General features: G+C 41.9%; 57 protein-coding genes and 1 other annotated feature (1 of these 58 only partly in view). Of the genes, 7 read left to right on the top strand and 50 right to left on the bottom strand.

Annotated elements, in window-relative coordinates; genetic code table 11:
- Positions 1–164 precede the first annotated feature (164 nt).
- The 8 genes from ADM33_RS04730 to ADM33_RS04765 form a co-directional block, all read right to left on the bottom strand.
- Positions 165–1,913, bottom strand: coding sequence for an ABC transporter ATP-binding protein (locus ADM33_RS04730; RefSeq protein WP_049503397.1), 1,749 nt, complete (start codon positions 1,911–1,913; stop codon positions 165–167).
- A 1-nt stretch (position 1,914) separates the two neighbouring features.
- The gene (locus tag ADM33_RS04735; protein WP_049503398.1) at positions 1,915–3,639 is read right to left on the bottom strand and encodes an ABC transporter ATP-binding protein; all 1,725 of its coding nucleotides are present in this window, start codon (positions 3,637–3,639) and stop codon (positions 1,915–1,917) included.
- A gap of 50 nt (positions 3,640–3,689) precedes the next feature.
- Positions 3,690–4,628, bottom strand: coding sequence for a peptide-methionine (R)-S-oxide reductase MsrB (msrB, locus tag ADM33_RS04740; RefSeq protein WP_049503399.1), 939 nt, complete (start codon positions 4,626–4,628; stop codon positions 3,690–3,692).
- Positions 4,629–4,905: 277 nt separating this feature from the next.
- Positions 4,906–5,775, bottom strand: coding sequence for a homoserine kinase (gene thrB, locus ADM33_RS04745; RefSeq protein WP_049503400.1), 870 nt, complete (start codon positions 5,773–5,775; stop codon positions 4,906–4,908).
- A gap of 1 nt (position 5,776) precedes the next feature.
- Complete coding sequence (locus ADM33_RS04750; RefSeq protein WP_049503401.1) at positions 5,777–7,063, bottom strand: homoserine dehydrogenase; 1,287 nt, start codon at positions 7,061–7,063, stop codon at positions 5,777–5,779.
- Positions 7,064–7,203: 140 nt separating this feature from the next.
- On the bottom strand, positions 7,204–7,926 hold the full coding sequence (gene yaaA / locus ADM33_RS04755) for a peroxide stress protein YaaA (protein WP_049503402.1): 723 nt from the start codon (positions 7,924–7,926) through the stop codon (positions 7,204–7,206).
- A 45-nt stretch (positions 7,927–7,971) separates the two neighbouring features.
- Positions 7,972–8,382 (bottom strand): peptide deformylase, encoded by a 411-nt coding sequence (locus tag ADM33_RS04760; protein WP_049503494.1) that lies wholly within the window; start codon positions 8,380–8,382, stop codon positions 7,972–7,974.
- A gap of 108 nt (positions 8,383–8,490) precedes the next feature.
- Complete coding sequence (locus ADM33_RS04765) at positions 8,491–11,175, bottom strand: cation-translocating P-type ATPase (protein ID WP_049503403.1); 2,685 nt, start codon at positions 11,173–11,175, stop codon at positions 8,491–8,493.
- Between the two features lie 269 nt (positions 11,176–11,444).
- Here ADM33_RS04765 and ADM33_RS04770 point away from each other — a divergent pair, with 269 nt between their 5' ends.
- Positions 11,445–12,635, top strand: a complete 1,191-nt coding sequence (locus tag ADM33_RS04770; RefSeq protein WP_049503404.1) for a cation diffusion facilitator family transporter — start codon at positions 11,445–11,447, stop codon at positions 12,633–12,635.
- 40 nt (positions 12,636–12,675) lie between these two features.
- Here ADM33_RS04770 and scrK read toward each other — a convergent pair whose 3' ends face one another.
- Positions 12,676–13,563 carry a fructokinase ScrK gene (scrK, locus tag ADM33_RS04775; protein ID WP_049503405.1) on the bottom strand — a complete coding sequence of 296 codons (888 nt, stop codon included), beginning with the start codon at positions 13,561–13,563 and terminating at the stop codon, positions 12,676–12,678.
- Positions 13,564–13,870: 307 nt separating this feature from the next.
- Positions 13,871–15,754 (bottom strand): sucrose-specific PTS transporter subunit IIBC, encoded by a 1,884-nt coding sequence (locus ADM33_RS04780; RefSeq protein ID WP_049503406.1) that lies wholly within the window; start codon positions 15,752–15,754, stop codon positions 13,871–13,873.
- A gap of 362 nt (positions 15,755–16,116) precedes the next feature.
- On the opposite strand from ADM33_RS04780, the gene ADM33_RS04785 reads away from it, so the two are divergent.
- Together ADM33_RS04785 and ADM33_RS04790 are read left to right on the top strand one after the other, a co-directional pair.
- Positions 16,117–17,571: a sucrose-6-phosphate hydrolase gene (locus ADM33_RS04785; RefSeq protein ID WP_049503407.1), complete on the top strand. Its 1,455-nt coding sequence runs from the start codon at positions 16,117–16,119 to the stop codon at positions 17,569–17,571.
- The gene (locus tag ADM33_RS04790; protein WP_045763181.1) at positions 17,552–18,517 is read left to right on the top strand and encodes a LacI family DNA-binding transcriptional regulator; all 966 of its coding nucleotides are present in this window, start codon (positions 17,552–17,554) and stop codon (positions 18,515–18,517) included. Before ADM33_RS04785 ends, ADM33_RS04790 begins: the two co-directional genes overlap by 20 nt.
- 151 nt (positions 18,518–18,668) lie before the next feature.
- Here ADM33_RS04790 and ADM33_RS04795 read toward each other — a convergent pair whose 3' ends face one another.
- From ADM33_RS04795 to ADM33_RS04905, 23 genes are all read right to left on the bottom strand, one after another.
- Complete coding sequence (locus ADM33_RS04795) at positions 18,669–19,943, bottom strand: hydroxymethylglutaryl-CoA reductase, degradative (RefSeq protein ID WP_049503408.1); 1,275 nt, start codon at positions 19,941–19,943, stop codon at positions 18,669–18,671.
- The gene (locus tag ADM33_RS04800) at positions 19,943–21,115 is read right to left on the bottom strand and encodes a hydroxymethylglutaryl-CoA synthase (protein WP_049503409.1); all 1,173 of its coding nucleotides are present in this window, start codon (positions 21,113–21,115) and stop codon (positions 19,943–19,945) included. The genes ADM33_RS04795 and ADM33_RS04800 overlap by 1 nt, the downstream gene beginning before the upstream one ends.
- A 176-nt stretch (positions 21,116–21,291) precedes the next feature.
- Positions 21,292–21,741 carry a threonine/serine exporter family protein gene (locus tag ADM33_RS04805; RefSeq protein ID WP_049503410.1) on the bottom strand — a complete coding sequence of 150 codons (450 nt, stop codon included), beginning with the start codon at positions 21,739–21,741 and terminating at the stop codon, positions 21,292–21,294.
- 1 nt (position 21,742) lies between these two features.
- Positions 21,743–22,501: a threonine/serine exporter family protein gene (locus ADM33_RS04810; protein ID WP_049503411.1), complete on the bottom strand. Its 759-nt coding sequence runs from the start codon at positions 22,499–22,501 to the stop codon at positions 21,743–21,745.
- Between the two features lie 87 nt (positions 22,502–22,588).
- On the bottom strand, positions 22,589–24,490 hold the full coding sequence (gene pknB / locus ADM33_RS04815; protein ID WP_049503412.1) for a Stk1 family PASTA domain-containing Ser/Thr kinase: 1,902 nt from the start codon (positions 24,488–24,490) through the stop codon (positions 22,589–22,591).
- Positions 24,487–25,227, bottom strand: a complete 741-nt coding sequence (locus ADM33_RS04820; RefSeq protein WP_049503413.1) for a Stp1/IreP family PP2C-type Ser/Thr phosphatase — start codon at positions 25,225–25,227, stop codon at positions 24,487–24,489. Before ADM33_RS04820 ends, pknB begins: the two co-directional genes overlap by 4 nt.
- 15 nt (positions 25,228–25,242) lie before the next feature.
- Positions 25,243–26,556, bottom strand: a complete 1,314-nt coding sequence (gene rsmB / locus ADM33_RS04825; protein WP_049503496.1) for a 16S rRNA (cytosine(967)-C(5))-methyltransferase RsmB — start codon at positions 26,554–26,556, stop codon at positions 25,243–25,245.
- Positions 26,549–27,484 carry a methionyl-tRNA formyltransferase gene (gene fmt / locus ADM33_RS04830; protein WP_049503414.1) on the bottom strand — a complete coding sequence of 312 codons (936 nt, stop codon included), beginning with the start codon at positions 27,482–27,484 and terminating at the stop codon, positions 26,549–26,551. Before fmt ends, rsmB begins: the two co-directional genes overlap by 8 nt.
- A gap of 12 nt (positions 27,485–27,496) precedes the next feature.
- Positions 27,497–29,893 (bottom strand): primosomal protein N', encoded by a 2,397-nt coding sequence (locus ADM33_RS04835; protein WP_049503415.1) that lies wholly within the window; start codon positions 29,891–29,893, stop codon positions 27,497–27,499.
- An 84-nt stretch (positions 29,894–29,977) separates the two neighbouring features.
- Positions 29,978–30,292 carry a DNA-directed RNA polymerase subunit omega gene (gene rpoZ, locus ADM33_RS04840; RefSeq protein ID WP_006146546.1) on the bottom strand — a complete coding sequence of 105 codons (315 nt, stop codon included), beginning with the start codon at positions 30,290–30,292 and terminating at the stop codon, positions 29,978–29,980.
- A gap of 24 nt (positions 30,293–30,316) precedes the next feature.
- Positions 30,317–30,943 carry a guanylate kinase gene (gmk, locus tag ADM33_RS04845; protein WP_000775049.1) on the bottom strand — a complete coding sequence of 209 codons (627 nt, stop codon included), beginning with the start codon at positions 30,941–30,943 and terminating at the stop codon, positions 30,317–30,319.
- A 136-nt stretch (positions 30,944–31,079) separates the two neighbouring features.
- Positions 31,080–32,693, bottom strand: a complete 1,614-nt coding sequence (locus ADM33_RS04850) for a ribonuclease Y (protein WP_049503416.1) — start codon at positions 32,691–32,693, stop codon at positions 31,080–31,082.
- Between the two features lie 217 nt (positions 32,694–32,910).
- Positions 32,911–34,008: a nucleotidyltransferase gene (locus tag ADM33_RS04855; RefSeq protein WP_049503417.1), complete on the bottom strand. Its 1,098-nt coding sequence runs from the start codon at positions 34,006–34,008 to the stop codon at positions 32,911–32,913.
- Positions 34,009–34,017: 9 nt separating this feature from the next.
- On the bottom strand, positions 34,018–34,758 hold the full coding sequence (locus tag ADM33_RS04860; RefSeq protein ID WP_049503498.1) for a methyltransferase domain-containing protein: 741 nt from the start codon (positions 34,756–34,758) through the stop codon (positions 34,018–34,020).
- A 109-nt stretch (positions 34,759–34,867) separates the two neighbouring features.
- Complete coding sequence (gene rsfS / locus ADM33_RS04865; RefSeq protein ID WP_049503418.1) at positions 34,868–35,221, bottom strand: ribosome silencing factor; 354 nt, start codon at positions 35,219–35,221, stop codon at positions 34,868–34,870.
- A gap of 11 nt (positions 35,222–35,232) precedes the next feature.
- Entirely contained in the window at positions 35,233–35,733 is a 501-nt protein-coding gene (locus ADM33_RS04870; RefSeq protein WP_049503420.1) for a cysteine hydrolase family protein, read from the bottom strand.
- The gene (gene yqeK / locus ADM33_RS04875; protein WP_049503421.1) at positions 35,734–36,327 is read right to left on the bottom strand and encodes a bis(5'-nucleosyl)-tetraphosphatase (symmetrical) YqeK; all 594 of its coding nucleotides are present in this window, start codon (positions 36,325–36,327) and stop codon (positions 35,734–35,736) included.
- Positions 36,327–36,956, bottom strand: coding sequence for a nicotinate-nucleotide adenylyltransferase (locus tag ADM33_RS04880; RefSeq protein WP_049503423.1), 630 nt, complete (start codon positions 36,954–36,956; stop codon positions 36,327–36,329). Before ADM33_RS04880 ends, yqeK begins: the two co-directional genes overlap by 1 nt.
- Before the next feature lie 50 nt (positions 36,957–37,006).
- Positions 37,007–37,318 carry a ribosome assembly RNA-binding protein YhbY gene (gene yhbY, locus ADM33_RS04885; protein WP_000060171.1) on the bottom strand — a complete coding sequence of 104 codons (312 nt, stop codon included), beginning with the start codon at positions 37,316–37,318 and terminating at the stop codon, positions 37,007–37,009.
- Positions 37,319–37,531: 213 nt separating this feature from the next.
- Positions 37,532–38,638: a ribosome biogenesis GTPase YqeH gene (gene yqeH / locus ADM33_RS04890; protein WP_049503424.1), complete on the bottom strand. Its 1,107-nt coding sequence runs from the start codon at positions 38,636–38,638 to the stop codon at positions 37,532–37,534.
- Positions 38,639–38,640: 2 nt separating this feature from the next.
- Positions 38,641–39,168: a YqeG family HAD IIIA-type phosphatase gene (locus ADM33_RS04895; protein ID WP_049503426.1), complete on the bottom strand. Its 528-nt coding sequence runs from the start codon at positions 39,166–39,168 to the stop codon at positions 38,641–38,643.
- A gap of 16 nt (positions 39,169–39,184) precedes the next feature.
- A complete protein-coding gene (locus ADM33_RS04900; RefSeq protein ID WP_045590426.1) occupies positions 39,185–40,090 on the bottom strand; it encodes a magnesium transporter CorA family protein in 906 nt (301 codons plus the stop codon).
- A 51-nt stretch (positions 40,091–40,141) separates the two neighbouring features.
- A complete protein-coding gene (locus tag ADM33_RS04905) occupies positions 40,142–40,708 on the bottom strand; it encodes a mechanosensitive ion channel family protein (protein WP_049503429.1) in 567 nt (188 codons plus the stop codon).
- A gap of 151 nt (positions 40,709–40,859) precedes the next feature.
- On the opposite strand from ADM33_RS04905, the gene sstT reads away from it, so the two are divergent.
- Complete coding sequence (gene sstT, locus ADM33_RS04910) at positions 40,860–42,065, top strand: serine/threonine transporter SstT (protein WP_049503431.1); 1,206 nt, start codon at positions 40,860–40,862, stop codon at positions 42,063–42,065.
- A gap of 63 nt (positions 42,066–42,128) precedes the next feature.
- Positions 42,129–43,100, top strand: a complete 972-nt coding sequence (locus ADM33_RS04915) for an aromatic acid exporter family protein (protein WP_049503432.1) — start codon at positions 42,129–42,131, stop codon at positions 43,098–43,100.
- 70 nt (positions 43,101–43,170) lie between these two features.
- Here ADM33_RS04915 and ADM33_RS04920 read toward each other — a convergent pair whose 3' ends face one another.
- Both ADM33_RS04920 and typA read right to left on the bottom strand, forming a co-directional pair.
- Positions 43,171–43,419 carry a DUF3165 family protein gene (locus ADM33_RS04920; protein WP_049503434.1) on the bottom strand — a complete coding sequence of 83 codons (249 nt, stop codon included), beginning with the start codon at positions 43,417–43,419 and terminating at the stop codon, positions 43,171–43,173.
- A gap of 19 nt (positions 43,420–43,438) precedes the next feature.
- Positions 43,439–45,280 (bottom strand): translational GTPase TypA, encoded by a 1,842-nt coding sequence (gene typA, locus ADM33_RS04925; RefSeq protein ID WP_049503436.1) that lies wholly within the window; start codon positions 45,278–45,280, stop codon positions 43,439–43,441.
- A gap of 161 nt (positions 45,281–45,441) precedes the next feature.
- Between typA and ADM33_RS04930 the strand changes: the two genes are divergently transcribed.
- Positions 45,442–46,167, top strand: a complete 726-nt coding sequence (locus ADM33_RS04930; RefSeq protein ID WP_049503437.1) for a pseudouridine synthase — start codon at positions 45,442–45,444, stop codon at positions 46,165–46,167.
- Positions 46,168–46,211: 44 nt separating this feature from the next.
- Here the strand turns inward: ADM33_RS04930 and ADM33_RS04935 are convergent, their stop codons facing one another.
- From ADM33_RS04935 to ADM33_RS04970, 8 genes are all read right to left on the bottom strand, one after another.
- Positions 46,212–46,439, bottom strand: a complete 228-nt coding sequence (locus ADM33_RS04935; protein ID WP_049503439.1) for a hypothetical protein — start codon at positions 46,437–46,439, stop codon at positions 46,212–46,214.
- A 115-nt stretch (positions 46,440–46,554) separates the two neighbouring features.
- The gene (locus tag ADM33_RS04940; protein ID WP_049503441.1) at positions 46,555–46,782 is read right to left on the bottom strand and encodes a hypothetical protein; all 228 of its coding nucleotides are present in this window, start codon (positions 46,780–46,782) and stop codon (positions 46,555–46,557) included.
- Positions 46,783–46,874: 92 nt separating this feature from the next.
- Positions 46,875–47,255, bottom strand: coding sequence for a rhodanese-like domain-containing protein (locus tag ADM33_RS04945; RefSeq protein WP_000259322.1), 381 nt, complete (start codon positions 47,253–47,255; stop codon positions 46,875–46,877).
- Between the two features lie 5 nt (positions 47,256–47,260).
- Positions 47,261–47,485 (bottom strand): YqgQ family protein, encoded by a 225-nt coding sequence (locus tag ADM33_RS04950; protein ID WP_000646475.1) that lies wholly within the window; start codon positions 47,483–47,485, stop codon positions 47,261–47,263.
- Positions 47,486–47,553: 68 nt separating this feature from the next.
- Positions 47,554–48,015 carry an ECF transporter S component gene (locus ADM33_RS04955; protein ID WP_049503443.1) on the bottom strand — a complete coding sequence of 154 codons (462 nt, stop codon included), beginning with the start codon at positions 48,013–48,015 and terminating at the stop codon, positions 47,554–47,556.
- A complete protein-coding gene (locus tag ADM33_RS04960; protein WP_049503445.1) occupies positions 47,993–48,766 on the bottom strand; it encodes a bifunctional hydroxymethylpyrimidine kinase/phosphomethylpyrimidine kinase in 774 nt (257 codons plus the stop codon). Before ADM33_RS04960 ends, ADM33_RS04955 begins: the two co-directional genes overlap by 23 nt.
- Positions 48,756–49,505 carry a tRNA pseudouridine(38-40) synthase TruA gene (truA, locus tag ADM33_RS04965; protein ID WP_049503446.1) on the bottom strand — a complete coding sequence of 250 codons (750 nt, stop codon included), beginning with the start codon at positions 49,503–49,505 and terminating at the stop codon, positions 48,756–48,758. Before truA ends, ADM33_RS04960 begins: the two co-directional genes overlap by 11 nt.
- Positions 49,506–49,591: 86 nt before the next feature.
- Positions 49,592–50,047: a GNAT family N-acetyltransferase gene (locus ADM33_RS04970; RefSeq protein ID WP_049503448.1), complete on the bottom strand. Its 456-nt coding sequence runs from the start codon at positions 50,045–50,047 to the stop codon at positions 49,592–49,594.
- A 70-nt stretch (positions 50,048–50,117) separates the two neighbouring features.
- Here ADM33_RS04970 and ADM33_RS04975 point away from each other — a divergent pair, with 70 nt between their 5' ends.
- On the top strand, positions 50,118–50,780 hold the full coding sequence (locus tag ADM33_RS04975) for a prepilin peptidase (protein WP_049503450.1): 663 nt from the start codon (positions 50,118–50,120) through the stop codon (positions 50,778–50,780).
- Here the strand turns inward: ADM33_RS04975 and trpA are convergent.
- From trpA to trpE, 7 genes are read right to left on the bottom strand one after another with little or no spacing between them, the layout of a single operon-like run.
- Positions 50,749–51,531 (bottom strand): tryptophan synthase subunit alpha, encoded by a 783-nt coding sequence (trpA, locus tag ADM33_RS04980; protein WP_049503452.1) that lies wholly within the window; start codon positions 51,529–51,531, stop codon positions 50,749–50,751. The two genes, ADM33_RS04975 and trpA, sit on opposite strands and share 32 nt — an antisense overlap.
- The gene (gene trpB / locus ADM33_RS04985) at positions 51,524–52,747 is read right to left on the bottom strand and encodes a tryptophan synthase subunit beta (RefSeq protein WP_049503454.1); all 1,224 of its coding nucleotides are present in this window, start codon (positions 52,745–52,747) and stop codon (positions 51,524–51,526) included. Before trpB ends, trpA begins: the two co-directional genes overlap by 8 nt.
- Positions 52,725–53,324: a phosphoribosylanthranilate isomerase gene (locus tag ADM33_RS04990; RefSeq protein WP_049503455.1), complete on the bottom strand. Its 600-nt coding sequence runs from the start codon at positions 53,322–53,324 to the stop codon at positions 52,725–52,727. The genes trpB and ADM33_RS04990 overlap by 23 nt, the downstream gene beginning before the upstream one ends.
- The gene (gene trpC / locus ADM33_RS04995) at positions 53,311–54,078 is read right to left on the bottom strand and encodes an indole-3-glycerol phosphate synthase TrpC (RefSeq protein ID WP_049503457.1); all 768 of its coding nucleotides are present in this window, start codon (positions 54,076–54,078) and stop codon (positions 53,311–53,313) included. Before trpC ends, ADM33_RS04990 begins: the two co-directional genes overlap by 14 nt.
- Positions 54,075–55,079 carry an anthranilate phosphoribosyltransferase gene (gene trpD, locus ADM33_RS05000; RefSeq protein ID WP_004251462.1) on the bottom strand — a complete coding sequence of 335 codons (1,005 nt, stop codon included), beginning with the start codon at positions 55,077–55,079 and terminating at the stop codon, positions 54,075–54,077. The genes trpC and trpD overlap by 4 nt, the downstream gene beginning before the upstream one ends.
- A gap of 10 nt (positions 55,080–55,089) precedes the next feature.
- Positions 55,090–55,656 (bottom strand): aminodeoxychorismate/anthranilate synthase component II, encoded by a 567-nt coding sequence (locus tag ADM33_RS05005; RefSeq protein ID WP_049503459.1) that lies wholly within the window; start codon positions 55,654–55,656, stop codon positions 55,090–55,092.
- The gene (gene trpE, locus ADM33_RS05010) at positions 55,653–57,014 is read right to left on the bottom strand and encodes an anthranilate synthase component I (protein WP_049503460.1); all 1,362 of its coding nucleotides are present in this window, start codon (positions 57,012–57,014) and stop codon (positions 55,653–55,655) included. Before trpE ends, ADM33_RS05005 begins: the two co-directional genes overlap by 4 nt.
- A 304-nt stretch (positions 57,015–57,318) precedes the next feature.
- Positions 57,319–57,522, bottom strand: a binding site (T-box leader); it runs 22 nt beyond the window's last position.

Genomic DNA, 57,522 nt, shown 5'->3' on the forward strand with positions numbered 1-57,522 from the left:
CAGTGCTTTGAGCAACCTGCGGCTAGTTTCCTAGTTTGCTCTTTGATTTTCATTGAGTATTAGCTTTCATACTAGATAATTTTTCTAGCTATTGTAACAAAAAAGTCACCCGAAGGCAACTTTTATTCTGTATTTGCTTATTTGCTTTATAAACGATTAAAAGTCTATTCTGGGCTAAAAGCAGCTGCTTCTTGCATTTGATAATATTTGCCTTTTCTCGCCATGAGTTCCTGATGATTGCCATACTCGACAATATCTCCATCCACCAAGACAAGAATCAAATCAGCATCTTGAATGGTAGACAAACGATGGGCGATGATGAAGCTTGTCCGTCCCTTCATGAGTTTGGCAAAGGCATCCTGAACCAAGACCTCTGTCCGAGTATCGATGGATGAAGTCGCTTCATCTAAGATAAGAATCTTAGGAATGGCTAGAAAGACACGGGCAATGGTTAAGAGCTGAGCCTGACCTACAGACAAGGATTCACCTGCATTTTCAAGCTTGGTATCATAACCATGTGGCAACTGTTGGATAAAGAAGTCTGCGTTAGCTGCCTTGGCTGCCACAATGACCTGCTCTCGGCTAGCATCAGGATTGCCAAAGGCAATATTGTCATGAATGCTTCCTTGCTTGAGCCAAGTTTCTTGAAGCACCATTCCAAACTGCTGTCGAAGAGAAGCTCGAGTATAGTCATAAATCGAATGACCATCTAGCAAAATATCTCCAGAGTTAATCGGATAAAAACGCATGAGGAGATTGATGAGGGTGGATTTCCCAGCACCCGTTGGTCCAACGATGGCAACCTTACTGCCAGCTGAAATGTCAATAGACAAGTCCTTGATTAAGATTTTTTCAGGATTGTAACCAAAGGAAACATGTTTAAAGGAAATAGCTCCACTGTCTTGGTCGCTGTTCAATTCTTTAAGGCCAGTTTCTGTAATCTCAGGGCTTTCTAAAACAGTATAAACACGTTCTGCACAAGCCAATGCACTCTGCAACTCGGCTAAGACCGATGAAATATCATTAAAAGGCTTAGTGTACTGCTGCACATAGTTTAAAAAGGTCACTAAACGTCCAACTGTTAAAGTGGAACCCGCCATGATACGGAAGGCACCAACGCCAGCTAGTAGGGCATAAATGAGGGCATTGACGAAACGAGTCGAAGGATTGACTGTTGATGAATAAAAGATGGCCGACTGAGAATATCCTGCATAAGTATCGTTTGCCTCATGGAGTCTATCGATGAATTCTTCTTGAGCATTAAAAGACTGGATAATGGTCTGTTGGGTGAGCGATTCTTCAATCAACTGGGTTTGAATCCCCCTAGACTCGGTCTGTTTTTGAAAGAGATGGTAGGATCTCTTGGCAATAAAGCGTGAAATGACCATAGACAGAGGTGTTAAGAGCAGAACTAATAAAGTCATCAAAAGATGAATTTGAAGCATAGCAAGGATACTGACCAAAATCATCAGAACTCCGATGAAAAATTGGTTGAAAATCATATTCAGACCCGCTGCCAACTGCTCGATATCTGTCGTTACACGGCTGACCATTTCCCCACTACCTTGTCTATCTACAAGGGCAATCGGAAGACGATGGAGCTTTTCAATGATTTTTTCGCGCAAATCTCTGGTATAGGAAAAAATCACTCGATTATAGAGGAGAGGATTGGCCCATTGTACCAGCGTATTCCCAATGACCACCAAAATCATCTGGAGGAAAATCTGCCAAAATAGCTGGGATGAACTATCGACTAGAACTTGGTCAATCACCTGTCCTATCAAGATTGGTAGATAGATTGATAGGGCTACCTGAGCAATGGTTCCCAAAAAAGCTAGGAAAAGAAGAATGGGATGACCAGCTAAATCTTTTGCCAATCGTTTAAGGGGTTGACTTGCATGTTTGCCTTTCATTCTAATCCTCCTTTCCATGTTGAGACGCATTGATTTCACGATAGACTTGACTAGTCTCCATCAATTCCTCATGATTTCCAAGTGCTAATTGCTCCCCTTTCTCTAAAAGAAGAATTTGATCAGCAATCTTCAAAGTAGAAGTTCGTTGGGAAATCAAAATCAAGCTAGTGTCAGGTAGGTTATCTTGAACAGCCTTCAGAAGATTGGACTCAGTAATGGTATCAAGAGCCGAAGTCGCATCATCCAAGATGAGAAATGGTGCTCGGCGCAAGACTGCCCGGGCAATCGATAAACGTTGCTTTTGCCCACCTGAGAAATTACGACCACCTGCTTGAACCTCTGCGTCCAGCTGACCTTCCTTATCACTGACAAAATCCTTGGCCTGGGCAATTTCCAAAGCCTGCCAGAGTTCTTGGTCAGAGATAGGGTCTTCCATACCCAAAGTCAAGTTGGAACGAATGCTTCCCTTAAAGAGTTCAACTTTTTGAGGGACATAAGCCATCCAGGACCGCCATTCAGAAAGATTGCGAGGACTACGTCCATCTCGATAAAGGGAAATGCTTCCCTTATCTGCCGGATAGAGGCCAAGTAGGACCTGTACCAAACTTGACTTACCAGAACCAGTTCCCCCGATGATCCCAAGAATTTGTCCTTGTTGCATAGTAAAAGAAAGATTTCGCAAGGATGGTTGAGCAGCATCTGGGTAGGTAAAGCTCATGTGTTTGACTCGTAAGGACTGGTTCGAGGAAGTTTCTTTTTGAGCAATTTCTGCCAGTATATCCTCAGGCTTTTCTGCAAAGACTTCTTTAATCCGCTTGGCAGAAATATAAGACTGGTTGAGTGAATTAATGAGCATGGCTAGTTTTATCAACTCTACCAAGATTTGCAGGAGATAGTTGATTAAGGCAATCAAGGCACCTTGACTGAGCCAACCTCCCTGGATAGAAATATAGCCATTCCAGATAATCACCAGCAAAGTTCCGTTGACGATCAAATAGGTCAAGGGGGTCAAGAGACTGGACCAGTAGCCTGTTTTCATTTGGATAGCCGTATAGACTTGATTAAGTACTTGGAAGTTCTCGATTTCTCGTTTTTCTTGGCCAAAGGCACGAATCACGCGCATCCCTTGTATCTGTTGGCGTGTTTCCTGAACCAGCTGGTCTGTTTTCTTTCTCAAGCTACTGTAAAGAGGATTGACCAAGCGTGATAACACGACAATGACAAAGGACAAAATGGCAACCATGACCAAAAACCAGAAGGTCAATTCAGGCGAGAGACGATAAGCCATAAAAATGGCACCGAATACAATAATAGGCGCCCTTAAAAATAAGCGCAAGAATTGATTGATTCCCGTTTGAATCTGATAGGTATCTGAAGTCAAACGCGTCACCAAACTCGAAGTCGTTAAACGGTCTCTACTATCCTTGGGCAAGGAAAGAATATGACGATAAAGGTCATTGGTCAACTCCTTGGTAAATCCTACTGCTGCCTTGGCTGAGTAAAACTGAGCAACTAAGGCTACCAAAACGCCGATAACCGCAAAAACAAAGAGGAAACCCATTTGCATCCAGAGGTGACCCTGATCTTTTTTGGGAATAGATTGGTCGACAATCCCAGCTATCACCATGGGTACCAAGAGCTCAAAAACAGCTTCTAGCAATTTAAACAAAGGTGCTAGAAAAGACTCCTTGAGGTAGGGTTTAAAGTAAGAAAGTAATTGTTTCATATGTCCCTTCTATTTTCAAAATGAAGAAGGTGGAAAAACCACCATCTTTTTTATTTGTTCAAATATGGAAGTAGATAGCCATATCCAGCCTCTTCCATTTCATCCTTAGCAATGAATCGTAAAGAGGCAGAATTGATACAATAGCGTAAACCACCTAGTTCCTGTGGTCCATCTGTAAAGACATGTCCCAAGTGTGCATTTCCTGAACGTGAACGAACTTCGATACGCTCCATACCATGACTCAAGTCCTGGTAGTAATGAATGAGTTCCTTGGAAATAGGACGGCTAAAGCTTGGCCAACCACAGCCTGAGGCAAACTTATCCTTGGCAAAGAAGAGGGGCTCACCAGTCGTGATATCGACATAAATTCCTTCCTCAAAAGTTTGGTCATAAGCATTGCTAAAGGGAGCTTCCGTCGCTGCCTCTTGCGTTACTCTATAGGACTCTTCAGACAGTTGTTCTCGTAAAACTGCCTGACTAGGCTTTTCGTATTTAGCAGCGTCTATCAGTGGTTTCTCAGCATCTCTCACATCGATATGGCAATAGCCACCAGGATTTTTTTTGAGGTAGTCTTGGTGATAGTCTTCAGCTAAGATATAGTGGCGAAGCTTCTCCACTTCCACTGCAATTTTACGACCGATAAGGAGTTCTTGTTCGCGAACTACTGTATTGATCGTTGGTAGATCAGCTTCTTCTAGGTAATAAATCCCTGTACGATATTGACGACCACGGTCATTCCCTTGTTGGTTGACAGATAGTGGATCGATAACTCGGAAATAATAGAGTAAAATCTCACGAAGCGAGACCGCCTTTTCGTCGTAGACGACTTGCACAGTCTCTGCGTGATCTGTTTCTTTGATCAGTTGATAATTGGTGGTTTCTACCTGACCATTGGCATAACCAACACTTGTTTGCACCACTCCAGAAATACGGGAAAAGTATTCCTCTAAGCCCCAAAAACAACCACCTGCTAGATATATTTCTGCCATTTCAAATCCTCCTTGACCTTCTATCGGTCACTAAACACGGGAAACATTTCATACTCTTCGAAAATCTCTTCAAACCACGCCAGCTTCGCCTTGCCGTAGATATATGTAACTGACATCGTCAGTCTTATCTACAACCTCAAAGCAGTGCTTTGAGCAACCTGCAGCTCGCTTCCTAGTTTACTCTTTGATTTTCATTGAGTATCAGTTCCCATGTTTCATTTTCAAAAAAAGGACAGGAAGCCCTCTAATAGAGAGTTTCCCCATCCTATTGTTCTATTTATTTTTCTTCGACGCGAACGCCTTGTGTATCTACTTGCAAATCATGAAGCTTGCCTTTGAACGGTTGCTTTTCAAGCTCAGCCTTAATCTTAGGCATCTTATCAGACTCAGCCAAGACCATGACAGTCGGACCAGCACCAGACAAGTAGGTCGCATAAGCACCATTTCTCTTAGCAACTTTCTTGATCGTCGCAAATTCTCGCACCAAATCTTGGCGGTAACGCTCATGGAAAAGATCACTCTCAATAGCTTGTCCTGCTTTGACCATGTCTCCAGTCAGCAAGGCTGCAATCGCTACATTGGCGATAGAACTTGCCGCAACAGCTTCCTTGTAAGAGAGTTTCTTAGGCAAGACACCACGACTATCTCGAGTACGCAATTCATAATTTGGAATGTAGGCTAGAAAGGCACACTCTGGGAAAGGCGCTACAACTGCTGAAACCTGACCCTCGACTGAGCTGGCAATGACCAGATTTCCATAGATAGCAGGTGCAACATTATCAGGATGTCCTTCAATCTTAGTCGCCAATTGCAACTTATCGTGATCCGTTAATTTTAGGTTTCCTAATTGATTTGCCAGCTCAATTCCTGCAACGATGACTGAACTAGAAGAACCAAGTCCACGCGCAAGTGGAATATCACTGATCATTTTCAGGCGTCTGGGTTGTAGGTCTGGAACAATTTGTAAAGCAATCTTCAGCAAAAGATTACGTTCGTCACGTGGAATCCATTTGCCTAGTTGATGCTCAATCATCCATTCTTCACGTTCCTCACAAACCTGAATTTCTAGATACTTGGTTACAGCTACACCAACCGAGTCAAAACCAGGACCCACATTGGCACTTGTAGCAGGTACAATAATCTTCATCTTAGTCTCCTAAAACCTTGAAGGTGTTGAGAAGTTCAAATTCAGCTACACCCTTCAAAGCTGATGTAATATTTTCAAGTTGCGCCTTGTTGATCTTATGGCTGATGATGACAACACGAGCCTTGCCTTCTTGCTTACCATCTTGAAGGATTTGCTTGAAGGAAATATCTTCCGCATTAAAGAGCTCTGCCAATTTCAAGACTTGCCCTTTTGAATCTGGAGCCAAGATTGAGAAATAGTAGTTGGCTTTGACATCTTCTGGCTGAGCCAAAACAAGGTCACGATGGTATTCGTTAAAGGCTTTGCCAATGGTGCCATCATTCAAACGACGAACGATACGGGCAATATCAGCTACAACACTTGTTGCAGTTGGTTTTTGACCTGCACCTGGTCCATAGTACATAGACTCGCCGATACCGATAGATTCCACAAAGACTGCATTCATGACCCCATTGACACTTGCAAGTGGGTGAGCCTTAGGAAGGAAGGTTGGAGTAACCTCGGCAGCGATTCCAGAAGGTGTTTCTTCGATAGAACCTACTAATTTAACCACGTACCCAAGATCTTGGGCAACTGCCACATCTTCTGGAGTGATATTGCGGATTCCTTGATGGGCAACATCTTCAAATTTGACATTCATCCCAAATGCAAACTGACTAAGGATGACCATCTTGTAGGCTGCATCAATCCCATCAACGTCATTGGTAGGGTCGCTTTCAGCAAAGCCAAGTCGTTGCGCTTCAGCAAGGGCATCAGCATAAGACCAGCCTTCTTCTACCATTTTGGTCATCATGAAGTTAGATGTTCCATTGACAACACCAAGAACACGAGTGATTTTGTCTGATGCTAGTGAGTTAACCAAGGTACGAAGGATTGGGATTCCTCCCGCAACAGCTGCTTCATAATAAAGAGCAACATTATGAGCTTTGGCAATCTCAAGCAATTCTGCACCATGAACAGCCAAAAGGTCCTTGTTGGCTGTCACGACATGTTTCCCTGCTTCTAAAGCACGAGTGATAAATGTTTTTGCCGGTTCGATACGTCCCATCAACTCAACAACAATCGCGATGTCTTTATCTGACAAAATTTCGTCAATATTTGTTACAAAATTAAAATCATTTCCTGCTTCAAGCAAGCGTGCTTTCTCTTCATCGTCTTTGACCAAAACTTTGGCTACTTCAATTTCTGAATGTGCTGCTTGAACGATTTTTTCCCCATTTTCCTTTAGCAAGAATGGTACGCCACTGGCTACTGTACCAAATCCAAGTAAAGCAATTTTAACTGACATGTTTGTCTCCTTGAAATTTTCTAATAGCCCTATTATACCAAAATTGTGAGAAAATTCCTACCATTCTGAACTAAAAATAGGAGCGCAAAATCATAAAAAAGCCTGCCCTGATTCAATCAAGAGCAGACGCTATTTTCAATCTATTTTACAAAGACCATTTCCTTGTCACTAGACAGGTCGTCTCGATAGGTAAAACCTGCAAAACTGAGCTTTTTAATCTCTTCTACCGAGGTTACTTGATTTTCCATCAGGGCTGTTAAAAAGGCTCCTCGGGCTTTTTTTGAAATGGTTGAGTGGACTTTAAGTTTTCCATCTCTGTCTTCCATAAACTTAAAGGTCACCATTTTTTCACGGATATCTTTTGGAAAGACATTTTCAAACTCCGAAGACAAGAGTGAAAAGATTAGTTTTTCACCCTTCACCGACTCTTCATAAGCTGATTGCCAGTGACTTTTCAGGCTTTTCCCAGCAATTTTAAGCTTCATCAAAAAGTCTAGTCTGTGAGGTGCAATCGGTGTAAAGGCTGGAATCACACCGTAAAGAGCTGACGTTATCATGAGGTATTTCTCCAGATAGGCTTGTTCAGCCTTGGTTAGATTGTCCCGTTTGATTTTGCGATACATAAGTCCATCAAAGAGGTGCAAGGCTGGATAGTTTGTCGCAGTTTCATCTTTCAAGGCCTGGATATGGTCATACTCCTCTTGTGCTTTTTCAGCAGAAATTTTGTAAAAACTTTCCAGCTCTTGGGCAGAATATGTCGCTAATGCATCCAATACAGCCTGACTTTCAGGACGCAAGGGATTTGCTTCAAAAATAGGAACATTTGTATTCATTTCTTTTGCAGTTGGGATTAGAATTTTCATAGTCTTAGTGTAGCATATTTTTTTATGACTACCAAGGATTTGAGCCTAAATAATACGACCTTCTAAATGATCGAGTTCATGCTGACAAATCTGAGCTGGAAAACCTGTCAGGCTAATGGTTTGCTCTTGCCAATGGGTATCCCGATAAGCCACGGTAATCTGTTCATACCGAGTGGTCGGTCTAACACCTGTCAGAGACAAACATCCTTCCTCTGTCTCGTATGGCCCTTCAAAGGATTGAAGAACTGGATTAAACATAACCATGGGAATCATGCCGATATTAAAAATAATGACGCGCTTTTGCACTCCAATCATATTGGCGGCTAGTCCAACACAAATTTCTCGATTAGCCTGTAGGGTATCCTGCAAGTCCTTTGCTAGGGGTAGATCTTCCTGACTAGCAGGCTGGGATACCTGCGACAAAAACAAGATATCTTTTACAATTTTCTTTTCCAAGACTCTTTCCTCCATACGATATCATTCTACTTGATTATAGCACAAAATTATATCAGTTTATCTTTACATTAAAACAAAAAGCCACCCGAAGATGACTTTTCATAATGCTTAAATAGCGTTTTTATCTTTTCCAAATGCTCGTTGGACTGCTTTAACAATCTCAACAAGAACTACAATCATAAGCGCTCCTACAGCGACCACCATCCATTGAGTCAAACTCAAATGTGACACGTGGAAGAGATTATTAAATCCAGGAACCAAAATTGTCACCACAAAGAGGACGAAGGCAACTGGGATAGACCAGTTAAAGGTCTTGTTCGTAAAGAGTCCCACTTTAAAGATAGATTGGTAAACCGACTTAACGTTAAAGGCATGGAGCAACTGGATCAAACCAAGAGTTGCAAAGGCCATAGTAAGGGCATCTGCGTGAATTTCAGATTGAACTTGATGCTCTGGGAAGAGAATCGCCCAACCATAAACACCTAGAACTAGCATGGTTTGGAAGATTCCTTGATAAATGATTGCTCCGAAGACACCACCGTCAAAGAAGTTAGACTTACGGCCACGAGGTTTGTGAGTCATGACACCTGGCTCTGCTGGTTCAACACCTAGGGCGATGGCTGGTAGTGTATCTGTTACCAAGTTGATCCAGAGAAGATGCACTGGTTGCAACACATCCCAACCAAATAGGGTTGCAAAGAAAATCGTGAAGACCTCAGCCATATTAGCAGACAAGAGGTACTGGATGGATTTTTGGATATTTGAGAAGACTTTACGTCCTTCTTCTACCGCTACGATAATGGTTGCAAAGTTATCATCAGCAAGGACCATATCCGAAGCTCCCTTAGAAACTTCTGTACCTGTAATCCCCATACCGATACCGATGTCAGCTGTCTTAAGTGAAGGCGCATCGTTGACCCCATCACCCGTCATGGCAACAACCTTGCCTTCATTTTGCCAAGCTTTAACGATACGAACCTTGTGCTCAGGCGATACACGCGCATAAACAGAGTATTGCTTGAAGACTTTTTGGAATTCTTCATCCGTGAGTTCATTCAACTCAGCACCCGTGAAGACATGGTCTTCTGTATCATTTGGATCGATGATACCGAGACGTTTAGCGATAGCTTCCGCTGTATCTTGGTGGTCACCAGTGATCATAATCGGACGGATACCCGCTTCCTTAGCGACACGAACAGCTTCTGCAGCTTCTGGACGTTCAGGGTCGATCATGCCGACCAAACCAGAGAAGATGAGGTCAGATTCAACAATTTCAGATTCCAAGGTTGGGATTTCATTGCTTGTCTTATAAGCCATCATCAAGACACGAAGAGCTTGTTTGGCCAATTCTTTGTTAGTTGCAAGGATAGCATTTTTATCTTCTTCTGTGATTGAACGAACTTCCCCATTGACCTCAATACGAGTCACACGCTTGAGCAATTGGTCAGGGGCACCCTTGACAGCGATAAAGTAAGAGCCATCTGCTTCCTTATGGATAGTCGACATAAGCTTACGGTCTGAGTCAAATGGCAATTCAGCTACACGTGGCTCATCCTTCAAGACTTCACGAACATCAAAGTTGTGGTCCAAACCAAACTGTACAAGAGCTGTCTCCGTTGGATCCCCAATCAACTTACCAGATGGATCCACCTTGGTGTCATTGGCAAAGTTCATGATACGGAGGGTACTGTTGCTAGCCGCAATTTCAGCAGCTGAGCTTTGCAATTGACCGTTGGTATAAACTTTTTCAACCGTCATTTGGTTCATAGTCAAAGTACCTGTTTTATCAGACGCGATGATTTCTGTTGAACCTAGAGTCTCAACAGCTGGCAATTTACGGACGATTGAATTCCGTTTTGCAAGAGTTGTAGTTCCCAATGATAGAACGATGGTTACAATGGCAGGGAGACCTTCTGGAATCGCAGCAACCGCAAGAGCAACCGCAACCATCAAGCCTTCTAATGGATGTTCACCACGAACAAAGACACCAACCAAGAAAGTAATAACGGCAATCACAACAATCAAGTAAGTCAAGGCCTTAGATAATTGTTCCAAGCTTTGCTTCAACGGTGTTTCTGTCTCGTCAGCATTAGCCAACATGTCCGCAATCTTACCAACTTCTGTGTACATACCAGTGTTGGTCACGACACCAATACCACGACCGTATGTTACGTTTGAGTTTTGGTAACCCATGTTAACACGATCCCCGATACCAGCATCTGCTTCAACAAGTCCTGTCACATCTTTTTCAACTGGCACAGACTCCCCTGTAAGAGCTGCTTCTTCGATTTTAAGAGAAGCTGCTTCAAACAAACGCATATCTGCAGGCACGACATCTCCCGCTTCAAGCAAGACGATGTCACCAGGTACCAATTCTTTTGAGTCAATCTCAATAACATGACCATCACGACGAACACGAGCCATCGGGCTAGACATATTTTTAAGAGCTTCAATGGCTGCTTCTGCTTGCCCTTCTTGGTAAACTCCAAAGGCAGCATTCAAGACAACAACGGCCAAGATGATAATGGCATCCGTTAGACCGTCCATTCCTTCTGTAATCACAGAAAGTGCCGCTGCCGCAAGCAAGATGATAATCATCAAATCCTTAAATTGATCAAGGAATTTAGCTAGTAGGCTACGTTTCTCGCCCTCTTCCAACTCATTACGACCATAAGTCGCTAAGCGTTCTTGAGCTTGAGCCGTTGACAAACCTTCGATCGATGAGTCCAAGTTCTTTAGGACTTCTTCTGAGGTTTGTGTGTAAAACAAGTCTTTATTTTGTTCTTTTGACAAAACAGTCTCCTCCTTTTTGGCCTCTTTTTACAAAAAAAGAGACCTGTTTTTTTAAAAAACAAGTCTCGCTGTTTAATATAGTGCCGGAAATAATTCGTAATGACGACACTATCGCGGTTAACCGCCAGCTACTCCCTTGAGTAGTTCTATTATATCAGAATTTCAAAAGTTTTCAAGGGGTGGGGTCTATTAACTTACTTCCTCCATTTGAATTTTCCTTGGAAAACCAGTATAATGAAAGAATACTAAAATGCTAGAAGGGAAGTTAGATGAATCAATCGGTTTCAAACTTAAAATTAGCTGAACGAGGTGCTATTATAAGCATCTTGACCTATCTATTCTTGTCTGCAGCTAAGCTAGCGACCGGACACCTCCTCCATTCATCCAGTTTGGTGGCTGATGGTTTTAACAACGTTTCAGATATCGTTGGAAACGTAGCTCTCCTCATCGGGATTCGTTTGGCTCGCCAACCGGCAGATAGAGATCATCGCTTCGGTCACTGGAAAATCGAGGACTTGGCAAGTCTCATCACTTCCATCATCATGTTTTACGTTGGCTTTGATGTTCTACGTGATACCATCCAAAAAATACTCAGCCGAGAGCAAACGGTCATTGACCCACTTGGGGCGACTCTGGGAGTCATCTCTGCCATCATCATGTTTGCCGTTTATCTCTACAATACCCATCTGAGCAAACAGTCCAAGTCCAAGGCCCTCAAGGCAGCTGCCAAGGACAATTTATCAGATGCCGTGACATCTCTTGGAACTTCTATTGCTATCCTGGCTAGTAGCTTCAACTATCCAATCGTGGATAAGTTGGTCGCTATTATCATTACTTTCTTTATTCTTAAAACTGCTTATGATATCTTTATCGAGTCGTCTTTCAGTCTTTCAGATGGTTTTGATGAACATTTGTTGGAAGATTATCAAAAGGCTATCACGGAAATTCCTAAGATTAGCAAAGTCAAATCACAACGCGGTCGTACTTACGGAAGTAATATCTATCTGGACATTACTCTCGAGATGAACCCAGATCTCTCTGTTTTTGAAAGTCACGAAATTGCGGATCAGGTTGAATCCATGTTATCCGAACGCTTTGGTGTCTTTGATACAGACATTCATATCGAACCAGCACCAATCCCTGAGGATGAAATCCTAGATAATGTCTATAAAAAATTGCTCATGAGAGAGCAACTGATTGACCAAGGAAATCAACTGGAAGAGTTACTTGCAGAAGACTTTATTTATATCCGCCAGGACGGACAAGAACTAGACAAGGATGCCTATAAGTCCGAAAAAGAACTGACATCTACCATTAAAGAGCTTCATCTAACCTCGATCAGTCAGAAAACAAAACTGATCCGATATCAGATTGGTGATACCATCCACACAAGCATCTGGCGCCGACATGAAACTTGGCAAAATATTTTCCATCAGGAAACAAAGATAGAAAAAGACTAAAAAATGAGGCCGGGATAATTCCCGTCCTCATTTTTCATGTTTATTTTGCAACGCTCTTAGCAAGAACGAAGTTTCCAAGTGTAGCCGAACCATTACCTGCAACAGCTGGTGTTACGATATAGTCACGTACATCTGGAACTGGTAGGTAACCATTGAGAAGAGATGTAAATTTCTCACGCACTCGGTCAAGCATATGTTGTTGAGCCATAACCCCACCACCAAAGACGATGACATCTGGACGGAAAGTTACAGTTGCGTTTACAGCGGCTTGAGCGATATAGTAGGCTTGAACATCCCAAACAGGGTTGTTGAGTTCAATGCTTTCCCCACGAACACCTGTACGAGCTTCCAAACTTGGACCAGCTGCATAGCCTTCCAGACAGCCCTTGTGGAATGGACAAACACCGTTGAATTCTTTTTCAATATCCATTGGGTGTCTAGCCACATAATAATGACCCATTTCAGGGTGTCCCACACCACCGATAAACTCACCACGTTGGATAACACCAGCTCCGATACCTGTACCGATTGTATAGTAAACTAAGTTTTCGATACGGCCACCAGCATTATTACGAGCAACTACCTCACCGTAGGCAGAACTGTTTACGTCTGTTGTGAAGTACATTGGCACGTTTAGAGCGCGACGAAGAGCACCAAGCAAATCAACATTGGCCCAGTGAGGTTTCGGTGTAGTTGTAATAAAACCATAAGTTTTTGAGTTTTTGTCGATATCAATTGGACCAAATGATCCAATCGCAAGTCCTGCAAGATTATCAAATTTTGAAAAAAACTCGATAGTTTTATCGATTGTCTCGATAGGAGTTGTTGTTGGGAATTGTGTTTTTTCTACAATATTAAAGTTTTCATCACCGACAGCACAGACAAATTTTGTACCGCCCGCTTCCAAGCTTCCATATAATTTTGTCATGATAAACCTCTAGTTTTTATTTTCTTTATTATAGCATAATTCCAGAAGGAAAGTTGCTCTATATTTTAGTTTTTCCTCTGTAAATTTTACCATTCAATCAAAAACGAACAAACATGACATTTGTTCGTTTTTTGATCTATTAAATCGAAAGTAGTGTACTCAATGAAAATCAAAGAACAAACTAGGAATCGAGCTGCGGATTGCTCAAAGTACAGCTTTGAGGTTGTAGATAGGACTGACGAAGTCAGTAACACATACATACGGCAAAGCGAGTATGACGCAGTTTGAATTTGATTTTCGAAGAGTATTAAGCTTTAACTTCGATGATTGCATCTCCCTTAGCAACTGATCCAGAAGCAACTGGATTTACTGAAGCAAAGTCTGCAGTGTTTGTTACGATAACCATAGTTGTGTTGTCAAGACCTGCAGCAGCAATCTTAGCTGAGTCAAATGTTCCAAGAACATCTCCAGCTTTAACCTTGTCACCTTGAGCAACTTTTTGGTCAAATCCTTCACCGTTCATTGAAACAGTGTCGATACCCACGTGGATCAAGATTTCAGCTCCGTTTGCAGTTTTCAAACCATAAGCATGTCCTGTTGGGAATACGATTGTCACTTCAGCATCAGCTGGTGCATAAACAACATCCTGACTAGGTTTTACAGCGATACCTTGTCCCATAGCTCCACTTGAGAAGACTGGGTCATTAACATCTGAAAGAGCAACTACGTCACCAACGATTGGTGTTTGGATGACACCTTCGCTAGGTGCAACAACAGTACCAGTTACTGCTTCGTCAGCTAAACGTTCAGTTGTAGCTTCTGAAGCCACTTCTGCTTCATCTTCATAACCAAACATGTAAGTAAGAGCAAAACCAAGAGCGAATGATACAGCTACCATAAGAAGGTATTGAGGAAGTTGTCCGTTACCAATGTAAAGCATTGTACCAGGGATGATTGTGATACCATTACCAGTACCGGCAAGACCAAGGATTGAAGCAAGTCCACCACCGACTGCACCAGCAATCAATGAAAGGAAGAATGGTTTACGGAAACGCAAGTTAACCCCGAAGATAGCAGGCTCAGTAATACCTAGGAAGGCAGAAAGAGCAGCTGGGAAAGCAAGTGTTTTAAGTTTAGGATTTTTAGTTTTCACACCAACGGCTACTGTTGCAGCACCTTGAGCAGTCATGGCAGCTGTGATGATAGCGTTGAATGGGTTAACATGGTCAGCAGCAAGCAATTGAACTTCAAGCAAGTTGAAGATGTGGTGAACACCTGATACGACGATAACTTGGTGAACTCCACCAATCAAGAAACCACCAAGACCAAATGGCAAGTTAAGGATAGCTTTTGTTCCAAGAAGGATATAGTTTTCAACAACGTGGAAGACTGGTCCGATAACAAACAAACCAAGAATTGACATTACGAGGAGTGTTACGAATGGTGTTACCAAGAGATCAAGTACATCTGGAACCACTTTACGAACAGCTTTTTCAAATTTAGCTCCGACAACCCCGATGATGAAGGCTGGAAGAACTGAACCTTGCAAACCAACAACTGGGATAAATCCGAAGAAGTTCATAGCAGTTACTTCTCCACCAGAAGCAACAGCCCAGGCATTTGGAAGTGAACCTGAAACGAGCATCATACCAAGAACGATACCAACGGCTGGGTTACCACCGAATACACGGAAGGTTGACCAAACAACCAAACCTGGCAAGATGATAAATGCTGTGTCAGTCAAGATTTGAGTGTAAGTTGTCACATCTTCTGGAAGTGTCATTCCAAGAGCATTCAAGAGACCACGAACACCCATGAAGAGACCAGTTGCTACGATAACTGGAATGATTGGTACGAAGACGTCACCGAAAGTACGGATGGCACGTTGGAACCAATTTCCTTGTTTAGCAGCTTCTGCCTTCATCTCATCCTTAGATGATGTTGGCAAGCCAAGAGCTACGACTTCATCGTACATCTTGTTAACTGTACCTGTACCAAAGATAATTTGGTATTGACCTGAGTTAAAGAAAGCACCTTGAACTTTTTCCAAGTTCTCAATAGCATCTTTGTTAATCTTCGCTTCATCTTTAACCATAACACGAAGGCGAGTCGCACAGTGGGCTACACTGTTAACATTCTCACGTCCGCCCAAGGCTTCGATGACTTTTTTTGCAATTTCTGTATTCGTCATTTGCAAAAATCTCCTTATAAAATTTTTTCTTGTTTGAAAGCGATTTTATCCGCCCTACGAATATTATTCTATCACGTTTAAAAAATATGTCAAGCGTTTTGCAGAAAAAATTTTGCTATTTTTTATTTTTTGATTGTTTTTGCTATTTTTTTCATCAATGCAGCAATAAACACCCTATAAACTCAAGGTTTTTACTTTAAAATTTTCAAAAACTTTCATATTTTCATTATTTTCCATAAAATAGTGCTTCTATATTCTGTCAAACGTTTGACATTTTTTTCGTTAATTTAGTGTAAAAGACTTGCTTTTTTATAAGGAAACGTTTACTATAAAGATAGTAGAATTTTATGGAGGAAATAGAAATGGAATGGACTACTGAACGTCGTTACAGACGTTACGAAGATTGGACACAAGAAGAAAGAAAAGAAATCCAAGAAAAGATGGCGCAATCCCCATGGCATGTCAGCTATCACATTGAACCAAAGGAAGGACTTCTCAACGATCCAAACGGTTTTTCTTATTTTGATGGTAAGTGGATTGTCTTTTACCAAAACTTCCCCTTTGGAGCAGCCCACGGCTTGAAATCTTGGGTTCAACTTGAGAGTGACGATTTGGTGCACTTTACTGAAACAGGTGTAAAAATCTTACCTGATACTCCACTGGATAGCCACGGCGCTTACTCAGGATCTGCTATGCAGTTTGGTGATCAATTGTTCCTTTTCTATACAGGAAATGTCCGTGATGAAAATTGGGTTCGCCACCCTTATCAGATTGGTGCCTTGATGGATAAGGACGGTAAGATTGAAAAAATTGACAAAGTTTTGATTGATCAACCTGCTGATGCTACTGACCACTTCCGCGATCCACAGATTTTCAACTTTAAAGGACAATACTACGCTATCGTTGGTGGTCAAGACTTGGAGAAAAAAGGTTTTGTCCGTCTCTACAAAGCGGTCGATAACGATTATACAAACTGGCAAGAAGTTGGTGATTTGGACTTCAACAATGACCGTACTGCCTATATGATGGAGTGCCCGAACCTCGTCTTTGTTGGAGAACAGCCTGTCCTTCTCTACTGCCCACAAGGTTTGGATAAAAAGGTTCTTGACTATGACAACATCTATCCAAATATGTATAAAATCGGTGCTTCCTTTGATCCTGAAAATGCTCGTATGGTAGATGTTTCTGAACTACACAATCTAGACTATGGTTTCGAAGCCTATGCCACTCAAGCCTTCAATGCCCCTGATGGACGCGCTCTTGCTGTTAGTTGGCTTGGTTTACCAGATGTTTCTTATCCATCTGATCGCTTCGATCACCAAGGAACTTTCTCATTGGTCAAAGAATTAACTATTAAAGATGGCAAACTCTATCAGTATCCTGTATCTGCTATCAAGGAACTCCGTGCTTCAGAAGAGGAATTTTCAAATCGTTCTGAAACTAAAAACACCTACGAACTTGAACTGAACTTAGAGGCTAATAGCCAAAGTGAAATCATCCTTCTTGCTGATAAAGAAGGTAAGGGACTCTCCATCAATTTCGACCTTGTCAATGCTCAAGTTACTGTTGACCGCAGTCAAGCAGGTGAGCAATATGCTCAAGAATTTGGAACTACTCGCTCATGTTCAATCGACAACCAAGCTACTACTGTAAATATCTTCATCGATAATTCAGTCTTTGAAATTTTCATTAATAAAGGAGAAAAAGTATTTTCTGGTCGTGTCTTCCCACATGAAGATCAAAATGAAATCCTCATTAAATCTGGAAACCCAACTGGAACATACTACGAATTAGAATATGGTCGCAAAACTAACTGATGTCGCAAAATTGGCTGGCGTCAGCCCTACTACCGTTTCACGTGTCATCAATAAAAAAGGTTATCTGTCTGAAAAAACCATTCAAAAAGTCAATGAGGCCATGCGAGAGTTAGGCTATAAACCTAACAACCTTGCTCGTAGCCTCCAAGGGAAGTCAGCCAAGTTAATCGGTTTGATTTTCCCAAAAATCAGCCATGTTTTCTATGCTGAATTGATTGACAAATTGGAACACGAACTCTTCAAAAAAGGCTACAAGACAATCATCTGTAACAGTGAGCACGATTCGGAAAAAGAACGTGAATATCTTGAAATGCTAGAAGCCAACCAAGTGGACGGCATTATCTCTGGTAGCCATAACTTAGGGATTGAAGACTACAATCGCGTAACGGCTCCAATTATTTCTTTTGACCGTAACCTATCACCAGACATTCCTGTCGTTTCTTCTGATAACTATGCTGGTGGAGTCCTTGCAGCTCAAACTTTAGAGAAAACTGGAGCTAAGTCTGTCATTATGATTACAGGTAATGACAACTCCAATTCACCAACTGGACTTCGCCATGCAGGCTTTGCTTCTATCTTCCCAAAAGCTCCCATTATCAATATTTCCAGTGACTTTTCACCCCTCCGCAAGGAAATGGAAATCAAAAGTATCCTGACCAAACAAAAACCAGATGCTATTTTCGCATCGGATGATTTGACTGCCATCTTGGTAATGAAGATTGCTCAGGAACTTGGTATCTCTGTTCCAGAACAACTTAAGGTTATTGGTTATGATGGAACTTATTTTATCGAGAATTTCTATCCTCACCTTACTACCATTAAACAACCTTTGGAAGAAATTGCTCGCCTGACAGTTGATTTACTCCTTCAAAAAATCGAAGGAAAAGAAGTTGCTACAACCGGTTATTTCTTACCAGTTAGTCTCTTACCAGGTAAAAGTATTTAATACTCTTCGAAAATCTCTTCAAACCACGTCAGCTTCCATCTGCAACCTCAAAACAGTGTTTTGAACAGCCTGCGGTTAACTTCCTAGTTTGTTCTTTGATTTTCATTGAGTATAAACAAAAAAACTCAGACTAGATTCGTCTGAGTTTTTCTTATGATCTTAAATGTTTCAATAGCGTTTGCGCTTTTTCTAAATTAAAGGTTTTTTCAGCAATCAAGTTTTCTACTAGCTTAGGTACTTCTGCCTCAGTCGCACCTGCTAAAAGTGCTAACGATTTTGCCTGAAGTTTCATGTGTCCATGCTGAATCCCTGTACTAACAAGAGCTTTAAGGGCCGCAAAATTCTGTGCAAGACCAATTGACACGATAATTTGAGCCAATTCTTTGGCAGATGGATGACCTAGCAACTCATGACTGAGTACGACTCGAGGATTGAGACCAATAGATCCACCCTTGGTGGCAACTGGCATCGGCATGGTCATCTCTCCAATAAGCTCTTCGTTTTCCAAATCTATCCTCCAACGACTGAGTCCTTTATAGCTACCCTCGTGGCTCGCATAGGCATGCGCCCCTGCTTCAATAGCGCGCCAATCATTTCCAGTAGCAATCAAGAGAGCATCAATCCCATTAAAAATTCCCTTGTTGTGAGTCGCTGCTCGATAAGGATCTGCCTGAGCAAACTGGCTGGCTAAAGCTATTTTTTCTGCTAGTTCACGCGCTTCATCCTTCTGGCGACTCAAATAACGAAAGGCGATGCGACAAGTTGCAGTTACTAGAGAATCTGTGGCATAGTTGGATAGGATCCCCATTAAACTTTGCCCTTGACTGAGAGCCTCTAGACTTGGTTTTAAAGCTTCAAGCATGGTATTGAGCATATTAGCTCCCATGGCTTCCTGAGTATCGACATGGAGATAAACTACTAAAAAGTCAGCCTCACCAGAAATTTTTTCAACTGTTAGCTCTCTCGCTCCACCACCACGTTTGACAATAGAGGGATAGGCTTGATTTGCCAGTTCCATCAGTTCCGACTTTTGACTCAGAATAGCCTGACGAGCTTGGTCACTATCTGGGACTTGATAGAGAGCCACTTGACCGATCATTTGACGTTGGTGAACCTGAGCAGTAAAACCTCCAGCACGCTTGATAATTTTGCTGGCAAAACTAGCTGCAGCAACTACAGATGGTTCTTCGGTCACATAGGGAACTGTGTATTCTTGACCATTCACCAGAACTTCTGGAACGATTGAGTATGGAAGTGAGAAGGTTCCTACCACATTTTCACTCAGTTGGTCCGCAACTGCTAGACTGAGATTCTCATTTTGCTCAAGACTTTCTTGGGATTCAATAGTAGTAAGCGCCTGAGACTTAACGAACTCTAGGCGCTCTTGAATTGATTTTTTAGCAAATCCATTCCAATTTTTTTTCATTATTTTTCAACCTTGCTGTAGCGACGTTGGTGGTCTACAATCTCAACAAGGGCATAGTCTTGCCCTTCATAACCTGACATCGTTGCAGATCCAGACTCATCTAAGTTGGCTTCCTCAAAGAAGATTCGTTCATAGTCAGCAACACTCAAAGCTTGACGTTGATCTAGCAAGTCTAAGCGATTTTTCCGCAATTGCTTTTCAAAACCTTCAACCAATTCCACACTAAAGAACTCAGATACAGCACCACTTCCATAGCTATAGAGGGCAATCTTATCCCCAGCTTTTAGGCTATCAGAATTTTCAAGAAGAGACAAGAGACCTAAGAAGAGTGAACCTGTATAGATATTTCCAACTTTTTGGCTATAAATAATAGATTCATCAAAGTGCTTTTGAAGCAAGTCCTTCTTCTCTTGAGGCAAGGATTTGTCTAGGATTTTTTTCAATCCTTTGAGAGCTAGCTTCGGATATGGCAAGTGGAAACATACAGCTTCAAAATCCTCCAAGTTACAGTCATAACGCTTTTGGTACTCTTCCCAAGTCGTTTTCAAGCTATCAAGATACTGCTGTGTTGAGTAAACCCCATTTACAAATGGTGTCGTTGAATAATTTGGACGCCAAAAGTCCATAATATCACGAGTCTGCGCAACGTTATCGTTGTTGAATACCATAACACGTGGGTTTTGGCTAATCAACATAGCAACACAGCCTGCACCTTGAGTTGGTTCTCCAGGAGTTTCGACACCATATCTTGCAATATCACTAGCCAGCACCAAAACCTTTGATTTAGGAGAATTTTCTACATGTAACTTAGCATAGTGAAGAGCCGCAGTTGCACCATAGCAAGCTTCCTTGATTTCAAAACTACGAGCAAATGGTTGGATTCCTAATAAACCGTGTACAAAGACAGCTGCAGCTTTACTCTGGTCAATCCCAGACTCTGTCGCTACGATAACCATATCAATCTCTTGCTTATCTTCTTCAGTCAGGATAGAATTTCCTGCACTGGCAGCCAAGGTAACAATATCCTCTGTCAAAGGAGCAATACTCAATTCTTTTAAAAGGAGTCCTTTACTCAATTTTTCAGGATCAATTCCTCGGGTTTCTGCTAAATCTTGTAATTTCAAAACGTATTGACTGGTCGCAAAACCAATCTTATCAATACCGATTGTCATATTTACCTCTATTTTTATCATTCATTGTAAAAAATCGTTCACCTCTATTTTATCACAATTGAGGTCAAATGAGCTAAAAAAGACTTGATTCACCAAATCAAGTTCATTTTAAAAACCTTATTTCATTTTTAGACTGAGCCAACAAACAGAACTTTAGGGCTATAAAAAATCGAGTCTTAGCTAGCTCGATTCTTTTTGAGATAATGATACAATTTCAACAAAACTGTCCCACTGGCCATTCCAATAGAGATAACAAGGGCCAACATCATAACTAGCATGGCACTAGAAATGGCATGGCCGTAGTCACCTGTAACGAAGAAGGAAGTCGTTCGATAGGACAGATAACCTGGCACTAGTGGCGCCAATATTGCCAGAGCAAAAACAACTGCTGGTGTCTTATAGAGGATACTCATAATTTGGCTGACACAAGAACCAATCACAGCAGCAATAAAGGTTGCTAAAATGACGTTAGTCGGCTCCTTGAGTATCAGATAGAGTAGCCAGATAGACATTCCCAAAACTCCACCAGGTATCAGCATGGAACGCTGGACATTTAAAACGATTAAAAAGGTAATAATGGCAAGCAAACTTGCCAGAGCTTGCAATAAAAATGTTGTTAGTGTCATATTAGTTCATGAGTACGAGGGCAACTGATGTTCCAGCCCCTAAGGCAAGGGTAATCAGCAAGGATTCAAACATCTTGCTCATACCAGAGTTAATGTGATTGGTCATAATATCTCGAACAGCATTAGTCAGGGCAATTCCAGGTACAAAAGGCATAACCGCACCCGCAATCACCAGATCAGCTGTCGACGGCAAACCAGAATAGCGCGCCCAAAATTGTGCAATCAAACCGAAGACAAGAGCACCTGCAAAAGCTGTCATAAAAGGAATACGAATAAACTTCTCTACGTAGAGAGAGAAAGTAAAAGCAAACAAGGTCGCCACTCCTGCTCCGATGGCATCGTAGACATTCCCACCGAACATGATTGAAAAGAAAGGAGCACTGAGAGTCGCTGCAGCAGTTAGTTGAATATTGGTGTAGGGAGGTGCCTTGGCATTCAATTCCTTTAGTTGGATAAAGGCTGTATCCAGATCCAGCTGTCCTGATACAAGCTGCCGTGAAATCTGGTTGACATCACATACCTTCTCAATATTATAAGCAGAGGAGGTCACTCGCTTCATGCGAGAGATATTTGTATTTTCAATGGAGAAAAAAATGGCGGCAGGCATGGCTAAAACATTACAATCCATAATGCCCTGTGAATGAGCAATCCGAATCATGGTATCTTCAACACGATAAATCTCAGATCCATTTCGAAGCAGTATCGTTCCTGCTAGCATAATGACATCGATCACTGCATTCAGTTGTTTGACTTCGTCCATGTTTTCCTCCTTCTAAAACTCCTTTTTATTTTATCATAAATTTGAAGGAAAAAAAATCTTTGTCACAAAAACTGTGACAAAGATTGATTAATTATCTGTGTTATGTTCGTCTGTTTGATTATGTGTTGACGAAGATGGAGTCGATTGACTTTGTGATGGCACTGTATTATCTACTCTGTTAGTGTTACGCTGGCTCGAAGACGGAACCGAAGAAAAAGAAGAAGAAGAAGAAGAAGAAGGTGGGGTTTTTGGTTTATAAATAGAAATCTTTATACGTGTCGTACTTAGATCAACTTTCTCACCTAGTTTTGGACTTTGATCGACAACAGTTCCTTCAGCAGTGCCCTCAGGTGCTGTCGAAACCTCTACGACTTCGATATTAGCTTCCTTGACACCAACAATTTGAATTAAGTTATTCTTTGTAAATTCAAGACTTGAGCCAATATAACTTGGCATGGTCACGGTTGTCACCTTTTTAGCAACAGTCAAAACAATAGAAGTTGCCTTGGTAAGATCATAGGTCGTACCTTCTGCTAGGCTCTGTTTTAAAATCACACCTGGTTCTGATTCACTGGACTCTTCTTCTTCAACCTTAATCAGATTTTCAGGAACCTTTTTCCCTTTTAATTCTGCTATGACATCTGTAGATTTACGACCAACATAATTTCCAAGCTTAAAGGATTGTTGACCTGAAGATATGATTAGATTAACTTTAAACCCTTCTTTGCGAGCTGAGCCAGCATCTGGATCTGTTCGGATGACCCGACCTTCCTCTACGGTATCACTCGCTTCGGTCTTCTCCTCACCAATCTCAAAATTCGCTTTTTTCAAGTTTTCCTTAGCTTCAGCGACAGTTTGACCTGCAACTTTTGGAATCTCAACAGTAGCTGGTGTTCTAGACAAAATCCACACCAGAGAAGCGGCAACCAGTACGAAACTTGCTAGTAGAACTAGATAACGTGCTTTAAAACGACGTTTTTTCACTGGTTTTTCCACAGATTTTTTAGCACTTACTTCTGGGCTAGCTTTAGTTGGCTGATGGCTTTCTGTCTGTGGTTGAACCTTAGGAATAGAGGTCAAGGTTGTCTGAGAAACCTTTGGCAATGTCTTTGTGTCTGCCTTAGTAGCATCATCAAAAATAAGTTTTGGTTCGTTTCTGCGGTTATAAGATAGACTGCTAGATAAATCAACATACATCTCTGAAACCGACTGGTATCGATCCGTAAGTTTTTTAGCAGTTGCTTTGATGACCACATTCTCCAAAGCTTGGGGAACAGATGGGTTTTCAGCTATGACCGAAGGAAGAGGTTTTTGAAAATGCTGGAGGGCTATAGTTACTGCACTATCGCCATCATAAGGGATATGCCCTGTCAGCATCTCATAGAAAATAATCCCCATGGCATAGATGTCACTCTGGACAGTTGCCTTAGAGCCACGAGCCTGCTCAGGTGACAAGTAGTGAACAGAACCCAGCATAGAGTTGGTCTGAGTCAAACTGGTCTCTGCAAAGGCTACGGCAATCCCAAAATCCGTCACCTTGGCCGTTCCATCAGGAGTTAAAAGAATATTTTGAGGCTTTAAGTCACGATGGACAATACCTTTAGTGTGCGCCAAGCGCATCGCTAAGAGAATCTGACCCATGATACGGACAGCTTCTTCATTTGATAGGGGATAGTGTTCTTTGATATAGCGCTTGAGATCGAGCCCAGCTACATATTCCATAGCCAGGTACTGTTGACCGTCCTCTTCGCCAATATCCGTTATCCGAACGATATGGGGATGATCTAAGTCAGCCATTGCACGCGCTTCACGCTGAAAACGCGCAACAGCAATCGGGTCAGTCTGGTAGTTAGTCCTCAGGACCTTTACAGCTACCTCTTCCCCGTCTAAAATCAAATCCTTGGCCAGGTAGACATCTGCCATACCTCCACGGCCAATTTGTTTGATAATCCGATACCGCCCGGCAAAAATCTTGCCGATCTGGATCATAGTGCCGCCTCCTCCTCAATCGAAACAAGGGCAACTGTAATATTATCAAGCCCTCCGGCATTGTTGGCAAAGCGTACCAAAGTGGCCGCCTTATCATCAAGAGAGATATCGCTAGTCACAATATCATAGATCTCACTACCTGAAATCATATTGGTTAGACCGTCACTATTCATGACCAGATAGTCACCTGCTTCCAAGCTGACAATTCCAAAATCAGGTTGAATTTCATCTTTTTGCCCAATAGACTGGGTGATGATATTCTTTTGTGGATGTGCCTCAGCTTCTTCAGGTGTCAATTGACCCGCCTTGAGCAATTCGTTAACCAAGGAATGATCGCTTGTCAGTTGACGGTACTCTTCTCCTCGAATGAGACCGATTCTAGAATCTCCAATATGAGCATAAATTGCTTGATGATCAATGATTGCAAGGGCTTCTAGAGTTGTCCCCATTCCCTTGTAGGCTTCATCACGCCCCATTTGATAAATCTTTTGATTTTCAACTTCTAGATGGTGGGCAAACCATTCGCGAACTTCATTAACGGTGTCAATCTGCGTATCAACCCAGGCAACACCTAAATCAGTTACTGCCATCTCGCTGGCAATATTACCTGCACGGTGTCCTCCCATCCCATCAGCCAAGATGATCATTGTACGACCGGCACGGTTGACAAAAAGATTGACATAGTCTTGATTATTTGTACGTTTCTGACCCACATCTGTTAATAATGAAATCTCCATTGTGTCAGTTCCTTCCTAATTGGATATCTTACGAAATTGGCTGATAAAGAATCCATCACTTCCGTATAATTCCGGAGTAATGAGGATACAACCATTTTTCACGATATCCTTACATTCATGTTCTAGTTTAACCTGCTCAAACTCGGGATGACTTTCTAAAAATGCTTGAACCACTTGAAAGTTCTCTTCCGAGACAATAGTACAGGTACTATACGTTATTATACCACCTTTACGTAGCGTTTGACAAACACTACCTAATATTTCCAACTGAATTTCCTGTAATGACGCGAAATCTGCTGTCTCTTTATTATATTTGATATCTGGTTTTCGACGCAATAGACCAATCCCTGAACAAGGGGCGTCAACTAAAATTTTGTCAAATTGATCATTGCCAAAAAATTCATGCACTTTTCGAGCGTCCAGTTTTTGCGTTTGGACACGGTCCGCTACACCTAAACGCTGAGCATTCTCTTGAATCAAAGTGAGTTTGTGGTCATAGAGATCTAGAGCCGTTACCTGACCTGTAGTCAGATAGGATGCCATATGGGCTGTTTTCCCACCTGGGGCTGCACAGGCATCTAAAACCTGCTCGTCACCTTGTAGCTCTAGTGTCGGTACAACCAGTTGACTTGACTCATCTTGGATAGTAATAAGTCCTTCTGAAAACAAGTCATGACTAGCAAAATGCCCCTGTTCCTTAACCAGACCAGCAGGAGATAAATGAGAATCACTTGCACCAAGCAAAGCTTTAATTTCCTCTTTTCGGCTCAAATCTGTCACACGGATACTGGCTTTATTGCGTTGCAAAAGACTCTCAAAAATCGCTTGCGCTCGCTCTTCTCCATACTCTTCCTTGAGCTTAGAAACCAACCACACTGGCAAAGAGTAGGCGATAGAATCACGCTTATTTTTACGTTTGATACTGGAAATATCTGGCAAACCTTCTCGCAGGATACGGCGAAGGACTGCATTGATCAGTTTTTCGCTACCTTTTTTGCGAAGTTTAGCCAGTTCCACCGCTTCATTGACCACTGCATGATCTGGAACCTTATCTAGATATTGGAGTTGGTAAGTACTCATGAGAAGAAGAACATAGAGCCAACTATCTAGCTTCTCTCTGTCTGGGATAAAATGAGATAAATACCATTCTAAAGTTAGTTTACGGGCTACCGTTCCATAGACCAGTTCGGTCACCAAGCCTTTATCTGCCGCTGACAGTTGACTTCCCTTAAGATGTTTGTTTAAAGCGATATTGGAGTAAGCTTGTTGGATAAAGACATCCTCCAATACCTCTAGGGCTAAACTTCTAGCCGTTTCTACTTTAGTCACCAAATCGTTCTCCTACTGCCAAAGTTCGTCCCACACCGTTGAGGAAGGAAGCAATGTCCATTTTAGGTTTTCCTGCTGGTTGAACCTGTTTGAAAGACAGGGCTCCTTCTGCTGTTGCGACAATCAGTTCCTTCTTACCGATGGAAAGAATCTCACCTGGAGTTCCATGACCTTCTACAGGGAGTGCTTCATAGATTTTGAAGCGTTCGCCCTTTAGAAAAGTATGAGCAACTGGCCATGGATTCATCCCACGAATTTGGTTAAAGAGTTGACGATTGGTCTTGTTCCAGTCCAACTTTTCTTCTTCAGGTTTGATATTAGGCGAAAATGTAACCTGGCTTGGGTCCTGTGGTTGAGGCTGAATCTCGCCAGCAATGTATGCAGGCAAAGTATCCAAAAGCAAATCACGACCAACAATCGCCAATTTCTCAAACAAGGTTCCTACATTGTCCTCATCTGTAATTGGAATACTACGACGAGAAATCATATCTCCTGCATCCATTTCCTTGACCATTTCCATAATGGTTACTCCTGCCTCCTCATCACCCTGAATCAAGGCATAATGGATAGGAGCACCACCACGGTGTTTAGGAAGGAGCGAAGCGTGAACATTGACCGCAAAGTCCATGCTATCAAGGAGTTTACTTGGGAGAAACTGCCCAAAAGCAGCAGTAACAATCCCATCCGCTCCTAGCTTCATAATAGCTTCCATCTCTGGACTTTCAGATAGTTTTTCAGGTTGATAGATAGGAAGTCCTGCCTCTTTGGCAGCCTGCTTGACTGGGGGTTCTTGGATCACTTTTTTACGACCAACAGCACGGTCTGGCTGGGTTACAACTGCAACAATCTCGTAGCGGTCATCTGTCAAAAGCCCTTTTAAGACTGTTGCTGAAAAGTCGGGTGTCCCCATAAAGATTAATTTTGTCATATCTTCTCCTTCTTATAAAAATTGCTGTGGCTCATGGTCAATGCTGAGACGGAGCTCACTATTTTCCCGTTCTTGAGTCAAGGCTAAGACCTGGTTGAGGGTTGGCCCTAGCTCATCTTCTAAACGGTATTTAATTAAAATCTGGTAATGATAGAGGTTGTGGGTACGAGCGATAGGTTTTGGCGTTGGGCCAAGGATGATACTAGCATCTGACAAACCTGACCGCAATATTTCCATGACTCCATAAGCTCTTCTAAGAACCTCTTCTTCTTTCTTATGAGACAAGGTAATTCCAATTGTGAAATAATAAGGTGGATAACCCAACTGACGTCTGATACCCATTTCATAGGCATAAAAGCCTTCATAGTCCTGATTCTTGGCAAAGCGAATAGCATAGTGCTGAGGATTGTAAGACTGGATCAAGACCTGCCCAGCTTTTTCAGCCCTTCCTGCTCGTCCTGCCACCTGGGTCAAGAGTTGGAAGGTTCTCTCAGAAGAACGGAAATCAGGCAGGTTCAAGGCTGTGTCCGCATTGAGAACACCAACCAAGGTCACATTTGGAAAATCCAATCCCTTGGCAATCATCTGGGTTCCCAGAAGAATATCCGCTTCACCCTTGCCAAACTGCTCAAGAAGTGCTTGGTGACTACCTTTTTTGCGAGTTGTATCCACATCCATGCGCAGAATACGTGCCTCTGGAAAGAGTTCAGCCAGCTCATCGTAGGCCTTCTGAGTTCCTGTTCCATAGTAACGAATACTGCGACTCTGACAGTTTGGACAGACATGAGGAATTTCCTTAGAAAATCCACAATAATGGCAGTTCATGGTTTTAGTATCCATGTGTAGCGTCAAGGAAATATCACAGTTTGGACAGGTATCAACAGTCCCACATTCCCGACACATGACAAAACTAGAATAGCCACGGCGGTTGAGCATGAGAACAACCTGTTCTTTTTTATCCAGTCGTTCTTGAATGGTCTCAATCAGTGGTGGTGTAAAGTTCGACGCCTCATTCTGCCCGATATAATCACGGAAGTCAATCAGTTGAACTTCAGGAATACTTGCTAAAGGATTGGCCCTTTGCGTCAGGCGGAGATGTTGATAAACCCCCTTGCCAGCACGCGCACGACTTTCTAAACTCGGTGTTGCAGAACCAAGGACTAGGGCAGCTTGATTGTACTGAGCTCGTAAAAGAGCCACATCTCTAGCATGATAACGAGGATTACTGTCTTGCTTGTAGCTGGCCTCGTGCTCCTCATCGATAATGATTACCCCTAGATTTTTCAAAGGGGCAAAAATGGCAGACCGAGCTCCAGCGACTACCTGGGCATCTCCACGCTCCACCTTGCGCCATTCATCATACTTTTCACCATTGGACAAACCCGAGTGGAGAATGGCTACTTTATCGCCAAAACGAGCAATAAAGCGTTCCGTCATTTGAGGTGTCAGAGAGATTTCTGGAACTAGAACAATCGCTGTTTTTTCCATATCCAAGGCCCCTTGGATAATCTGCAAGTAAACCTCTGTTTTCCCACTTCCAGTGATTCCTTGTAAAAGAAAGGGAGGGTGTTTCTTCCCAATCGCTCCAACAACCGCCTCACAGGCTTCTTTTTGTTCTGGATTTAACTCTAAAGATTGGCTAGATTCAATACCTTCAAAATAAGCCGCTGAACGTTGCACTTCTTTTTGCACTATGGTGATAGCACCATGTTCCACAAAGAAATTAACTTGTTCGCGTGAGTAATGTTCTAACAAATCAGCCAAAGGAACTGTTTCAGGATGTACTAATAAGTATTCTCGCAGTTCCAATTTCTTCTTGGCACGATTTGAGATTTCTAGCTTTTCTAATTTGTCAAGATTCACTTCAACCCAAGACTGCGTCTTAACTTTCTTCTGATCCACAGCCTGATACTCTAGTTTTAAAAGACCTTTTCGAGTCAATCGCATCATCTCAGCCTGCTTTTCTAAGTCTAGAGATGAAAATGCTAGAGATTCCTGTGAACCGAATAAGCGTTCTCTATCTTCTTGACTTAAGCCTTCCAGAGGATAGAGGATCTTATCATAGCTAGAGTTCAAAAATCCAGGGAGCATAGCTTTTAGAATGGAAATTTTGTAGGAGAAGACTGATTTACGTAACTCCTCTGCTAGCCAGAGTTGTTCCTCCGTTAAGACAGGAGAAAAGTCCAGCACCTCAGCAATCTCTTTCAAGTCCTCGTCTGCCACATCTGCATCAGATTGAGACTCCATTCCAAGAACAATTCCCTGAATCAAGCGATTGGCCTTCCCAAAGGGTACATGAACCCGCATGCCGACTTCCAGCATCCCCTCAAATTCCTCAGGAATTTTGTAGCTATAGGGCTGATCTGTCTGCATCAAGGGAACATCCACAATGATTTTTGCAATAGCCATATCCTCACCTCCTTCTCTTCTTAAATCCTTTTAATTGATTGAGTATTCTTGCAATAGAAAAAATAAGATTGAGTCCCCCCAACCTTAAATTTTTTCACCTTCTTCTTTTTCTTTCGCGATTTGCTCTTTAATTTTCTTTTCTTCTTCTTCTTTCAATCGTCTTTCTTCTTCGATACGACGACGAACAGCTTCGCGTTTTCCTTCTGGATCTGGGTGGATGGTTACATTCCCAGATTCAATTTCTTCCAGGGCACGAAGAGTAGATTTTTCAGATTTAAATTCTTGAGTAGCAGGTGCTCCAGCTTCTAATTCATGAGCACGCTTTGCTTCCAAGATGACGAGTGAATATTTTGATGGTACCTTGTCAAGTAAGGTATCAATAGAGGGTTTAAGCATCATTTGTTTGTACCTGTTTTCTAAATTTTATCGAATAGTCGGAGACTTTGGTAGCATATCCTGATAGTGACCAATCACACGATCTACACGGAAATGTTCTGCTTCAATCACACGTTTAACACGCTCGGCCGCCAGAGGAACATGGTCATTTACAATAGCGTAGTCATACTCACGCATCAAAGCAATTTCTTCCTTGGCTTTTTCGATACGCTGAGCAATCACTTCTGCACTATCTGTACCACGGCCTACGAGACGGTCTTGCAATTCTTCCAAATCTGGTGGTGTTAAAAAGATAAAGACCGCATCTGGAACTTTTTTCTTAACCTGGAGAGCTCCCTGCACTTCAATTTCAAGAAAGACATCGATTCCCTTATCAAGCGTTTCATTAACATAAGTCAGAGGAGTTCCATAATAGTTACCCACATACTCTGCATACTCTAACATTTGCCCTTGACGGATCAACTCTTCAAATTCCTCCCGTGTACGGAAGAAATAATCAACACCATCTACTTCACCTGGACGTTGTGCCCGCGTTGTCATAGATACAGAATATTGAAATTGATTTTCAGAACTCTCAAAAATTTCTCGTCTAACCGTTCCTTTTCCAACTCCAGAAGGACCTGAAAAAACGATTAGTAAGCCTCGGTCTGCCATTATGTCTCCTTTAGATAGTTTGTGAAATGACTTGAAAATTTCTGTAAGATTATATGTCTAAAGCCATTTCTGCACACTACAATCTTTCTATCTAGTGTAACAAAAAAGCAGTAATTTTTCAACTGCTCTTTCTTATTTATTTTGCATAATCAACTGCACGAAGTTCACGAATCACGGTTACCTTGATATTTCCTGGATAATCGAGATTGTTTTCGATTTTCTCACGAACTTTATGAGCCAAGATTGTGACCTTGTCATCTTTGATTTGACCTGGATTTACCATGATACGGATTTCGCGACCTGCTTGAAGGGCAAAGCTATTTTGAACACCTTCAAAGCTATTAGCAATTTCTTCAAGATCATGGAGACGTTTGATGTAGCTTTCGAGTGACTCACTACGAGCTCCTGGACGGGCAGCACTCAATGCATCCGCCGCAGCAACGATGACTGCGATCACACTTTCAGGTTCTACATCTCCGTGGTGACTGGCAATAGTATTCACCACAACTGGGTGTTCCTTGTACTTGCGAGCTAACTCGGTACCAATCTCAACGTGGCTACCTTCTACTTCACGGTCAATGGCTTTACCAATATCGTGGAGGAATCCCGCACGACGAGCAAGGGTAGCATTTTCACCAAGTTCGCTGGCCATGATACCAGCCAACTTAGCAACTTCAATCGAATGACGCAAGACATTTTGTCCGTATGAAGTACGGAACTGCAAGCGTCCCATGATCTTCATCAAGTCTGGGTGAAGGTTTGGTGCACCAATTTCATAGGCTGCGGCTTCACCATATTCACGAATCTTATTGTCAATCTCTTGACGATTTTTCTCAACCAACTCTTCGATACGAGCTGGGTGAATACGTCCATCCTTAAGCAAGGTTTCCATCGTCATACGGGCAATCTCGCGACGGATAGGATCAAAACCTGACAAGGTTACCACTTCTGGCGTATCATCAATGATGACATCAACCCCTGTCAAACTTTCAAAAGTACGGATGTTACGCCCTTCACGACCAATGATGCGACCTTTCATGGTATCATCAGGCAGATGAACCGTAGAGTTGGTAGACTCAGCCACATACTCACCAGCAATTCTCTGCATGGCTTGAGCCAAGATATCCTTAGCCAGCTTATCTGAACGTTCCTTGACTTCTTGCTCAGCCTCACGAATGCGACTAGCAATTTCCTTAGTCAAGTTTTCCTCTGTCTGGGCCAAGATAATGTCTTTTGCTTCTGACTGAGTCAGACTTCCGACACGCTCTAGTTCAGCTTGCTTTTGTTTCTCAATTTCTTCTAGTTGCTCTTCACGTACATCAAGGTTTTTTGCTCTATCAGAAATACTTTGTTCTTTTTGTTCAAGTGTTTTTTCTTTGTTCGTCAAATTGTCATCTTTACGATCAAGACTGCTAGCACGTTCGGTCAAACGACTTTCGATTTGCTTGAGTTCTTGACGTTCTGATTTAAATTCAGCGTCCACTTCTTCACGGTATTTTCTGGCTTCTTCTTTGGCCTCCAATAGTGCTTCTTTTTTAAGAGACTTGCTTTCGCTCTTAGCTTCATTGAGTAATAAATCCGCTTCGCGCTCAGCTTGTCCTCGTAAATTAGTTGCTTCTTGTTCAGCATTTAGAAGCATCAGCTCTGCAGCCTCTTGTGATGATTTCATCTTGACTGAGATGCTGACATATCCAATGACTAAACCAATGATGACGGCAAAAACAACGATAACAATCGCCATAATTTCCATGTTTTTACCTCAATTTATTTGTTTATCCGAATGATATGCATTCTTATACATTCTACCATAAAAAATCATTTTTAACAAACCTTAATTTGAAGTTGTTTTGCTTATTTCGGCGATTAAAATCCTTATTTTCCCTAATAAAATAGGCTATTCTCCCTAATTAAATTTTTAAAGATTTTTTTAGAAAAAAATAAGTTAAAAAGCCTACTTCTCAGTAGACTTAGTTTGATTCGATTTTAATTGGCACTCGACCAAAATTTTGTTCTGCGATACTTGGATGTCCCAGTTGATAAATTTGGTCTGCCTTTTGAGTCATAGCATCCCAAGGTTCTTTGCCAATTCGGCTGACTAGATTGACCTGTCCTTTCAGAGATTTAAGATGCTGCCTGCCTTTTTCGGTAAAGCCAAGGACATGGATGGCTTCTGGCAAGTCACTTTCTCTGGCCTGTACCAGGATATAGGTCAAGAGGCGTCTGACACGCGCTTTGGTGTACCGTTTGGTAGCCACTAACTCAACCAATTCCTCTACAGATTGGGCTGTTTTGATGGCTTCCTTAATGCGCACAGCCATCTCTTGATTAACCTGATAGATAGTAGTTAGTTCTGGATTTGACAAGATTTGATAGCGAAGCAAAGAAAAATAATCTTCCCAGTTTACCTTACTAGTCTTTTCAAAGAGTTCAACAGAAGGCATAAAGCGTTCTAAGAATTTTTGGTCACTTTGGTGCTGACGGAGAGCTGTTGCAGATGCAAAGTCCACATCCTTGTCCACAGAATGATATCCTGCTCCCTGACGCTTGATTGGATGAAGTTTGATATCTCGTCCTGCAACTGCCTTGGCATAGGCCAGAGCAAGGACATGATTGGGCGTATTGCCTGAAAAATCAAGACCTGCAAATTCCTTCCACATAGCTTGCGTTTTCTGAGGATAGGAGAGGGAATCAGGTAGATTGCCCACAAATTGCTCCATCTCTTGACCACGTTCTGAGTATAGGTCTGCAATTTTCTGATAATCCAGAACTTCCTCTGTCCCAAAAGCTAGGCTATCAATGCCCAAGCGAACCAAGATATCCACAGCCCCCTGACCGAAAAAATCTGCTGCTTGGACACTGACTAAAAAGGGCAATTCTACCACTAAGTCCGCCCCATTTTCCAGCGCCATCTGAGCCCGTGTCCACTTATCCACGATAGCAGGCTCCCCACGCTGCATGAAATTCCCAGACATGGCAACGATTTTCAGTCCCTCAGCCTGATCCAGAAGGTATTTATGCCCGTTATGAAAAGGATTGAACTCTGCGATAATACCTGTGATGGTCATGGAAATCTCCTACTTCTGAGCGACGAAAAACCAACGGGTACTGGTTTCTATTGGCTCCTTGTCTTCAAAGTCCGCAAAGAGTTTGAAGGATTTGAAACCAGCCTGTTCCAGCAAGATATCATAGGTCAAGACCTCGTAAGTCCGTTCCTCATGTACCTCATCATGACGGCTAAAGGAACCATCTGCCTCCTTGACAAAGAAGGTCAGTTCATGCACGATGGAGTGAGGAGCATCGTCCTCATAGGTATCCCAAAGCATGGCAAAGTCTTCGGCGTTTTCATGGTAGGAATAGCCTGGGAAGACCTCATCTGTCTGGTAAGTCGAATGCACATCAAAGATAAAGATCCCGTCCTCATTGAGAGCATTATAGACTTCTTTAAAGACATCCCCTACTTCCACTTCATCCTGCATATAACAGATAGAGTCCGAATAACAAGTGACAAAGTCGTATTGACCAGCCTTGGATAAATCCAGCATATTGCCTTCAATGAAAGCAATCTTTTGCTTGGCTGAAGCCGCTCTCTTTTCGGCAATCTTCAACATTTCCGCACTCAAATCAAGTCCAGTCACATCAAAACCAGCTTGAGAAAAGCGCACAGACTGGATCCCTGTCCCGCAAGCAAGCTCCAATAGTTTCTTTCTGTCCTTGGTTTTAGGCAAATGGCGTAGCGAAAAATCCGTCCATTTGTCGTATAAACTATCATCCATGACCGCATCATAGACCGCCGCAAAAGTTTCATAAGTTGCCATAACCATGATACCAAGAGCCCCATGGTAAACACCACTAGCCCTTTACCTTTCAATCAATTTTTCTAAAATAAGCAAATAAAACCCAGTTGATTACAACTGAGTTCATCTTCTATGCTAAGGCTTCTGAAATGTCTACAGAATTTGCCTCATGCCATAGTTTTTCGAGGTTATAGTGGGCACGCATTTCTTCTGAGAAGATATGCACTACGACACCACCGAGGTCTAATAGGACCCAACCTCCAGCTGCATCGCCTTCAACATGGCTACCTTTAAAGCCAGCTTCAGCTACTTTTTCACGGATATTGTCAGCGATAGCATCCAACTGACGGCTGTTCATTGAGCTAGTGATAACAAAGTAGTCTGTCACGCTAGTCAAATCTTGTACATCAAGTGCGAGGATATCCTCGGCACGTTTCTCATCTGCCGCTTTCACGACTAGTTCTAGTAATTCTTTTTCGTTCATTTAATCCTCTTTCAAAAAATATTTTTACAATCTAGGACATCTGCAAAGCGCCCCTCCCAAATGCCCTCATAAAATTCATTTATCGTTTCTGCTGGAATGTCATCCCCATCAAACGTTGTGCAAGTTCCTTCTGGAATAATAAGCTTATAGCCATATTCAAAAGCAACCTTGACAGAGGTATCCACACAATATTCTGTCTGCATACCACATAAAACTAATTTTTCAATCCCCTGTTTATCCAAGTATTCTTTTAAGCCAGTTTCTTTGAAAATACTATTATACTTCTTCTGAAAGACCTTTTCATCAGGTTTTCGATTTAAAAGCGCAGATAACTGCCAATCTTCTGATGTTTGGGCTTCAGGGTTCTCAATATGTTGAACATAGATAATTTCGATATTCTTACTTCTAGCTTGGTTTTGTAAATAAGAAATTTTTTCCAATAGACCTTTTGTCTGAAACCCCGTTTCCACTAAAATATTTTGTACATCAATAATGATAAAAGCCGTCTTCATTTAATCCTCTTTTAAATAGTGCACATAGGCGTTATAGGTTTCAAGGGTTTGGGGATAGATGGGAAATCCATGGTGAGCTAAATGCTCCACAGTGCGAGCTGTCTCATAGGCCACCGCCTTATTTAGTGACAAACTTGCAATCTCACGTGCCTGGTCCACCCCTGGAAAGGCACGATTATGCTCGATGTAGTCTGCGACGTAGATAACCTTATCAAGGTCCGTCATCTGACCAGCTCCAACTGTATGGATTTCTATTGCACGCAAAATTTCAGGATCTTTCAAATCTAAATCTTCCTGAATCTTGTAGATACCGACCATGCCATGCCAGACATTATTGCCCCAGTTTTTAAGGTCTGGATCTAGTTGATATCGATCAATCAAGTCTAGAAACTCTTGATCTGATAGCTTTTTAGCATAATCATGAAGTAGCCCTGCTAGACCTGCTTTTTCAACATCCACACCAAAGCGCTGAGCCAATTCTATGGCTGCACGCTCTACACCCAGACAATGGGTTAGACGTTTTTCAGGTAGGAGCTCTGCCATTTTTTCCAACAATTCTTCACGCGAACAGTTGATATAGTCTTGGTATGCCATCAGTAAAGCCCTTCTTTCTCAATATAGTCTAGCACTGGTTTTGGCAAGAGAAAGTTAGGTGTGCGACCTTGGGCGATGAAATCACGTACCATACTGGATGAAATATCCATGAGCGGCACATCCACCCAGATGACTGGATAAGAAGTCCCAGCCTTGTATCGTGGTCGCTGAACTCCTACAAACTGAACTAGGTCTACCAGCTCATCAATTCGGTACCACTTAGGCAGATAGTCCACCATGTCGGCTCCGATAATGAAATAATAATCTGTATCTGGATTCTTCTCTGTTAGAAGCTTCATGGTGTCGTAGGTGTAGGAAATGCCCTTGCGCTCTAGCTCAATGGTTTCAATAGCTAGATCGTCGACTCCATCAATCGCCAATTCAAGCATTTTGAGACGGTGGTGCTCAGGGATGGTTTCCTTTTTGTCTACGTGAGGTGGTTGGTATTCAGGCATGAGCAGAACCTGATCCAATCCCAACTGCTGGCGTACTTGGTCTGCCACGATCAGGTGGGCATTGTGAACAGGGTTAAAATTTCCACCCAAGATTCCAACTTGCTTACGTTTTTTATCCTTGATTTCTGGCTCTAACTCCACTTTTGTAAAGGGAGTTAATAATTCGATTGCCATAGGCTAATCTCCTTTAGTCTTCTGTAAAAACAGTTTTTTGGAGTATATTTTTAGATTTCTTTAACTTTTTTAGAAATCTTACGATTTTCTTTCTTGCTTGATTGCTTATACAAAATCAAGATACGGCCGATTTTTTGGACTGTATCCACACCGATTTCTTCTTCTAAGATTTCAGCTACTTCGTGGATATTTTCATCTGTATTTTGCAAGAGTGTAACCTTGATCAATTCACGGGCATCAAGTGCCTGACGAACACTGGTTTTGATTTGGTCGTTGAGTCCATTTTTCCCGATTTGGATAATGGGTTTGAGGGTGTGTGCCTGGCTGTTGAGGAAGGCACGTTGTTTCGATGTTAATGACATAATTCATTTAAAAGAGTTTTTTTTTATACTTTTCTGAGGTGGTGACGGACATCAGCAAAGTCCTTCGGACTTTCATGACTAAAATTTGAGCCTAAGGTCTCAAATTTTCCGCAGTTGGTACAATCACTTGTACCAACTAACACCACGACGAAAAGTATCTTCTATGGGCTCGCAATGCTCGCCTTTATAAAGACAACCCTTTCCTTTCTGTGTTTAAATAATTGCTTTTCGTGTGACGACTGCGACGCCTTCTGGGGCCCAGACGGCGACTTTGGCAGTTCCTGTTACACGGATCCAACCTAGACCTGAGATGACTAGGTCTGTCTTCTCCTTGATGGTAAATACATGTTGGACTAGTTTTGGAAAATCTTCTTTTTCCTTGCTATTTGGTGGTGCAAGAAGGATTCCTAGGTGCTTGTCGTAAAAGGCACTAGCTCCCTCTAGCTTGGTACGATGAAGCTTGAGTTCATTGTCAAAGAAGGCTGTAAAACCTTGCTTTTCTCCTGCAATAAAGTCAAAGCGTCCCAATCCACCTAAAAATAGGGTTTGTTCAGGGTTTAGCTGATAGGTTTTTGGCTTGATTTCCTTTTTAGGACTGACATACTTGAGGTTTTTAGCAGTCAAGTAGTGAGCCATCTGGTGACGGTGGATAATCCCCGGCGTATCGTAGATATAAGAACCATCATCGAGTGGAATTTCAATCTTATCCAAGGTTGTTCCTGGGAAGCGTGAAGTTGTGATGACGTTCTGGTCACCTGTAATTTCTTGGATAATGGCGTTGATAAGGGTTGATTTCCCGACATTGGTCACCCCAACAACATAGACATCACGTCCCTTACGGTAGTGCTCGATCTTGTCAATGACTTCCTTAATGGCATGCTTGTTTTGTGCTGAAGTCAAGACGACATCAACAGGACGCAATCCTTCTTCGTGAGCACGCTCCATCAGCCACTGGCTAATCTTACCAGGTTTCACTGACTTAGGTAGGATGTCTTTTTTATTTCCAACCAAAAGCACATCATTACCTGACACAAAGCGTGGCAAACCTGGGATAACAGAGCCATTGAAATCAAAGATATCAATCACATTGACCACCAAGGCATCGCTATCTCCAACCTCGTGCAAGAGTTTTAGGAAATCATCATCCGTCAACTGCACATCTGTGATTTCATTATAATGACGAAGACGGAAACAACGCTGGCAATAAACTTCTCCAGTTTCCAAACCTTTTTCAAGTGCTGACTGAGGTGTAAAACCTAAACCAGTCTTATCTTCCGTCTGAATGGTTGCTCCACAACCAATACAGAGAATTTCTTCCATAATTAGATTCCTTTTTTATAAGTAATAGGGCCGTACTTTTCAGCGATTTTTCTCATCACACGACGCTCACGCGCTCGGTTAATCTGAGTCTTAATAGAGTCGTGTTGAACCAAGGGTTTAACCAAAATCGAGCGAATGCCTGCTCGGTGGGCTGCTCGAATATCCGTCATCAGCTGGTCGCCTACCATGACCACTTGGTCTTTTTCATAGTGGAAATGTTTCATGGCACGGTTAATTCCTAAAGTAAAGGGCTTCAGTGCCCAGTAAACATAGTCAATGTCAAATTTTTCAACTGCTCGTTTGACACGTTTGGGAGTATTGTTAGATACCACAATGATACGTATCCCAGCATCACGCAGATCATGCAACCATTGCTTCATCTCTACTGTTCCATCTGGATTATTCCAAGCAATCAGGGTATTATCCAAATCAACCAAAACAGCCTTGATCCCCTGCTCCTGCAGGCTTTGGACTGTCAGATCATAAACTGCTTCCACAGCAAAATCTGGCATGTAATTTTCAATCGCCATTCTGGCTCCTTTTCTTTTATTTTCTAGTAATTTTCTTCAGCCATTGAGATAAGGCTGCCCATAAAATCAAGCTAGCCATTAAGATATAAATCCAAGCATTTGGCTCTTCTGTAAATGGTAGAGGAACATTCATTCCGAAGAAACCTGTAATAACCGCAAGTACTGCTAGTAAGACGGAGATAATAGTCAAAATTGACAAACTATCATTCAAGTTATTGTTTAGGATGTTGTTGTAAGAAGCTGAGAGTTGTTGCAAGACTTGAGAAATCAAGTCTGTCATAGACACCAACTGATGGGCTTCAATCATGGCATCATCAAACTGCTCTCGTTCGACATCATTAAATCTCCGATAAAGAGCATGGCCCTGGATATGTTCCAAGAGGAGTCTATTTTGTTTTGCCGCTGCTGTCAAGTAAACCATACCTGTCTCCAAGTCAGAGAGGGCGAAGAGATTTTTCTTTGTTGTAGTTTGACGTAGCAAGGCACTAATTTCGTCCTTACTTTTATCCATCTCTTCAATGACAGGATAATAAGCGTTACTGATAATCTCTAAACCAGCAAAGAGAAACTTGTAAATAGAAAGCGACTCATGGCTATCCAGATAAGCTAACATCTGATCAATGACATAGGCGTTCTTATGATTGCTGATGGTAATCATTCGTTTGTTTTCAACGATAAAGGTCATGGGAATCGCTTCATAGTAATCCTTGTCCTTTTCTAAATCCAGAACATTGTAGATAAAGGTCACAGTCCCATTCTCACGGTTATAATCCATATGGGCACGTTCATTTTTATCCAGCGCATATTCGATGGTTTCCTTATCCAATCCGTAGATTTCAGATAAATCTTCAAGATTTTTAATTTTTTCTACATCTAGATTGATCCAAACACAATCATTTCCTAATTGCTCATCTAAAAACATCGTTTCTCCTTTACTAAACTCTTTCTATTGTACCATAAATCAAGTAAAATTTCAGTTCTCTTCTTTTCTTGAAAAATTACTCACAACGGTAATATTGCGGTTGGGAACAAAGTGGAGGGCTTGGTCGTCACCTCTTAGTTGAGTGGTTCGAATGCCGACACTAACTACTTTTCCCGATACAGTAATGGGACCATTTGTCAAAACAACTTCATCTCCTACATCCAACTGGCGTTCAAAGAGGATAAAGAAGCCATTGATAACATCTGATAAGAAGCCCTGCGCCCCCATACCAATTGCAACTCCAGCAATCCCAGCACCTGCAAGCAAGCTAGAAACAGGCAACCCTAAAATAGACAAGATACAGTAAATCAAGAAGAAATAAAGTGTGTAGTTGAAAATATTCTCAAGCAAACGAGAAATAGTCTTTTGTCTACCTGCATCTCGATTTGAAAACTTAAGTGACGGTTTAACAATCTTTCCTACAGCAACATGGAGGAACTTTTTAGCTATATAAAATAGAAGGATAAGAAGTAGAAGAGAAATCACCTTGGTCAAGAGATTTTCTAATACAGTTGTTAGATCTAATTTATCCAAATAACGTTGAAAAAATTCTTGCATATAAAACTCCTTTTCTATCCATTATACCATAAATCCTTCCCAGCCATCCTTTTCATAAATATTCATTTATTCTAATGAAACTTATAACTCACTTGCTTTTCAAGCATATTTATACTATAATCATAAACAATACACAAAAAAGGAGACCTCTATGAAAAGAATCATTCGTGCTTGGAACAAAACAAATTTGATCAAACGTATCGGAATCGGAATGGTCTTGGGAGCAATTCTAGGTCTACTCGTTCCTAATCTAACTGGCATTGGTTTATTGGGAGATTTATTTGTAGGAGGACTAAAAGCTATCGCTCCTATCCTGGTTTTTGCTTTAGTCGCTAACGCCCTCTCTCAACACCAAAAAGGCCAAGATAGTAATATGAGAACAGTCATTTTCCTCTATTTACTTGGAACTTTTGCTGCGGCTCTTGTGGCGGTTATGGCCAGCTTTCTCTTTCCTGTTCAGATTGTCTTAAGTAGCGCTAGCACTGAAGTTTCTCCTCCAGATGGTATCGGTCAAGTGCTTAGTAATCTCCTACTAAAAGTCGTAGACAATCCTGTCAATGCACTTATTCAAGCTAACTATATCGGGATTCTATCTTGGGCTATAGTTTTCGGGATTGCCATGAGAGAAGCTAGCAAGACGAGTAAAGAGCTCCTCAAAACAATGGCCAGTGTGACTTCAAAAATCGTCGAATGGATCATCAACCTGGCGCCCTTTGGTATCCTGGGCTTGGTCTTTAAAACCATCTCAGACCAAGGTATCGCTAGTTTAGCAAATTACGGAATCCTACTCGGACTTTTGATTGCCACTATGGTTTTCGTTGCCCTAGTGATCAATCCTCTGATTGCTTTTCTCTTTATCAAGAAAAATCCATATCCCTTGGTGTGGAAATGCTTGCGTATCAGTGGCGTTACAGCCTTTTTCACTCGAAGTTCCGCTGCTAATATCCCTGTTAATATGAAACTCTGTGAGGATCTAGGTCTTAATCCAGATACCTATTCTGTCTCAATCCCCTTGGGATCAACCATCAATATGGCTGGAGCTGCTGTTACCATCAACATCTTAACCCTAGCAGCTGTCAATACTCTAGGAATCTCAGTTGATTTTGCAACAGCCTTTGTACTCAGTATCGTTGCAGCCATCTCTGCCTGCGGTGCTTCAGGAATCGCCGGAGGTTCACTCCTACTTATCCCAGTTGCCTGCAGTCTCTTTGGGATTACCAACGATATTGCTATGCAGGTTGTGGGTGTTGGTTTCGTTATTGGTGTTATTCAAGACTCTTGCGAAACAGCCCTCAACTCTTCAACAGATGTCCTCTTTACAGCAGTAGCAGAATTTTCCTCTGCTCACAAAAAATAATCAAGGCAAGCCTTTTGAGGCTTGTTTTGTCTGGTTTCTATCATTCATTATAGGAAATATCTCATGTCTATCACCCAACGTACTTTTAAACTCGTTCTGGCAACCTGTTTGGCCTGTGTCCTAGCCTACTTTCTCGATTTATCTTCAGCAGTGTCAGCTGGTATCATTGCCCTTTTGAGCTTGTCTGATACTCGTAGAAGCACTATAAAACTAGCTCGTAATCGTTTATTCTCTACCCTTCTTGCTCTTTTCATTGGTGTCCTTTCCTTTCACCTGACTGGCTACCATATCTGGAGTTTCGGTCTCTATTTGGCCCTCTATGTTCCCCTTGCCTATAAATTCGGCTGGGAAATTGGCATTACCCCGAGTAGTGTCCTGGTCAGTCATCTCTTGGTCCAGAAGTCTACATCACCAGATCTGCTAGTGAATGAGCTCCTCCTATTTCTTATCGGTACAGGATTTGCCTTGACTGTCAATCTCTATATGCCTTCTCGACAAGAAGAAATCCATCTCTATCATCTCAAGGTAGAAGAAAAACTCAAACACATTCTACAACGTTTTGAATATTATCTTGGAAAGGGCGATGGCCGCAACCGTGCTCAACTCGTTGAGGAACTGGATCAGCTTCTTGAAGAAGCTCTCAAACTGGTCTATCTTGATCACTCTGACCATCTCTTTCATCAGACCGACTATCATATCCACTATTTCGAAATGAGACAGAGACAGAGTCGCATTCTTCGCAATATGGCCCAGCAAATCAACACCTGTAATCTAGCAGCAAGCGAAAGCCTAATCCTTGCCCAGCTATTTGCTAAAATTGCGGATCAACTCAGTCAGACCAATCCAGCCAACGATCTATTAAATGATATTGAAAGCTATCTGCAGGTATTTCGCAATCGTAGCCTCCCTAAAACAAGGGAAGAATTTGAAACACGCGCAACATTACTTCAACTCCTGCGCGAATTGGAAAACTTTATCCAACTGAAAGTTGACTTCTATCAACGCTATTCTGAAGAAAAAAGCAATCTATCTTAATCAAAAAAACTTCTATCAGCCAACTAGTTGCTAATAGAAGTTTTTGTTATTTTAGGATTCGAATTGATGATTAGTGTTTTTTTCGAATCGACATGAGACTGATATCTCGCAAACTAAAGTAAGCAAGGACCAGCATGGCTACTGTGATAAAGAATTCTGTTGGTAGCTGAAAGATTTGCAGGATGGACAACATAAGCAAAATCGCGAGGGAAACGAGACCAAAAACAAGAATTACAATATTAACCGTTCCCTTGATACTTTGAGGTGTCGCAAATATATAGAGTAAGAGTAATAAAATCCCTATGATTAAATAGACCATTTTCTGCTCTTTCTAGCTTTTATTCAGCTGATTTTTTCTTTTTGTTTGCTTTCTCACGCTCTGCCTTGTTAAGGATTTGTTTACGCAAACGGATAGACTCAGGCGTTACTTCCATGTATTCATCGTCGTTCAAGAACTCAAGTGATTCTTCAAGAGTCAAGATACGAGGAGTCTTGATAACCGCTGTTTGGTCCTTAGTAGCGGAACGAACGTTAGTCATTTGTTTCGCTTTCGTAATATTAACAGTCAAGTCATTTTCACGAGAGTTTTCACCGATGATCATTCCTTCGTAAACCTCAGTACCTGGGTTAACAAAGATTGTTCCACGTTCTTCGATAGACATGATAGAGTAAGTCGTTGCCTTACCAGTATCGATAGAAACAAGGGCACCACGGTGACGTCCACCGATTTCACCTGGAATCAATGGCAAGTATTGATCGAAGGTATGGTTCATGATACCGTAACCACGAGTCATTGACAAGAACTCAGTTGAGTATCCAATCAAACCACGCGCAGGAACGAGGAAGACCAAACGAGTTTGACCATTACCAGTTGAGATCATATCCAACATTTCACCTTTACGTTCAGAAAGGCTTTGGATAACGGATCCTTGGTATTCTTCCGGTGTGTCGATTTGCACGCGTTCAAATGGTTCACATTTGACGCCATCAATTTCTTTTACGATAACTTCTGGACGAGATACTTGAAGCTCATAGCCCTCACGACGCATTGTTTCGATAAGGATTGACAAGTGCAATTCCCCACGTCCTGATACAGTCCATTTATCTGGTGAGTCAGTTGGTTCAACACGAAGGGAAACGTCTGTTTGCAATTCTGCTTGAAGGCGCTCCTCAACCTTACGAGAAGTAACCCATTTACCTTCACGACCAGCAAATGGTGAGTTGTTGACCAAGAAGGTCATTTGAAGTGTTGGCTCATCGATGTGAAGAACTGGAAGAGCTTCAACCGCATCTGTTGGAGTGATGGTTTCGCCGACAAAGATATCTTCCATACCTGAAACGGCAATCAAGTCACCAGCTTTGGCTTCTTGGATTTCACGACGTTCCAAACCAAAGAAACCAAAGAGTTTTGTGACACGGAAGTTCTTAGTTGTACCATCCAATTTAGAAAGGGTAACTTGATCCCCAACCTTTACACTACCACGGAAGACACGTCCGATACCGATACGACCTACGAAGTCGTTGTAGTCCAAAAGTGACACTTGGAATTGAAGGGGCTCATCTGAGTTATCAACTGGAGCTGGAATGTGGTCGATAATAGTGTCAAAGATTGGCGCCATAGTCTTTTCTTGGTCTGCTGGATCATCTGACAATGAAGATGTTCCATTGATAGCTGACGCATAAACAACTGGGAAGTCAAGTTGGTCATCATCCGCACCAAGCTCGATGAAAAGTTCCAAGACTTCATCTACTACTTCTGCTGGACGAGCTGATGGCTTATCGATTTTGTTAACCACAACGATAGGCACAAGGTCTTGTTCCAAGGCTTTTTTCAATACGAAACGAGTCTGTGGCATGGTTCCTTCGTAGGCATCTACGACCAAAACAACACCGTCAACCATTTTCATGATACGTTCAACTTCTCCACCGAAGTCCGCGTGCCCTGGTGTGTCCATGATGTTGATACGAGTTCCGTTGTAGGCAACTGCTGTATTTTTCGCAAGGATGGTAATTCCACGCTCTTTTTCAATATCGTTTGAGTCCATTGCGCGCTCTGCCAACTCTGTACGCGCGTCAAGAGTTTCAGATTGTTTCAACAATTCGTCAACAAGGGTAGTTTTACCGTGGTCGACGTGGGCGATAATCGCGATATTACGGATATCTTCTCTTAATTTTGTCATGATTTCCTCTATTGTATTCAAAAATTTATTTCCTAACTGAACGATTATACCACAATTTTAAGCAAATGACTTAATTCAAGTAAGTGTAAATGTTTTCAAAAGAAAATTCATTCCTTCTCTTTTCTTTTCAAAAATCCCGACTTGTGATAAGATAGGCTGGTATGCGTTTAGATAAATTATTAGCCCAGGAAAAAATCAGCCGTAAGGCCATGAAACAAGCTCTTTTGAAAAAAGAAATCTTTGTAGATGGACACCTTGCTCGTTCCCTTGCACAGAATGTTGATACAGGGTTGCAAGAGCTGATTTTCAAAGATAGAAAAATCCAAGGATATGAACACACCTACCTCATGCTCCATAAGCCAAATGGAGTCGTGACTGCAAGCAAGGATAAAAAACTCCCAACTGTCATGGACCTTCTTCCTCAGCATCTCCAGTCTGACCAACTCTACGCCATCGGCCGTCTGGATCGGGATACGACGGGTCTCCTCCTCTTAACGGATAATGGTCCCCTAGGTTTTCAACTCCTCCATCCTCAGTATCATGTGGATAAAACTTACCAAGTAGAGGTCAATGGGCCACTAACTCCCGACCATATTCAAGAGTTTAAAGATGGGATTACCTTTCTTGATGGAACTATCTGTAAACCTGCTCAACTTGAGATTTTATCCTCAAGTCCTAGTCTCAGCCAAGCCACTATCACCATCTCTGAAGGAAAGTTTCATCAGGTTAAAAAAATGTTCCTCTCTGTTGGTGTCAAGGTCACTGCTCTTAAACGAGTTCAATTTGGAGATTTTATATTGGACCTTGAGCTAGCAGAAGGTGATTTCCGACCTCTAAACAAAGAAGAATTGCAGGTTATTAAAAATTACTTAGAAAACAGTGGATAAAACAAAAAAAGCTTTAAACAAATAAAGCTTTTTTCAAATCTTCTTTAGCGTATAAATACCATGACACCTAAAATAAAGTGAAGTGCAGAAATTACAATCCCTAGGATGGACAGATTTTTTTCTTTCTTATAGTCTAGTCCAGATTCTTTTTGATGTGAGTTAGCTAAGACTAGACCAATAATACCCAAAATCAAACTTACCACCGGCGACAGCAGACCAAGAATGATAGACAAGATCCCTAAAACAAGTGACGCTTTTTTCTTTTCTTGCATATTCTAAAAACTCCTTAAACTCATACAAATGAATAATACTATAAAAATTAGTTTTATCAATTGGATAAAACAAAAAAAGCTTTTAAAGATAAAGCTTTTTTTGTTAGAATCCTGATTAGTGCATCATCAAAACGACTCCTGCAATCCAGTTAAGGACTGAAATGACAATCCCTACGATATTAAGAATTCGTTCTGTTTTGTAATCAAGCTCAGATTCTTTTTGATGTGAATTAGCCAAGACTAGACCAATGATCCCCAAAACGAGACCTACGATTGGAGATAGCAAACCAAGGACGATAGATAGGACACCTAAAACAAGTGATGGTTTTTTCTTTTCTTTCATCTTCAAAAAACTCCTTAAATTTTATACTAACAATTATACCATAAAAAGCCAAGACTTTATATTAAACATATGTGACAAGTTTTTTCACATTGTTAATTAGATTTCACCTTCCCTGTCCAAGAATCCAATCCGTAAGAGAGGATATAGATTTCTGAGAAACCTTGTTTTTTCAAGAAAAGTGCTGCATTTGTGACACGTTGCGCACGTTGGTTTTCATAGAGAAGGACAGGTTTATCCTTGCGAAGAGCTGCCAGACTTGTCTTCAATTGATTTGAAGGAATATTACGAGCTCCGAGGATATGTTTTCTGTGGAAATCAGCTGGATCACGCAAATCAATCAACTGACCCGTACGAATCAAAGACTCAAACTCTGCATTGTCTACAATTTTCGCTGCACGACGAATGCGAAGATAGTTATATCCCATCCAAGCCAACATCGCTATAATAAGTCCCCATAATACCCAAGTTACCATATTACCTAATCTCCATTTTTTTCTAAATAATCTAATTCTAGTTTGTGCTCTCTGCGAAGAACAGCCTCCGCTTCAAGATAATCCAGCTTGTCCATCAAGCCTGCATCATAGATTCGAGATAGCTCGATCTTCATCAGTTCAATGTCATAGAGACGTTTTCCCATATAGACAATGATACCAAACTGTTTGAGAAATTGTTGCACATCGTAGAGTGTTTTCATAGCTTTCATTTTAGCAAATAATCAGAGTTTTTTCAATAGTTCCCTAATAGTTCGGGGTAGGTTTCCTTTTTTCACTATTATCTGAATTTCTTTACACTATGACAAAGAAGAAAACCTAGAGTCATTCCAACGATATTTTGCAGGAAATTTGGGATGATTTCTGGTATGGCTGCTCCCCAACCATTCATCCAAGCTGATGCCAAGGCATAGCCAGCTACCATGAGAATAGTCGCCAAGACTAAGCCTAGCCATTGCCATTTTCCTTTAAAACCTGCAAAATAGCCTTGTAAACCATGGTTAATTAAGCTAAAAATCATCCACTGAGGGTAGCCTGAAATGAGGTCAATAAGAAATCCTGCTAAACCTCCAACAACGGCCCCTTCACGACTGCCAAAGTAAAAGGCTGTGAAGAAGACTCCAACGTCCAAAAGTGTTAGAAACCCAGTTGGTGTCGGGATTTTTATAAAATACCCCAATACGACAGAACTGGCTGCTAAGATAGATACTAGGGCAATTTTAGTTGTTTTGGTTTGCTTCATATTGTCTCACTCCATATTGATCTGCTTGTGCAATGGCACGGTAAACAAAGGCTTTGGAAGTTTCAATTGCTGGTAATAGTTCATCTCCCTTGACTAACTGACTAGCAATACTTGATGCAAAGGTACATCCTGCACCAGCATTTTGTCCTTCTAAGACTGGATTCTCAAGAATAGTAAAATTCTCTCCATCATAAAAGACATCCACAGCCTTATCCTGACTGAGGCGATTTCCACCCTTGATAATCACTGATGGCGCACCCAAGTCATGTAGTTTTTTGGCTACATCCTTCATATCTTCTAAGGTTTCAATCTTTTGGTCTGCAAGCAACTCTGCCTCAGGAAGATTCGGAGTAATCACAGATACATAAGGGAAAAAGCGAATCAACTCTTGACAGAGCTCACTGACTGCAACATCATGTGTTTCCTTACAAACGAGAACAGGGTCCAAGACTACTGGAATTCCTGATCTTTCCTTGATGAAATTCAAGGCTTTTTCAGCAACACCGACTGTCGGTAAGAGACCAATCTTAATCCCTCCAAAGTCTACACTCTTGAGGCTATCCAACTGTTGTTGGAAAATAGTTTCATCAGTTGGAAAGACTTCAAAGCCATTTTCTGTCAAAGCAGTCAAGCAGGTCATGGCTACAAATCCATGCAAACCATTCAAAGTATAGGTGGCAAGGTCAGCAGCTAATCCACCACCACTAAAAATATCATTTCCTGAAAGTGCTAAAATACGATTATTCTTCATAACGAATCTCCTTCAAATACAAACCATTGGGTGCTGCAGTTGGGCCTGCCAACTGTCTGTCTTTTTTCTCTAAGATGAGGTCAATCTGTTCAATCGGCATCCGATTGTTACCAATTTTAAGCAGGGTTCCAACCATATTTCGAATCTGCTTATAGAGGAAACCATTGCCTGAGAAGGTAAAGGTCAAAAACTGCCCTGTTTCATCAACCCTAAGACTAGCTTCCGTGATCGTTCTTACCTTGTCTTCCACACTAGTCCCTGATGCCGTAAAACCAGTAAAGTCATGCGTTCCTTCCAGTTTTTTTACAGCTTCTTGCATCCGCTCTACATCGAGTGGATAGGGATAATGAGTCGCATAATGGCGACGCATAGGATTTTTAGGACGTCCTCTATCTACGATAAACTCGTAGGTCTTGCTATGCTTGGCATAACGGCAATGAAAATCATCGGCCACAATCTCAATCGAAATCACATCGATATCTTCAGGACTTTGGGTATCAAGTGCAAAACGAAGTTTTTCCTCATCCATCTGATAGGGAAGATCAAAGTGGATGACCTGTCCTAAAGCATGAACGCCACTGTCCGTTCGCCCAGCTCCATGAATGGTAATAGCTTGTCCTTTATTTAATTTTGTTAAAGTTTTTTCAATTTCCTCCTGAACACTACGCGCGTGTGGTTGCCGCTGAAAACCAGCAAAAGCGTAGCCATCATAGGAAATGATTGCTTTATATCTAGTCATGTATCTATTTTATCAAGAAAATTTCTCTGCAACAAGTTTGAGAATTAAAAATTGTAAGGGGACAGCTCCTCGAAGTTATTTATGTTCTATCTGACCTTTTTCATGATGTATTTTCGTATAGGTACTTCAACCATTTGAACGATTTCAAATCCTTCTTTTTGGTAAAGATTATAAGCTGTTTGATTTGCCTCGTAGACATTCAGAGAAATACTATCTATGTCTTCATTTTCAAAGACTAAACTAACAAATCTCCTTAAAGCCTGGCTACCTAAGCCTTGCCCCTGTTTCTGGGGGTTGATAAAAAATCTCCCGATATGAAGATTCCTGTCTTCTAGCCTGATTTTCTGGATAAGTCCCACAAACTCTTGTCCATCAAATATTGAAAAAATTCCTTCTAAATCTTGCAAGACTTGAATTGTCAAGGGAAAAGGAATCATTGGTCCCATCCATTGTTCTTGAAAGGGTTTGCCGAGAGAGTTGGACCATTGGCAAATGAGTTGGGCATTTTCTATCTGAAGTCCTTTTTCAAAGTGAATTTTCATAGTTGCTCCTAAAATTTCTCCTTTATCCAACTATTATACTCTTTCTCTTATTTTTTCCGAATAAATAAGTATGATTCATCTTTATTTTTTTCTTGTTGGAACGATTCTTGCTTCCTTTCTAGGCTTAGTCATCGATCGCTTTCCTGAGCAGTCTATTATCTTTCCTGCTAGTCACTGCGATTCCTGTCAGACTCGCTTACATCCCTTGGATTTGATTCCAATTGTCTCTCAAGTAGTACATCGCTTTCGTTGTCGCTACTGCAAGGCTCCTTATTCTGTCTGGTATGCCCTATTTGAACTAGGCTTAGGACTCCTCTTTCTATCTTGGTCTTGGGGATTTCTTTCCTTGGGGCAAGTCATCCTAATCACTGCTGGTTTGACCTTGGGCATCTATGACTTTCGCCATCAGGAATATCCCCTACTGGTCTGGATGACTTTCCACCTAATCCTCATGGCTTCCTCTAGCTGGAATCTGGTCATGGTCTTCTTCCTTGTCCTTGGAATTTTGGCTCACTTTATCGATATCCGCATAGGTGCAGGGGATTTTCTCTTTCTGGCCTCTTGTGCACTTATTTTTAGCCTAACTGAAATGCTGATTTTAATTCAATTTGCCTCCACGACCGGTATCCTAGGCTTTCTCCTACTAAAGAAAAAGGAAAGACTTCCTTTTGTGCCTTTCCTCTTACTTGCTGCTTGCGCGATTATTTTTGGTAAGCTACTGCTTCTCGTATAAAGTCAGCGATTTCTGCTACTTGTCCTTCATGTAGAGCCTTAACAATCTTGGAACCGACGATAACGCCGTCCGATACCTCATTGAAACGTTCTACATCAGCCTGAGTGGATACACCAAACCCTGTCAAAACTGGAATGTCTGCCACTTGATGAAGTTGAGACAAGTGCTTGTCCAAGTCAGATCGATAATTTCCTGACTTCCCTGTCACTCCATTAATAGCAACTGCATAGACAAATCCTTCTGCCCCTTGAATGAGTTCTTTTTGACGGTCAATTCCTGTCGTCAAGCTAACAAGTGGAATCAAGGCAATGTCTGTATCCGCCAAATATGGCTCTACAAAGTTGGCATGTTCATGAGGGAGGTCTGGGATAATCAAGCCCTTAACTGCTGTATCAGCAAGGTCTTTAACCAATTTCTCCACACCGTACTGAAAGAGGGGGTTAAAGTAGGTCATGATGACAAGCGGAATTTCTGTTTCAATGGTTTTCAAGGTTTCAACCAAAGCCTGGGTAGAGGTTCCGCGAGCTAGACTGCGCAAGCCGGCTTCTTCGATAACAGGTCCATCTGCAACCGGATCCGAGAAAGGAACTCCCACCTCAATGGCAGACACACCCAGATCTTCTAAAAAGTGAATTGTTTCACCGAGACCATTCAAACCTTTTTCGTGGTCTCCAGCCATGATATAGGCAACAAAAATTCCCTTTCCAGTTGCTTTAATAGCGTTCAGTTTTTCTGTTAGTGTCTTAGGCATGAGCTTCTCCCTTCTTTGCTGCGTCTGCTTCCAAGCGGTCTTTGACTTGAACTACATCCTTGTCCCCGCGACCTGATAGACAGACAATCATAGACTTGTCTGGACCAAGTTCTTTGGCTAATTTCACCGCAAAGGCAATGGCATGGCTAGATTCCAAGGCTGGGATAATCCCTTCCACACGAGACAAGAGTTGGAATCCTTCCAAGGCTTCTTCATCTGTCACAGGCACATAGCTGGCACGTTTGATATCATGATAGTGAGAGTGTTCTGGACCGATACCAGGATAGTCCAAACCTGCTGAAATAGAGAAAGCTTCAAGAATTTGCCCATGAGCATCTTGGAGAACATCCATGAGGGAACCGTGAAGGACACCTGGACGACCCTTGGTCAAGGTAGCTGCGTGGTGCTCCGTATCCACACCAAGTCCTGCTGCTTCAGCTCCATACATAGCCACTGACTCATCTTCCACAAATGGATGGAAGAGACCGATAGCATTAGAACCTCCACCAACACAGGCTACTAGGGCATCTGGCAAATCTTGCCCTGTCAAGTCACGGTACTGTTCTTTAGCTTCCCGTCCGATGACACTTTGGAAGTCACGAACAATTTCTGGGAAAGGGTGGGGTCCTAAGGCAGAACCAAGGATATAGTGGGTATCATCGATGTTGGCCACCCAAGAACGAAGGGCTGCATTGACCGCGTCTTTAAGCACGCGCGAACCATCTGTTACAGCTTCCACCTTGGCTCCCAAAAGTTCCATACGGAAGACATTGAGGGCTTGGCGTTTAACATCTTCCTCACCCATATAGATTGTACATTCCATATTGAAGAGAGCTGCAGCAGTTGCAGTTGCAACACCGTGCTGACCGGCACCAGTTTCAGCGATAATTTTCTTTTTGCCCATGCGTTTAGCCAGAAGAACTTGTCCCAAGGCATTGTTAATCTTGTGTGCACCTGTATGGTTGAGGTCTTCACGTTTGAGGTAAATCTTGGCTCCACCAATATGCTGGGTCAAGTTTTTTGCGTAGTAAAGGGGAGTTTCACGTCCTACATACTGGCGCAAAAGTTGGTTTAACTCTTCTTGGAAACTTGGATCTGCCTGACTTTCACGATAAGCTTCTTCCAACTCCAATACTGCTGTCATCAATGTTTCTGGGACAAAACGTCCACCGAATTTCCCGTAAAATCCATCTTTATTTGGTTCTTGATATGCCATTCTTTACCCTCTCTATAAATCTTCTAATCTTTTCCTGATCTTTTTGTCCATCTGTCTCTACCCCACTTGATACATCTACTGCAAAGGGGGTAAAGTGTTGAATAGCTTCTTCTACATTATCCTCATTGAGCCCACCTGCGATGAAGAAAGGCTGAGATAGTTCTGTCGTATCCAGTTGCCCCCAATCAAAAGTCTGGCCACTTCCTGCCACAGGTGCATCAAAGAGGAGATAGTCTGCCCGAGAACTTGGCACATGGCCATTCCCGTCTACTTGAACAGCCTGAATGCTGCCACAAGGTAAATTTTCAAATAGTTTATCTACTACCTGACCGTGAACTTGTACCAAGTCCAAACCAACTTTGTCTACCGCTTCTAACAGTTCTGCCCGACTAGGTGAAACAAATACTCCAACCTTTTGAATATGGCTAGGAATAAACTTAGCCAGCTCTGTTGCTTGTTCCAAGGTCACCTGTCTTTTGCTAGGAGCAAAGACAAAACCAATGTAGTCTGCTCCAGCTGAAACAGCTGTTTTTACGGCTTCTTTGGTCGATAGTCCACAAATCTTAACCTTTGTCAATCTGCAACTCCTTGATTCTCTGGGCTACATCTTCTACTTGCATGAGGGCTGTTCCTACTAAAATTCCGTTAAAGTATGGTGCTACTCGTTTTGCATCCTCCTCTGTAAAAATAGCAGATTCGGAAATGTAGAAGCAATCATCCTTAAAGTGTTTGGCCAACTCTACGCTGGTCTGCAAGTCGACTTCAAAGGTTGTTAAATTGCGATTGTTAACACCAATAATTTGAGCTCCAAGTCTATGAGCCACTTCCAGTTCAGCCAGATTATGAGTTTCCACCAAAACTTCTAGACCCAGTTCTGTCGCGTAGTCATACAGTTCCTTGAGGCGTTCTTCGGACAAAGCTGCCACAATGAGCAAGATGACTGTCGCACCTGCATTGCGAGCTCTGATGATTTGCTTTTCATCGATGATAAAGTCCTTGTTGAGCGTCGGAATCTCTACCTGACTGGAAATTTCCCGCAAATAATCCAAATGCCCTTTAAAGAAAACCTCATCTGTCAGAACAGAAATCATAACCGCTCCGTTAGCCTCGTAAGTCTGGGCCTGTTGTACAATATCCACATCGAGATTGATGTCACCTAGACTTGGGCTTGCCTTTTTGACCTCAGCAATGATTTGCAAACGGTCCTGATGGTTTTTCAAATACTCAGCTAAGCGATAGCTTGCTCGCAGGGGCTGAAGCTCCTCTCGTTCCATCTTTTCAACTTCACGCGCCTTTTGCTCTAGGATACGTGACAAAAATTCCTGACTCATCTTTGATACTCCTGTAATAGTCTGAGTTTTTCAAGGGCCTTACCACTGGCAATCACTTGACGTGCCAATTCAACTCCGTCCTTGATACTGTCTGCTTTACCATTGGCGTAGAATCCGAGACCTGCATTTAAGACTGTTGTTTCCAAGAATGGACTTGGTTCGTTATTAAGAACGCTAACAAGGATGGCTGCATTTTCATGAGCATTTCCTCCACGAATGTCTTCAATAGCAATGCGTTCCATTCCCAAATCTTCTGGAGTAAAGGTTGATAAAGTAATTTCACCATTTTCAAGAAGGGCAATACTGGTAGTTCCATTCAAACCAGCTTCATCCAACCCTTCTGGACCAGCTACTACAATGGCACGTTTGCGACCCATGTTTTTCAAAACCTGAGCAGTACTTTCCAGAAGTTCAGGACGACTGATTCCTAGAAGCTGTGTTTCCAAAACCATTGGATGGATGAGCGGACCTGTCAAATTCATGATAGTTGGAATTCCCAACTCCAAACGAGCTGGCATGATGTATTTCATGGCTGGGTGCATGTTTTTGGCAAAGAGAAAGACGATTCCAGTTTGGTCAAATACCTTACCCAATTGTGATGGTTTAAGGTCAATATTGATTCCCAAAGCTTGCAAAACATCTGCTGAACCAGATTTTGAGGAGATAGAGCGATTTCCATGTTTGGCCATGTTAATGCCTCCACCTGCCAAGACAAAAGCTGCAGTTGTTGAGATATTAAAGCTAAATGACTTATCTCCACCTGTACCACAGTTATCCATAGCATCTTGAATATTTGTTGGAATGTGTTGAGCATGTCCTCTCATGACTTGAGCGAGGGCTGTTCTTTCTTCAGGTGTTTCTCCCTTCATTTTAAGAGCTAAAAGTAGTGAAGCGATTTGTGCTTCCGTCACTCGCCCTGTCACGATGCGTTCGATAACATCTGTCATTTCAACACTTGATAAATCTTCAAAGTTGGCTAATTTTTCAATAATTTCTTTCATTTTGTGTTCCTCACTTTACAACTTTCTCGATAAAATTCTGAATAGAAGATAGGCCATCTGGCGTTCCAATACTTTCTGGATGATACTGCAAGCCATAAATCGGCAAGGTTTTGTGTTGAATCCCCATAATAGCTTGGTCATCTGTCGAGCGAGCTGTCACTTCAAACTCTTCTGGCATCTCTTCGATTAAAATACTGTGGTAACGCATGACTGGACGATTTTCCTCAATTCCTTGATAGAGAACTGATGGAGTCTCAAATCGAATCTGGCTTTGTTTACCGTGCATAACTTTAGGAGCCAAGCCCAACTTACCACCAAAGACTTCTGCAATGGCTTGGTGTCCCAAACAAATCCCTAGAATAGGTTTCTTACCTGCAAAATCACGAATCATTTCTTCCATTTTCCCAGCATCAGCTGGCCAACCTGGACCAGGAGAGAAAACTAATCCATCTGCCTTTTCAGCATGTTCATAAAGGTTTGGATCATCATTTCTCAAAACCTGAACTTCTGCGAAATTCCCGATATATTGAGCCAGGTTATAAGTAAATGAATCATAATTGTCAATCAATAAAATCATGGTCTTAGTTCTCCCATTCTAGTCATAGATTTAGCTTTGTTAATCGTTTCTTGGTATTCATTCTGAGCGATGGAATCATAAACAATTCCTGCACCAGCCTGTACGTAGGCTGTTTTATTTTTAAGAATCATTGTTCGAATAGCAATGGCAAAATCCATATCTCCAGTTGCTGATAAGTAACCGATAGCTCCTGCATATACGCCTCGCTTCTCTGTTTCTAGTTCATAGATGCGTTTCATGGCCCGAATCTTTGGTGCCCCCGATACTGTTCCTGCCGGAAGTGTCGCCTTCAAGGCATCCATGGCAGTTAATTCTGGTAATAAATGTCCTTTAACCACGCTGGTCAAATGCATGACATAACGGAAAAGTTCGACTTCCATATACTTAGTTACTTGGACACTTGCTGTTTCAGCAATTCTACCGATATCATTTCGTCCCAAATCCACCAACATTCGGTGTTCTGCCGTTTCCTTTTCATCAGAAAGTAGATCACTTGCAAGTGCTGCATCTTCCTCGTCATTGGTACCTCTAGGACGCGTACCTGCAATTGGATTGGTTGTCACGATGCCATTCTTGACGGAAACCAAGCTCTCTGGACTGGCACCGATGATTTGATAATTTCCAAAGTCATAAAAGTAGAGGTAATTTGATGGATTGGTCACTCGGAGATTTCTGTAGAAGTCAAAAGGATTTCCAGTTACCTCTGCGGAAAAGCGCTGGCTGAGCACACATTGGAACATATCTCCGTTGCGAATCAAGTCGCGAGCTGTTTCTACCATTTCTTCAAATTTCTGAGGTGCAATATGTGGTCTAAACTGAAGTGGAGAAACGTCCAAATCTTCAAATTCATTTGGAGCAGGGATTTTCAACTCTTCTAAAACCTGCTCTAAAGCCACTTCTAGTTCTTCATTACTACGTTCACTGTAGAGAGCATCCTCTATGATATGAATTTTTTCTTTCTTATGGTCAAAAACTATATAACTCTCATAGACGAAGAAATGCATATCTGGCGTCCCAATCGTATCCTCAGGGAGCTGGCCAATCTCTTCATAGAGAGAAATCATATCGTAGCCAACAAAACCAATGGCTCCACCACCAAAGGGTAGTTCTGAATGGTGATGGTTCTTGTAAGTCACCTCGTAGAGGAAATCCAAGGGATCACGATCAATCACTTGACCATTTTGATAAAGAACTCCATTCTCAAACTTAATCTCAAAAACTGGGTTATAGGCCAAGATAGAAAAACGAGCATTTTCCTTTTCTCTTGGGATACTTTCAAGTATGACCTTGTGTTGTCCGTTTAAACGCATATAAGCCAAGATTGGTGATAAAACATCTCCATGAATGATTCGTTCCATTGTAATTTCCCTTTCAGTTCCTTATTTTTAATTTTTTATCTTTTTTCTATTTCCCTTAAATAGTGCGGACGGGAGCAACTTTCTCCGAAATTTCATCCCTAATTTTTGAGCCATGTGTCTCAAAAATTCCGTCCTAGAGAAGCATCTTTGCTTCTCTAGGATACCACCATGGCGGGAAATAGCGGTTCGATGCTCACTTCGTTCGCAAATATTTTATAGAAATCTACCTATTGATGAAGCATAATTTAAAACTGATGGCCATATCTACGATAAATATAGAAAAATCCCCACGCAAAATAACTTGCGTGAGGACGAAATTCGCGGTGCCACCTCAATTATAGGATTTCTCCTATCTCTCATTCCTGTCTCAGATAGCTCCTGTAACAGGTTGTGCGATAAAGGGCACTCCCTTGAGAATTATGTTTTCTTCTCTCATTTTAGATGGACCCAACCTTACAGCTTTCTCTGCTTGTTTTCAGCAACCACAAGCTCTCTGTGAGAGAAATCT

Origin of the sequence: Streptococcus oralis, assembly GCF_001075875.1 — a bacterium.
GTDB classification, from domain to species: Bacteria; Bacillota; Bacilli; order Lactobacillales; family Streptococcaceae; genus Streptococcus; species Streptococcus oralis_I.

Bases quoted from the DNA above. Each gene is read 5' to 3' on its own strand.
- ADM33_RS04735 (WP_049503398.1), bottom strand. From the start codon at position 3,639: ATGAAACAATTACTTTCTTACTTTAAACCCTACCTCAAGGAGTCTTTT.
- ADM33_RS04795 (WP_049503408.1), bottom strand. From the start codon at position 19,943: ATGAAAAAAAATTGGAATGGATTTGCTAAAAAATCAATTCAAGAGCGC.
- ADM33_RS04915 (WP_049503432.1), top strand. From the start codon at position 42,129: ATGTCTATCACCCAACGTACTTTTAAACTCGTTCTGGCAACCTGTTTG.
- yaaA (WP_049503402.1), bottom strand. From the start codon at position 7,926: ATGAAAATTCTAATCCCAACTGCAAAAGAAATGAATACAAATGTTCCT.
- yqeH (WP_049503424.1), bottom strand. From the start codon at position 38,638: ATGGAAGAAATTCTCTGTATTGGTTGTGGAGCAACCATTCAGACGGAA.
- ADM33_RS04750 (WP_049503401.1), bottom strand. From the start codon at position 7,063: ATGTCAGTTAAAATTGCTTTACTTGGATTTGGTACAGTAGCCAGTGGC.
- gmk (WP_000775049.1), bottom strand. From the start codon at position 30,943: ATGGCAGACCGAGGCTTACTAATCGTTTTTTCAGGTCCTTCTGGAGTT.
- ADM33_RS04905 (WP_049503429.1), bottom strand. From the start codon at position 40,708: ATGCAAGAATTTTTTCAACGTTATTTGGATAAATTAGATCTAACAACT.
- sstT (WP_049503431.1), top strand. From the start codon at position 40,860: ATGAAAAGAATCATTCGTGCTTGGAACAAAACAAATTTGATCAAACGT.
- ADM33_RS04785 (WP_049503407.1), top strand. From the start codon at position 16,117: ATGGAATGGACTACTGAACGTCGTTACAGACGTTACGAAGATTGGACA.
- ADM33_RS04955 (WP_049503443.1), bottom strand. From the start codon at position 48,015: ATGAAGCAAACCAAAACAACTAAAATTGCCCTAGTATCTATCTTAGCA.
- ADM33_RS04820 (WP_049503413.1), bottom strand. From the start codon at position 25,227: ATGGAGATTTCATTATTAACAGATGTGGGTCAGAAACGTACAAATAAT.
- ADM33_RS04810 (WP_049503411.1), bottom strand. From the start codon at position 22,501: ATGGACGAAGTCAAACAACTGAATGCAGTGATCGATGTCATTATGCTA.
- ADM33_RS04880 (WP_049503423.1), bottom strand. From the start codon at position 36,956: ATGGCAATCGAATTATTAACTCCCTTTACAAAAGTGGAGTTAGAGCCA.
- fmt (WP_049503414.1), bottom strand. From the start codon at position 27,484: ATGACAAAATTAATCTTTATGGGGACACCCGACTTTTCAGCAACAGTC.
- trpD (WP_004251462.1), bottom strand. From the start codon at position 55,079: ATGAAAGAAATTATTGAAAAATTAGCCAACTTTGAAGATTTATCAAGT.
- ADM33_RS04895 (WP_049503426.1), bottom strand. From the start codon at position 39,168: ATGGCGATTGAAAATTACATGCCAGATTTTGCTGTGGAAGCAGTTTAT.
- ADM33_RS04950 (WP_000646475.1), bottom strand. From the start codon at position 47,485: ATGAAAGCTATGAAAACACTCTACGATGTGCAACAATTTCTCAAACAG.
- pknB (WP_049503412.1), bottom strand. From the start codon at position 24,490: ATGATCCAGATCGGCAAGATTTTTGCCGGGCGGTATCGGATTATCAAA.
- ADM33_RS04790 (WP_045763181.1), top strand. From the start codon at position 17,552: ATGGTCGCAAAACTAACTGATGTCGCAAAATTGGCTGGCGTCAGCCCT.
- ADM33_RS04920 (WP_049503434.1), bottom strand. From the start codon at position 43,419: ATGGTCTATTTAATCATAGGGATTTTATTACTCTTACTCTATATATTT.
- typA (WP_049503436.1), bottom strand. From the start codon at position 45,280: ATGACAAAATTAAGAGAAGATATCCGTAATATCGCGATTATCGCCCAC.
- ADM33_RS04960 (WP_049503445.1), bottom strand. From the start codon at position 48,766: ATGAAGAATAATCGTATTTTAGCACTTTCAGGAAATGATATTTTTAGT.
- scrK (WP_049503405.1), bottom strand. From the start codon at position 13,563: ATGACAAAATTATATGGAAGCTTGGAAGCGGGCGGTACAAAATTTGTC.
- ADM33_RS04850 (WP_049503416.1), bottom strand. From the start codon at position 32,693: ATGGAAATTATGGCGATTGTTATCGTTGTTTTTGCCGTCATCATTGGT.
- ADM33_RS04900 (WP_045590426.1), bottom strand. From the start codon at position 40,090: ATGTTTTTAGATGAGCAATTAGGAAATGATTGTGTTTGGATCAATCTA.
- msrB (WP_049503399.1), bottom strand. From the start codon at position 4,628: ATGGCAGAAATATATCTAGCAGGTGGTTGTTTTTGGGGCTTAGAGGAA.
- yqeK (WP_049503421.1), bottom strand. From the start codon at position 36,327: ATGGCATACCAAGACTATATCAACTGTTCGCGTGAAGAATTGTTGGAA.
- ADM33_RS04940 (WP_049503441.1), bottom strand. From the start codon at position 46,782: ATGAAAGAAAAGAAAAAACCATCACTTGTTTTAGGTGTCCTATCTATC.
- truA (WP_049503446.1), bottom strand. From the start codon at position 49,505: ATGACTAGATATAAAGCAATCATTTCCTATGATGGCTACGCTTTTGCT.
- ADM33_RS04780 (WP_049503406.1), bottom strand. From the start codon at position 15,754: ATGACGAATACAGAAATTGCAAAAAAAGTCATCGAAGCCTTGGGCGGA.
- trpA (WP_049503452.1), bottom strand. From the start codon at position 51,531: ATGCCTAAGACACTAACAGAAAAACTGAACGCTATTAAAGCAACTGGA.
- yhbY (WP_000060171.1), bottom strand. From the start codon at position 37,318: ATGTCATTAACATCGAAACAACGTGCCTTCCTCAACAGCCAGGCACAC.
- ADM33_RS04870 (WP_049503420.1), bottom strand. From the start codon at position 35,733: ATGAAGACGGCTTTTATCATTATTGATGTACAAAATATTTTAGTGGAA.
- ADM33_RS04970 (WP_049503448.1), bottom strand. From the start codon at position 50,047: ATGAAAATTCACTTTGAAAAAGGACTTCAGATAGAAAATGCCCAACTC.
- ADM33_RS04860 (WP_049503498.1), bottom strand. From the start codon at position 34,758: ATGGCAACTTATGAAACTTTTGCGGCGGTCTATGATGCGGTCATGGAT.
- ADM33_RS04800 (WP_049503409.1), bottom strand. From the start codon at position 21,115: ATGACAATCGGTATTGATAAGATTGGTTTTGCGACCAGTCAATACGTT.
- ADM33_RS04770 (WP_049503404.1), top strand. From the start codon at position 11,445: ATGAATCAATCGGTTTCAAACTTAAAATTAGCTGAACGAGGTGCTATT.
- rsfS (WP_049503418.1), bottom strand. From the start codon at position 35,221: ATGAACGAAAAAGAATTACTAGAACTAGTCGTGAAAGCGGCAGATGAG.
- trpC (WP_049503457.1), bottom strand. From the start codon at position 54,078: ATGAGTCAGGAATTTTTGTCACGTATCCTAGAGCAAAAGGCGCGTGAA.
- ADM33_RS04945 (WP_000259322.1), bottom strand. From the start codon at position 47,255: ATGGTAACTTGGGTATTATGGGGACTTATTATAGCGATGTTGGCTTGG.
- ADM33_RS04730 (WP_049503397.1), bottom strand. From the start codon at position 1,913: ATGAAAGGCAAACATGCAAGTCAACCCCTTAAACGATTGGCAAAAGAT.
- ADM33_RS04935 (WP_049503439.1), bottom strand. From the start codon at position 46,439: ATGCAAGAAAAGAAAAAAGCGTCACTTGTTTTAGGGATCTTGTCTATC.
- ADM33_RS04975 (WP_049503450.1), top strand. From the start codon at position 50,118: ATGATTCATCTTTATTTTTTTCTTGTTGGAACGATTCTTGCTTCCTTT.
- ADM33_RS04835 (WP_049503415.1), bottom strand. From the start codon at position 29,893: ATGGCTATTGCAAAAATCATTGTGGATGTTCCCTTGATGCAGACAGAT.
- trpB (WP_049503454.1), bottom strand. From the start codon at position 52,747: ATGGCATATCAAGAACCAAATAAAGATGGATTTTACGGGAAATTCGGT.
- ADM33_RS04930 (WP_049503437.1), top strand. From the start codon at position 45,442: ATGCGTTTAGATAAATTATTAGCCCAGGAAAAAATCAGCCGTAAGGCC.
- ADM33_RS04855 (WP_049503417.1), bottom strand. From the start codon at position 34,008: ATGACCATCACAGGTATTATCGCAGAGTTCAATCCTTTTCATAACGGG.
- ADM33_RS05005 (WP_049503459.1), bottom strand. From the start codon at position 55,656: ATGATTTTATTGATTGACAATTATGATTCATTTACTTATAACCTGGCT.
- ADM33_RS04805 (WP_049503410.1), bottom strand. From the start codon at position 21,741: ATGACACTAACAACATTTTTATTGCAAGCTCTGGCAAGTTTGCTTGCC.
- thrB (WP_049503400.1), bottom strand. From the start codon at position 5,775: ATGAAGATTATTGTACCTGCTACAAGTGCCAATGTGGGTCCTGGTTTT.
- rpoZ (WP_006146546.1), bottom strand. From the start codon at position 30,292: ATGATGCTTAAACCCTCTATTGATACCTTACTTGACAAGGTACCATCA.
- trpE (WP_049503460.1), bottom strand. From the start codon at position 57,014: ATGGAACGAATCATTCATGGAGATGTTTTATCACCAATCTTGGCTTAT.